Origin of the sequence: Psychrobacillus antarcticus (assembly GCF_029533155.1) — a bacterium.
Lineage (GTDB): Bacteria > Bacillota > Bacilli > Bacillales_A > Planococcaceae > Psychrobacillus > Psychrobacillus antarcticus.
In genome coordinates, this window is record NZ_JAIZDB010000019.1 from 1 (window position 1) to 57,671 (window position 57,671).

Genomic DNA, 57,671 nt, shown 5'->3' on the forward strand with positions numbered 1-57,671 from the left:
CAATATTAGACCGAGTTTTACATCACGCAACCGTCGTTTCAATTGTAGGAGATTCTTATAGATTGAAGAATCATTTAACGAAGGAAAACGAGTAATTTTGTACATACTTACGCAAGCGGAAATGTACATATTTGTGTTGACATTTATATTTGGCTTCCTCTTTTGGAATGCCAAGTTGAACGAGAGACTTTATTCTCTTTTTATTGTTCTTCCACTGCTTCCAAATAATTACCCGAATTCTAGAACGGAGCTTTGCGTCTATTGTCCCAAGGATTTTCTTCATGTTGGCTATCTTGAAATAGTTGATCCAACCGAAAATGACTTGTTTCAACTTGATGATTCTTTCATCAAGTGAGATGCCCCAGTTTCTTTTTGTTAGCTGGCGCAGTTTCCTTTGAAATTTCTGAATCGACTTTCCATGTGGTCTTGGTTGAAACCTCTGCTTAGTGGAATCATAATAGAAACCGAATCCTAGAAATTTTGTTTCAATAGGTCCTGAGATTCTACTTTTTTCCGTATTCACTTTCAGTCCCAATTTGTTCTCGATAAATTCTGTAATAGAAGAAAGTACTCTGTTTGCTGCTTTCTCACTTTTGACGAAAATAAGGCTATCATCTGCGTATCTTACGAAACGCAGTCCTCTTGCCTCTAGTTCCTTATCCAGTTCATTCAACATAATATTGCTTAAAAGCGGACTAAGGTTGCCACCTTGCGGTGTTCCGACTGGTGTAGCTTCATACTTTCCATTGACCATCACACCACTTATAAGATATTTCCGTATGAGGGAAATCACATCTCCATCTTTAATCGTATGGGAGATGATTCTCATCAGCTTGTCGTGATGAACTGTATCAAAGAATCGCTCTAAGTCAATATCTACTAACCATTCATGTCCGTCATTTATATATTCCAAGGCCTGGATAATTGCCATTTCGCAGCTTCTTTTTGGTCGGAAACCATAGCTGTATTCGCTGAATTGTTTTTCGAATATGGGGCCGAGTATTTGGCTAATTGCTTGTTGTACCACTCTGTCGACAACTGTTGGAATACCTAGTTTACGCATTTTTCCATTTTCTTTTGGAATCTCGACTCGTAATGCCGGCGTTGGTTGGTATTTCCTTTTCCGAATTTGATCCCGCAGTTCATCCTTATGTTCCCTTAGATGTACCTTCAAATCTTCCACAGTCACTCCGTCTATTCCACTCGTGCCTTTATTACGGTACACTCGCTTATAGGCTTGATTCATATTTTGATTGTTTAGGATTTCTTCTAAAAGCTCCACACTCGTTTCTTCCTTTCCTTTCACGTGACGATAAGACACTTCTCTTTTGAGTATCCTCTGAGATACGCTCATACTTTCCTCATTAACACATTCAGAAGTTTATCTTTCGTGCAATCATGGTGTAGAAACACTATAAATTGTTCAGCCCTTCATGATTTTTATCATTACTATGGCTTCGGCTGACTTCTCACGATAAACCTTTTCCGACCAGCTTTCTTTATAGGGGACTCCTCAGCTGTCCGTGAGACCTCCCAGGGTAAGACAACTATCTTTCCTCTTTTACTCACCTGATTTACTTTATAGGATTACGCACATCTTTTGGACTTTAACTTGTTTAGGAGCCTTATCCACCTATAAAGCCTTGGTATCAGATTTCTGTTCGTTGAGCCAAGATTTTGATACACGCTTCCTTCAGCCCTTACCTCGCGATAAGTACCTTGCGTTTCTCTAGTGGTTAGTTGATGTGTACCCCCACAGTGGACTTTCACCACCTAGATAGTCGCCATGCCTGGCGCACTAAAAAAAGCACTGCATAAATGCAATGCTCATTTGTATTAGTTATCTCGTTTATAAAATTTACTTCTTTTCTTCTTCCACAATTGCCTCTTTAATAGCCTCTGCTATTGCAGTTGCATTTTCTTCTTGTTCCGTTAATTCTTCTGTTGTATGAGAGAGAGTTTCCATAAATTCCATTGACTCTTCTCCCTCTGATGAAGCTGTACCATCATCCAGTGGAGAAGATGCAGTTGGTTTAATAGCTTTTACTTTATCAACTAATTGTCCAGATTGCTCTTGGATTTGCTTAGACAGCTGTGTTGTTTTTTCTTTTGCAGTAGAAGAAAAGTCCATTGTTTTTTCTTTAAGCTGACCGGCTTGTGTGGAAAGGTTTCCACGCAGCTCTGTACCCGTTTTTGGTGCTAATAATAATGCAGTAGTTGCTCCAATAATTCCACCGATTAAAACACCGATTATAAAATCTTTACCATTTACTTCATCATCACGATAAATATCGTCTCTTGAATCATTGTTGTAGTATGGTACTGGTGGGTAATTCGGTTGCCCCTGCTGATTGTAAGATGATTGGTTTGCATAATATTCATGATTATAAGTTGCTTCGTTGTAATTAGGCTTAGTTTGTTTTTGATCTGTCATGTAAATTCCTCCGATTATAGTGGTTTTTGGTTGTCGTTTTCGTAAGTATAATACCCAGCTCGTTCCAATGCTTTACGTTCTTTCCATTTGTCACGGACACCTAGTAAAACGTTACTCCATTGCACTACCTGAGCAATTTTTTCTTCATTCTTCTCGACTTCAGAGGTAACAGAAGTTGTTAAGCGTTGGATAGAATGATTAAATCCATTAACAGAAGTTCCCACATTTTTAACTGCATCCACAACAGTATTTAACTTCACCGATTTAGCTTGAATGTCTTCTGCTAAACCATTTGTTTTATGAAGAAGTTCAGCTGTTTCTTTTGTCATGTTTTGCAAATTTGTTTCCAAGCCATCTAATGTGTCTGCAACATTATTTAGCGTTTTCTTTACTGAAAATAATGTCATTGCTAAACTAATACAAAGTATCAGAAATGCAACAGCAGCTATAATAGCGGCTATGTATAAAAGATTTTCCATTGTTCATCCTCCTAAAACTAATATGTCTTAATACATTTTTACCCTAATCAAATCAAATTAAACTTCCTACCTATACTATACTACGTTTCTTTTAAATATCCTTTAAAAAAAGCTTAATCCAGATAGGATTAAGCTTTTTTTATTTATTTAATTTTGCTTCAAACGCTTGTTGATACTTTTGTACGTCTCCTGCTCCCATAAATAAGAATACAGAATTTTCATTTGCTTGCAAATCCCCTACAGATTCTTCTGTTAGAATATGACTTCCTTCAATAATATCTCCCAGGGTTTCAATTGTTAAATTGCCTGCATTTTCTCTTGCAGATCCAAAAATATCACATAAATAGACTTGATCGGCCAAACTCAAAGACTCACTGAATTCTTGTAAAAATTTTTGAGTTCTTGTAAAAGTATGTGGCTGGAAAATCGCAATAATTTGATGAGTTGGATATTTTTGTCTAGCCGACTGAATAGTAGCTTTTATTTCTGTCGGATGATGTGCATAATCATCAATGATAATATCATTACCTATTATAGTCTCCGTAAACCGCCTTTTTACCCCTTCAAATGACTCTAAACCTTTTTGAATAGTATCTGCAGGGACTCCTTCATAGTTGCACAGAGTGATTACTGCAAGAGCATTTTGGATGGTATGGTCACCGAACATTGGTATAAAGAAACGATCATAAAACTCGTTGCGTACAAATACATCAAAAGATGTACCTTTTGGTGTTATTTCAATATTGCGTGCAGCAAAATCATTATGTTCTCCAAAACCGTAGTATACAACCGGAACTTCCGATTTTATCTGTTGCAAGTATTTGTCATCTCCACAAGCAAAGATCCCTTTTTTCACTTGCATCGCCATTGACTGAAATGCCTGGTATACATCATCAATATCTTCAAAATAATCCGGATGATCAAAATCAACATTTGTCATGATTGCATAATCCGGATTATACGCTAGAAAATGACGGCGATATTCGCATGCCTCAAACACAAAATTAGACGCGTTTGGCATACCTTTTCCAGTACCATCACCTATTAAATAGGATGTGGCTTCGTATCCACTTAATACATGGGATAACAAACCGGTAGTCGATGTTTTTCCATGAGCACCAGTAACTGCTATAGAAGTAAACTTACTCATATAATCCCCTAAGAAATCATGGTAACGAATTATCTCTAAGCCAATTTCTCTAGCTTTAACTAACTCAGGATGACTGTCGGGAAATGCATTTCCAGCAATAACAGTCATTCCCTCTTTTATATTCGATTCATCAAATAATAATATTTCTATATTTCGCTCATGTAATGGTTTTTCAGTAAAAAAATATTTTTCAATATCAGAACCTTGTACTTCATAGCCTGTATCATGCAAAATTTGCGCTAACGGGCTCATTCCAGACCCTTTAATGCCTGTAAAATGATACTTTGTCATACGTAGAAACCTCCTGGGATTAGCCCCAATTATATACATTAAATATCTCATTCGCCTATTTAGACGTACTTATCATTATATCACTATTTCTTGTAAAAATTCATAAACAGTTTTAACTAAATATTTCCTCTAGTGTTTCACTCGTTAATAGTACATCTCTTGCTTTACTACCTCTTTGTTCCGTAATATAACCATTTTCATACATGGCATCTATTAAGCGAGCTGCACGGTTATATCCTAGATGATACTTTCGTTGTAATAACGAAGTGGAGGCTGTTCCTTGTTCTACGATAAAACGGCAAGCCTCTTCAAATAACTCATCCTGTTCAGAGGTAATTTCTTTTTGGAGAAGTTCCTCTTGTTCAAACATATAAACAGGATTACCCTGACTTCTAGCATATTCAATAACACTTTCAATTTCATCATCTGAGACATATGTACCCTGGATACGAACAGGGCTAGACATCCCGTTCCCTTGATACAACATATCTCCTTTTCCTAGCAAACGTTCTGCTCCCTGTTGATCCAAAATCGTACGAGAATCAATTTGTGAAGATACAGAAAATGCAATACGTGTAGGGATATTAGCTTTGATCAAGCCAGTAATAACGTCTACAGAAGGACGTTGAGTCGCTAACACTAAGTGTATTCCACATGCTCTCGCCTTTTGAGCAATTCGACAAATAGCATCCTCTACTTCCGTAGGAGCCATCATCATTAAATCTGCAAGTTCATCAATAACAATAACAATATAAGGAAGCTTTTGAGCAAATTGTCGCTTCGCCGTTGCAAGCGTGTTATATCTTGTAATATCCCGTACACCGATATGCGCAAATAATTGATATCGTCGTTCCATTTCCTCCACTGCCCATTTCAATGCAGCAGTTGCAGCTTTTACATCCGTAATAACTGGACTAACCAGATGTGGAATATGATTGAACGGTGCAAGCTCAACCATTTTAGGATCTATTAATAATAATTTTACTTCATCTGGTGTTGCTTTATACAACAAACTTACTAATAATGAGTTAATAAATACGGATTTACCAGATCCAGTTGCACCTGCAATGAGACCATGAGGCATTTTACGCAGATCCAATGTGACCGGTTTACCATTTAGATCTAAACCTAATGCAGCTTCAAGAGGCGAATCAGAATCTAAAAATATATCTGTATTTATTACTTCAGATAATCGGACTGCACGAGACTTTCTATTTGGTATCTCAATTCCTATGGAGCTCTTCCCTGGAATTGGTGCTTGAATACGAATATCCTTAGCTGCTAATGCAAGTTTAAGATCATCCGCTAGGTTACGTATTTTACTAACCTTAGTTCCCTGCCCTACTGTTATTTCAAATTGAGTGACTGCTGGTCCCTGTACCATCTGAACAATTTCGCCAGCAACTTGAAAATGAGATAGCGCATCTACTAACTTAAATGCCTGCTCCTCCATCCAATCTTTATCCTCAACATTCATTTCGGGGGGAAGTAAATGACTAAATGAAGGTCTTACATAGGTAGACTTGATTTCTTCTTGCTCTGTTTCCATTAATGGCTCTACTTCCTGCACACTTACTGAAACCTTTTCAATCATTTGTTTTTGTTCCGGCTGAATAGATGGCGTTGTTGTAATTACCGCCTTTTGCGTTATCGGAGAAATTTTGTTTATAGTATCTATTCTATTCAATTTGCTTTTATCTGATTTCAACATTAGAACATTAAAAGGTCTAATGTTTTCTTTCACAGGTTTCACAGCGTCTATGTTGTTAGTATTATGAACCAGATCAATTGTTTCTAGTATTTCCGTCACAGCTACCTCAGCTTGTACAACTTCTCTTGCAACCTCAATTACCTGTACATCATCTTCTAATACCTCAACTACTTGTACAGCTTCTTCTAATGCCTCGATTACCTGTACAACTTCTTCTACTACTTCAATTACTTCTACAGCTTCTTCTACTACTTCAATTACTTGTAAAGTTTCTTCTGTGAAATCAACCGGAAGATTGGCTTCTAGTTCAGTTACAAGCACCAATTCTTCTGTTGCAATAACTTCTCGCTCTTGATTAATAGGTTCCGGATTATATAGTACCTCTGAACTGACTGTTTCCGTTTTTTGTTCTATTTCTTCAAAGATCTCTTTTTCTTTTATTTTATTTTCTGCTACTGATCTGGAAAATCCATAAACCGGTGAAGGAACCTCTGTAGGTTTGAATGGTTTTTTCTTTCGATTTATAACGGGAGGATCCACTACTATTTTTTCCTCCACTATTTTTTTCTCTGCTCGGTGTATGACAGTTGGTTGTGCGCGTTGCTGCCATTTATTTTGAGTATATAATGGTTTATATACAGGTTCTTCGAAATGAGGTTCTTCTTTATATGTTCCAACTATTTTTTCTTCTTTTTTATATCCATTTACTTCTTCATTTTTTTCTTCGTCTGATATTAACGGGAAACGAAAAGGAGCTTTTTTCGTTGCAGAATGTACCGTTTGTTGTTGCTCATTGTATTCATCTTCATATTCTTTTTCATCTGAGGCAAATAATTTTTTTAACCAATTCAAATTCATCACTCTTTCTAAAAGATACTTCTTATTCTACCAATAATAATAGGATACGTCTGTATTTATAAGGTAGAATAGGAAATAAATCATGTGTATTACGCATTTACCTATTTGGAAATGCCACTTAAGTATTTGGTTCAGTAAAATTTATGTATAAATAGTCCTTTTTATAAGTAAACAATATTTGAAAGAAAGTTTCTATCGATCAAATCAAAGGAACATATAAAACATCCTATTTACATTAAATGGCATAAAAAGCTCTCCTCACAACAAAAAAAGCACACCTACGAGGCATGCTTTTCAAGCATTAAACTAAAAATTCACTTCCGACTTCTTCTTGATCTTCCAGAATAAGAATACCTTTTACTTCAGGTGCGTTTGGAATTGCCAATTCTCTTGCCGAGCATAGCATGCCGCTTGAAGCAACACCTCTGAGTTCCGCGTCTTTAATAACCATACCTGAAGGCATTACTGCCCCCACTTTAGCTACCACTACTTTTTGACCTGCTTCTACATTAGGTGCGCCACATACGATTTGTAAAGTCGATTCTCCAATATTTACTTGGCACACTTTTAACTTATCAGCATTTGGATGCTGTTCTAACGAGACTACTTGTCCAACTACAAATTTAGGAGAGAGATCTGCTTCTAATTTAAAAGAAACACCATTTTTCTCTAATATTTGTTGTACGGTTTCTACTAATTCTGTAGTTAACGGAACATTACCTTGTACGTCTAAATCTTTATGCTTACTAAATTCAAAAATGTTTATAGCCAACACTTCGTTTGTTTGTGCATCTTTTACTTGTGTAACATCACCATTTGTTTCGGTAATAACTTTTTCTGTTTTTTCAGGTGTTAATTGGATTAATAATACGTCTCCAACTCCGGGTTTGTTGTAAAAAATATTCATTTGTCTTTGTTCTCCTTTGATACTCGATTTTTCGCCATGATGAATATTGGTTCTAAATCTCCATTTTCGTAGATGAATGATAATGAAGTAATAGGCACGGTTCCTACGGTAAAGAAATGCATCGTCATTTGAGCCAGAACGTCGTAACCTGTTTCATTTCTTATATCACCAATTATCATAACATCTTGATGGGGTACAGAAATAGTCATATCTCCAGTAATTATTTTTTCCATCTCTTTTAATAGCGACTCGTTCAGTATACGACTTGCATCGTACCCGTCATTATTATTAAAGAAATAAAAAATATTGCCTGATACTTCATCTTTTTTAAAGCTATTTTCTAAATTTCTAACTTGGAAAATTGCTCGTTCACGAACTTCTGTCTCCCTAATTTTCCAGTCCGCCAACATTTTTTCATCTAGTAATCTGTAAGTTTTACCAAGATCTACTACATAGTAAATACGTGTTTCTGCTGTATGATCTTTCGTGATAAAACGATTACCTTCATTAGACTTAACCGGAAAAGAAGTGGAACGGATAACTGGATATACCGACAATGATGGATCTATTTCACCGGCCAACTCTTTTTCCATTGCTTGAAATGTTTCGTGTATCGTATACACGACTTCATTAATTGCTACTTCTTTTTTCGTTTCATATTTAGCTAAAATTGGAGGAACCGAAATTTCAATTCCTTTTCCAGTTACTTTATGATTCAATCGAAGCTTATTTGTTTCTCTATTATAATCGTACGCATATATATCCTCGGAAAGCTTTGTTTTTAACAGTTGTACTAGTTCAAGTGCTTTCATTAGTTATCTTTTCCTTTCAATTAACAAAACGGCCCACTAGGTGAACCGTTTGGATGGATTAAATCGATTGAAGAAATGATTCAATTTCTTCTCTAGTTTTACGGTCCTTACTAACAAATCGACCTTTTTCTACGCCATTTTCATATCCTAGAAAACTAGGAATACCAAATATATCAAGCTCAATACATAAATCGATGAACTGATCACGATCTACAGAGATAAAAGTGATATCCGTAAATTTTTCTTCTACCTCTCCCATGAAAGGATCGATGAAATGACAATCGGGACACCAGCCAGCTGTGAATTTAAACACAACTTTTCCTTGCTGCTTTAATTGTTCGAATTGTTCTACTGAAGCCAGATTTTCCATATGTATCACTCCCCTAGTTTGTTGAAATGGACCGAATAATAAGCATCATCTTCTCTAAATTATCCGCAATATCTTGTTGGTCAGAAATAGTGGTTAGCTTAATACCGCCAATACTTGTGATAAGCTCATACTTTTCTTCACTATTTTCAATTATGGCAGCAAATCCAAAACGTCCATTTTGCTCAAATGTTTTTTCTTCTAATACGTTTAGATTGCTATTTGTCGTCATCAAATCATAATATAATTGACTGCTCGGTAATTCATTGGGATTTATAAAGAGAATAAATGAATCATTTCCTTTGGAAAGAATAATATTCGTCTCATTCGATTCTTCCTCTATTGAAAAACCACGAGGGATAAATATATTGATATCATCCATTTTTTCATTTGGCTTTTCTGCATCGCCTTGAAAGGTTATTTTTGCATTCTCAAGCCCATCTACAGTTTGTTCTTGCAAAGAAGAACATCCAGCTAATAAAATGACAGCTAGTGACGCGATCAATAATCGCATCCATTTTCGGGTCATTCTCTTTCCTCCATTCAGTGCATTAACTGCTATATATTTTAACGATGATTACCTACAGTTGCAACTACTTGGACTTATTTGAAAATTCAAATTGCCCTATCAATAATAGCATTATATGCTCGAACATAGCACTTCTATTAACAAATCCATTTGAAAATACTCCAATTGCACCTTCATCATGGCGAATACCGTTCTTATTAGTAAAGACGTCCATTACAGGTCCAAGTTCCGCACCAGCTAGTAACTGTTCAGATATTTCCTTAGGAAGTGGAACTCCAGCTCCTGTAGCCGTAAAAACAGTACCCTTTTGCGTCACCAGTGCCCCCCAATTACAAATGTACATTTGACCGTCTATTACTTGAATGCCACCCTCTAATCCTATCCCAAACAGCGCATCTGTATCTTCCATCAGATATTTGGCACGGTTAATAGCACCTTGCCTAGTTTCTTCCTGACTCATTGGTTGCTCGGAAACATCTGAAGAGACTTCTATATTCTCAAAAATTGCATCTGGATAGTAAACACTAGAAATCGCTTGAACAGCTTTTGTTTTAGCTCTATTTTGTGTACCTATTAATATTTTCATCCATTCATACTCCTCTCTAGATAAAAAGATGCCCTTGAAAAGGCATCTTTTTAATGAATAGTCTACTTACTCTACTTATACGTTCGATTTGATTGTCTCTAAAGTTGTGCGATCGCATGTTTTAACTAGTTTTACTATAAGCTCTTTTGCTGCAGCGTAGTCATCTGTATGAATGATAGAAGCTGATGTATGAATATATCGTGAGCAAATACCAATTACCGCACTTGGGATACCTTCACCCGATGTATGAACACGTCCAGCATCTGTACCACCTTGTGAGATGAAATACTGATATGGAATTTTATGTGTTTCTGCTGTATCTAAAACGAATTCACGCATGCCACGATGCGTCACCATTGTACGGTCGAATATTCGTAGTAGTGCTCCTTTTCCGAGTTGGCCAAATTCATCTTTGTTACCAGAAGCATCATTTGCAGGACTTGCATCTAGGGCAAAGAACAAGTCAGGGTTAATCATATTCGCTGACGCTTGGGCACCACGTAGACCGACTTCCTCCATTACGTTTGCACCAGAATAAAGCATATTTGGTAGCTGCTCGTTTTGTACTTCTTTTAACAGCTCAATTGCTAATCCACAACCATAACGATTGTCCCAAGCCTTCGCCATAATTTTTTTATCATTTGCCATTGGTGTAAAAGGACAAACTGGTAAGATTTGATCACCCGGTTTAATACCCATTTGAAGAGCATCCTCTTTATCATCTGCTCCAACATCAATTAACATGTTTTTTATATCCATCGGTTTGCTTCGAAGTTCATCGCTTAACAAATGGGGAGGAATAGATCCGATTACTCCTGGAACTGTTTGATGCTTAGTGACAACTTCTACTCGTTGAGCAAGTAAAACCTGGCTCCACCAACCACCTAGTGGCTGAAAACGAACCATTCCATTATCTGTGATTCCTGATACCATGAATCCGACTTCATCCATATGACCAGCAACTAAAATTTTCGGACCATTTTCATCGCCTTTTTTAAGCCCAAATATTCCACCTAAATTATCTTGAACAATTTCATCTGAATATTTAGTCAGTTCGCTGCGCATAAAGGCACGAACAGCATATTCATTTCCAGGCGCTCCTGGTAGTTCTGTCAATGTTTTAAATAGCGAGCGTGTTTCTTCATTCATATAAAAAAGCCTCCTAATGCTATATACATAATTATCTCCACTTTCTATTGTAATAAAAGATGGTGTCGTTTACTACGATTAAACTTCGTATACCGAAAAATTTAATCGTAAAGAGGATATATGATACACTAAAATAAATCAGATGGGGAGGAATTCTAATGAAAATAAAAGATTACATGATGGGACTTGGAACTGGTATTGTTATTGGGGTTATTGCCAGCCAAGCTACAACTAAGATGGATTTCAATCGTTCAGCAGAGTTAGTATTAAATGAAATTAAAAATTCTTTCAAAAAAGAGGGTCCAATCGATGGATCCTGGATATATATGACTCCAGAGAAATTTCAAAAAGCAGCCATTAGTATGAATGTGTATAAAGGTGGAATTTCCCGAGTAAAGAATGGGGAAATTGAGCAATTTGAGTTTGCCGCAGATGCAAAAACAGGATCGGTCGTAGATTTGGTGAAAATCTAAGTTTCGAAAGTAATGGCTACTCGTGATTTTTATCATGACTAGCCTTTTTTATTGTCCAAAAAGATTTAGTTGGAATAGGTAAATTATTCCACAAATAAGAGCGATGACAATAACAATGTCACCACTCGTTTTCAATTTACCGACTTCTTTCAACTAAATCCACTATTTCTTTTCCATCTTCGGACCATTTGATCATACGATAGAAGGCATCGTGGTAGAAGCTGAACCAGTAATTATGTTGAAGTGCTTGTTTGACCCATTTTTCTTTCGCATACACAGAAGTCATCGGAAAATCATCATACGCTAGCACCCAAAGTGAGTTTTGGTGAGCATGGGTAGGCATTAGATCGGCCATATGTATGACAGTATCCTCCGCTTGTTTAAATACCACAATACTATGTCCATTACTATGACCACCGGTGTGAATCATTTCGATTCCTTCTATTACCACGAAAGAATCAGTGAACGGTATCACTTGGCTCTCAATTGGCTCCCAATTTTCTTTCCAATATGTGTTTTTGGAACGAATATTAGGATTTTTCATCTCTTGCCATTCCACATCGGAAACATATATTTTTGCATTCGGAAAAGTGGAAACAATTTGGTCTCCTTGCCACTTAGTCAGTCCACAGGCGTGATCGAAATGAAGATGAGTCATCATAACAATGTGGATATCCTCTGGTAATAATCCTAATGAGACTAGATTATCTTCTACTTGAGATTGATCGGATACACCATAGTTTCGTAATTGCTTCTCAGTCATTTTCCGATAACCTAAACCTGATTCCATTAAAATATTTTGTCCCTTATATTGGATAAGTAATGGATCAGATGGCAGTTCAATTTGGTTTTTCTCATTGACTGGATATTTCTTTTCCCATAATGGTTTTGGAACCACTCCAAACATGGCACCCCCGTCCATATAAGTTGTCCCACCCTTTAACCATGTGAATGACATTTCATGAAATTTAAACTTATCCATTCTTCCACGCCCCTTATTTTAAATATGCCTAAACGTATTTAGCTTCTACTCGGTATATCGGCTGTCCTTTTGCGGAAAACTTTTCTTCATATTCCGTCATAACATTGTCTTCCGGCATATTAACATGCAAATCGAGGGAGACATCTTTGATAATCATTCCAAAGGCTGACATACTCGTTAACGAGTATTCAAATAAACCTCGATTATCCGTCTTGAAATGAATTTCTGCATGGTCTACTAAAATGGACTTGTATAATTCTAAAAACTCAGCATGTGTTAAGCGTCTTTTAGCATGCCTATTTTTTGGCCATGGATCAGAGAAATTTAAATACACACGATGTATGTCATTTTTTTCAAAATACTTCGCTAAATCTGCACCATTCACTTTCAATAATCGTAAATTTGGCAAAGGTTGTGCTGCAATGGCATTTTCCAAAGCGGACACAATCACACTGTCATATAGCTCGATACCAATGTAATTGATAGTCGGATTTTGCTTGGCCATACCTGTAACAAACTGTCCTTTTCCTGAACCTACTTCAATGTGAAGTGGATGATTATTCTTAAATTCAACATCCCATTTTCCTTTTATTTCTTCTGGATTTGGGATAACTATTTCGGGATGAGCATTGATAAAATCCTCTGCCCATGGTTTATTTCTTAGCCTCATCATTCAAACTCCTTTTTCTTTAACGGTTTGCTAAATTCCATGCATTTGCTACTACTGAACATGTGTAAGTTGTATCTTTTTCGGTTACGCAAGAAAACTCTCCATCTACATGGCCAAACACTTCATCGTGAATAACTATATTAAAATCGGATGCTTGAAACTGTGTCACTTCTTTAAATTTAGTATGTTTTCCAAAGAATACTGTACCAAAAACAAATAATAATTTCCATCTTGATAATTTATTTACGACTGTTAGCTCTAGTAATTGATCATTAGGAATAGACGATGGAGAGATTTTCATTCCTCCTCCAAAATATGGCTGATTGCAAACTACAAAAAACCACACATCATCAAATCGGGTAACTGCTTCTTTATTATGTAAGGTAAAAGAAAATGTCTTAAACGCAAATAATTCTTTCATAAGATATAATATGTATGCAAGTTTACCGAGCCTTAATAGGTTTAACCTACTTTTCCATGCAGAATAATTTGCTAGGTACGCAACTTTTGCATCAAAGCCAAATCCTGCATTATTGACAAACTTGTATGCTGAATCAGAAGTTTTTACGCTACCGATGTCCATCTTCGCGTGGTGACTACTAACAGCAAACTCCTGTAAATCTTTTAAACTATGAAAAACTGAAAATGTGCGGCCAAAGTCATTTCCACTGCCTGCAGCGATTATACCAATTCGAACATGCTCAAAACCAACTACACCAATGATGATTTCATGAATTGTACCATCACCACCAACACCAACTAATAGCAAATCATCCATCGATTCCGCACAATTTTTCGCTATTTCCGTGGCATGGTCTTCTCTTTCTGTTATAAAAACCGTGTGAGGAAAATCGATAGCATCTTTCCATTTTTTCCACACCTTTTTGCCTAATCCGTTCCCTGCATACTCATTTACAATAAACACTATATTACTCATCGGATTCCTCACTACCTATATCCCAACTAGATCTGGAATACGAAGTGGTTTGTACTAGATCCAAAATCGCTTGTGCAGCTTTAAATTGCATATGCTTCATCGGAGAATGGGAAGATTTCAAGGATAAAAACCATTCTGAAAATTTTCTAGTGTCGATAAATTCCGTGTGAAATGAGTTTCCTGGATAATCAATATAGCCATTTCTGGAAAGAATTACTTTTTTTATCGGTAGATCTATTTCTTGCTTTTGAAAAATCTGTGCCAAAATAGATTCCATTCGATTAAGATTAATCGTAGGATTTAATATTTTCTTTTCTTCTTTCCCACTTTTTTTAAGCCAGAATCGTTCTCCACTGCCTATAAATGCATCGGAATCTTTGTCCTCCAGAACTACAATACACACAACTTCAGTAGGAAGTATAAGTATAATATCTAACTCGATTGGTGCTTTTTTAAGTTTTAGAATAGGATAATAAAACAAAAAATAATTATCCGGTAGCTTCTGCGTTAAATCCCTCAGCAAAGAATCACGCATATATTTTGGATCTATATAAGACTTTTCACGTAAAGTGGAGCTTGCCCATTTTAGTTGAAAATGAAATAGCTGATCTAAATACATTCGCTTTAACTCTTCTTTTGTTTTAGGTTTATATACTAGTTTGGGTTCAAAAAGTAACGTGGTAGATTCTTCAGGTATCGGTATATCTTCCGTCAATTCGTCATTTTGCCAGTCTATACTTTCTGCCATTTCTTTTTTATGCTTTGGAAAAAGAATAGAGAAAAGCGATTTTTTCTTGTATTCAACAACAACCTCCTCTTCTTTTTCGATCCAATCAGAATTAAATGAACCTCGCTCCCACCCTTCCTTTGTTCGATCCCACTGTTGTTTCTTTAATCGCACAAACTGAGTAGGGTATCTTTTTAAATCAATTTGATACCGAGAAACATAATCTTGTAATTTAACAAGTTGGGCCATTCTTTCCCCCCCTTCCCCACTGAATTGTACTAATTTCCTCGTAACGCGGAGATTGATTTGCATTTATTGTATAAATAGAGAAGTTTAGAACGTTAAAGGTCAAATCAGGTAGTGTAAACTCTGTTAAATGCACCGATTCTTTGGAGGCCCATTTTTTTGCGATGGTAATATGGGCAGTAAACTCGCTTTTTTTCTGTAGATCTATTATTTCCGCTAACTGCTGTACAATTTTTTGTTGTAATAATTGCAAAAGATTACTTTTTTCTAAGGCTGTATATACAACACGCGGAGTGGCTTCACTTCCAAAATGTGCCACTCCTTGTGTAGTTAGTTCAAACGGTTCCCATTCTAAATGATGAAGCGAGTGAATAATTTGCTCTAATCTACTATCTGCTACATTCCCTAAGTAATAGAGCGTAATATGAAGATCCTCTGTTACGGGTAATATTTTATGTGTCTGTCGTAAATTTGTTTTATCACGCTGTTGAATAATTGCATTTGCTACCTGCTGTGGAACCTTTATCGCGATAAAATAATGCTTGGTCATATTTTAACGGACGATGGAATTCTTTTTTCAAAAGCTTCTTGAATTTTTTCGGTCCATTCGCCACGTTTTCCGTTACCAATGAATCGATCGTCAATAGAAATTACAGGCATTACTTCTGCGTTGGTAGAAGACATAATCATTTCATCCATTTCTAGTGCTTGTGCTTTTGTAAATGCCTCTTCAACAACCGGTAGCCCAACTTCTTCACAGCAGTTTAAAATTACTTGGCGAGTAATTCCATTAAGTATTAAATTGCTAACTGGATGTGTATATAAAACTCCATCCTTAATACCGTACATATTAGAAGATGAACCTTCTGTAATCGTTTCTCCACGATGTAATACCGCCTCATAGCAGTCTTTACTAATAGCTTCCTGTTTCGCAAGAACATTTCCTAATAAATTTAACGATTTGATATCACAACGTAACCAGCGGACATCCTCTACGAAGCAAGCTTTAACTCCATTTTCTAATTGTGTAAGTGGACGTGTCGTTTCTTTTGTATATGCTGTTAATACAGATTCAACCGATGGAACTGGGAAATTATGTTGGCGCATGCTAGTACCACGTGTTACTTGAAGGTAGACTTGCCCATCTTGAAGCTCGTTCATTTCAATAAGATCGTGAAGCATTTTATGCATGACGTCTTTTGTATATGAAATGACTAGTTGAATTTTATCCGCACTCGCATACAATCGATCAATATGCTCAGTTGCAGTGAACATATCTCCGTTATAAATTTTAATCACTTCATAAATTCCATCACCAAATTGATAGCCACGATCTTCGTAGCCAATTTTCACATCTTCTTCTTGAACAAATTGATCATTCCATAATACTTTTACCATGTTTATTCCCCCTTTTAATTTGAACTTCCAGCAAGTTCCACTATTGCATCTGCATAAATAGCAGTTGCTTTCACTAAATCTTCAATATCTACATATTCATCCACTTGATGCGCTACATCTTTTCTACCTGGGAACAGCATTCCAAATGCTACGCCTTTTTCTAATACCCTTGCATATGTGCCTCCACCAATAGACAATAGTTCAGCTTTCTCACCTGTATGTTTTTCGTATACTTTTTGTAATGTTTTAATGAGTATATCTTCTTTATCGACATAATGTGGTTTAGAATTAGTACCCAAATCTAATGTAATACCTGTACCACTAAGCACCTCTCTACATGCGCTTAATTGTTCATCGAAAGGATAGCTTACCGAATAACGCATGCTTACTTGCGTACAAGATCCCTCTGTGGGTGCGTAATGAATAACCCCTGGATTTAACGTCGTATCTCCTGAAATTTCATCTGTAAAATAAAGTGCCAGTGCATGCCCTCTACTATCTTCGCCGAAGGAATTTACTAAAAAGTTAACGAATGCTTTTGAATGAGGAGTCAAGTTAATGTTTTGCAAGAATTTCGCCAATATAATTCCAGCATTAACTCCATCATCTGGTTCCATTGCATGTGCTGATTTACCATTTACAAGCACTTTAACCATAGGACCTTCTTGCGTAACTTCTCCCGTAATATTATGGTCTGCTGCAAACGCTTGGAATTTTTCTTTAATCGTGTGTAGACCACCAAATATCACTGCAAAGGCCTCATCTGGCACCATATTTGTACGTTTTCCTGCTTGGAAAAATTGGATTGTTTCTGTTTCTGGCGAACCAGTTTGAGTGAAGATAAGCGTAGCGATTCCTTTTTCTGCATTAATAATTGGGAAATCTGCATCGGGTGCAAATCCCATCCCAGGCATTTCCTCTTTTGCAAAATATCTATCCATACAACGGAAGTCAGTTTCTTCGTCTGTTCCAATAATTAGGCGGACTCTTTTCGAAAGCTCGACCCCGGCTTCTTTAACTAATTTCATCGCCATCCAGGCTGCAATAGTTGGTCCTTTATCGTCTATAGCACCGCGTCCATATACTTTGCCATCTGCGACAGCCCCTTCAAATGGTGGGAATGTCCAGTTTTTACCTTCTGGCACAACGTCCACATGACAGAGGATACCTAAAATATCTTCCCCTTCACCCATTTCAATATGCCCTGCTACATTATCAATATTCTTTGTTAGAAAGCCTTCTTTCTCGCCTTCATTTAACATATGTAAAAGAGCTTCTAATGGTTTAGGACCAAAAGGCATTTCTTCATTACCTGCTTTTTCATTCATCACACTTGGAATTTGTATTAATCTTTGTAATTCTGCTACGATATCGGCTTTTTTTAATTCTGCTAATTCTAACCAGTTCATATTCGTTCCCTCCTAAGTAATACTTATATTCCATTTTACACTTTTTATAGAAAAAGACATAAAAAAATCCACGGGTCCTTTAAGTTCAAAACCTGTTCCTTCGTTTTCACTGGGCTTTGGGCAGGCGTTTTTTACTATAAGATTACCGAGTGAATTTTAGGGATATTGGTGTTTGGCTATCCGTCGCCCTTCTGCACTCTTAGATCTCTTTATTTCCAATAGTAAAAAAGGAAATCTACTTTCTTCATCCTTCATTTCAGAATTGGTATCCCTAATTCAACAGAAGGTTTTATCATTATATTAACTTTGACTACTCTTATCATCTAAGCGATTGGCTATGCTCTATCTTCTATTTGAGTATTACTCAATTAATTGATTGTAGTGAAAGGTGGCGACTCCGGCGGGAAAAGCGATAGACGAAGACCCCAGAGCGTTTAAGGATGGAAGGCTAAGTGCGCCACATTATGTGGCAACGCCTTCATGACCAACATCCTGTTGGTCCGAGGCTGAGGCAACGCCCGCGGAAAACGTCCACCTGAAACGAAAATCAGTAGTATTATTTATTCATTCTTTCACACATAAACACAGTGTACATGATACATTTTTATATATTTTCTTTTAAAAAAGAAGGATTCTTACTTGATTGATAGTAAATTAATGCCCCAAAATTTCTATAAAGCTACTCTCTGAAAAACTTAAACACCCCTTTATGTAATGCTAATTGAAGCATGTTACCATTCTTAGGAGATATGTGAATTATTTGTAAATATCATAATCTCTATGGAAATTTCAATAAAAATCTACTATAATGGAATTGTCAGAAAGTAATTATTCTGACCATCATTTAGTAAAGGGGCTGTAAATTGCAATTACTCAGTTGCTTTTCACCCAAGTCGTCCGCTAGTCTAGCCAAGGGATATCATGATGAAGGAGTGGTTACTTATGAAACCAACTACTGATCGGATGCTAACTCGAATAAAAGACATGTATATGTTCATCCGTGATCACGGGACAGTTACAACACAAGATTTAGTCGATGAATTTGGCATCACTCCTCGCACAATTCAACGAGATTTGAATGTGCTTGCTTTTAATGACTTAATCATTAGCCCAACAAGAGGGAAATGGACCACGACGAACAAACGCGTTAAAATGACATCTTAGATATGATCAATATGAAAAGAATGACCAAGCTTAAACCTTAAGCCTGGTCATTCTTTTACTGTATTTGCTCTAACTCTTCTTCTGTCAACTCTCGGTATGTGCCTTCTACAAGTGTATCGTCTAACTCAAGTAGCCCCATCGAAAGCCTTTTCAAGTAAACTACTTGTTTCCCCACTGCTTCAAACATTCTTTTCACTTGATGAAATTTACCTTCTGTAATGGATAATTCTATTTCAGAAATAGGACCACTTTTTAAGATATTAAGTATACCAGGCTTTGTATGATAGCCATCATCCAATATCACCCCGTTGGAAAAGGCTGTAATATCCGATTCGTCTACTACGCCCTCTACTTTGGCATAATACACTTTTGGTATATTCTTATTTGGAGATAGAAGTCGATGTGTTAGAGCTCCATCATTCGTCAATAACAGAAGTCCAACTGTATCCTTATCTAATCTTCCTACTGGATATGGTTCAAAATGGCGTACATCCTCATCCAATAAATCTACAACTGTTTGATCCGTTGAGTCTTCTGTTGCAGAAATTACTCCAGGCGGTTTATTCATCATTAAATAGATGAATTCTTTATACTCCACTACATCTCCGTAAACCGACACTTTATCCTTTAACTCATTCACATGTATGGAGCTGTCTTTTACAACGGCCTCATTTACTTGAATAGCCTTTGATTTGATTAATATTTTAACTTCTTTTCTAGTACCATATCCCATATGAGATAGAAATTTATCTAATCGCATTTTATTCTCCTAGAAACCAAATTTTTTCGTAAAACGGGTAAGTCTCTCTCCAAATAGTTTTTGAGCAAGACCCAATCGTAATGTAACAAATCCATAAAAAGCTGCCCCTATACCTGCACAAACAATTATGACAAGTAATCCTTCAAGCTTAGTATCAATTGTCATTAACTGCCCAAATCCTAATTTGACTATGAATACAAGTGCTAACATTATTACATTTACTATTAAAATAAGCATAACTCTTCGAACGACCATATTTGATTTATAATGTAATGTCTTTTTAATAGCAAACAGATTCAACACAATTGCGACAACATAACCGCATGCAGTAGCCATGATAGCACCATCTGTTTCGAATAACTTAATAAACGGCATATTTAGAACTAGCTTCGTCAATATTCCAAGCAATAAGTTTAAAATGATTAACTTTTGTCGATCAATACCTTGCAAGATAGAAGTAGTTACTGGATATAACGCAAATAAAATAGCAACCGGAGCGTAATGTGCAAGCACTGTTGCGCCCGTTTTACTCGCTTCATAAAACACTAAGTAAAACTCATCTGCTAAAACAGCAATTCCCATTGCTGCAGGAACCGTTAAGAACAATAAAATTTGGATAGATTGATCCAAAGATTTTCTTACTTGAGTAAAATCTTGTTTAGCGTAATAACTAGTTATATAAGGAACTAACGCCATAGAAAAACCAGTCGCAAGCATAACAGGGATCATCACTAGTTTATGTGTAGTTAAATTTAACATGCCTAGATAAATTCCTGATTCTCTTCCACTTATGCCAATCATCGCCATAGCCCGATTAAATGTTATCATATCAACAAATTGGAATAGGGGATTTATAACCCCAACTAATGCAAAAGGAACTGTATAGACCAATATTTCCTTATATATATTTTTCAAAGAAACGTTAGAAGTCCGATTACCGCTACTTTCTAGTAAATCATTAAATTCTGGTTTTATTTTTTTCCAATACCGATATAAAACGAATAAACTTGCAATTGCTCCTAAAAATGCTGCAAAAACCGCGAATGATACAGCTGTTTTTTCCGTGCCATTAAACACTTTTAAAACCAAAAATGCTCCTGATAGTACAAACAAAATACGGACTATTTGCTCGATCAATTGCGATATAGCAGTAGGAGTCATATGTTGATATCCTTGGAAAAACCCTCTTATTAAACTCATCACCGGTACAACGATAACTGCAAAACTTACATACTTTATAACCGTTGCAACATCCTGAACAGTTATTAATGTATCCTCATCTTTTATGACTAAACGGGCAATAGGTTCTGCCAAAAAATATAAAACAAGAAATCCAAGCACACCAGTTACTATCATAAGTAACATGCTCGATTTCACCAATTTTCTTCCAGTTGCATAATCACCTAATGTGTTATATTTGGAAACAAACTTTGAAACGGCTATTGGAATACCAGAAACCGCAATAGCAAGCACTATTGAATATGGAACGTACGCATATTGGTAAAGGCCAATGTAATCCTCTCCAACTAATTGATAAAAAGGTATTATGTAAAGAACACCTAGTATTCTTGATAATAAGAGACCGATCGTTAGGATCATTGTCCCTTTTAATAAATTCGATGCCATCTAACCCGTCCATTCCTATCAAATTCACCTCGACGAATGCGCGCCACGATGTTTCTCGAACTTGCTTGAGAGAATATCACCCAAAAAATCTGTGGCATCCGCCAAAGGTCTTAACTGTATTAAGCAGAGGTTTCCAAAACCCCTTTGTTAAATACATATTTTGCATTAACCTCACCACTTTTAGAAATGGGAGACTTTTGCTCCTGCGCAAGCACGTCGCACAAAAATATTTGCTTAATAAAGTTAAAATGTCTATCTTACAGTTTACAACTGTCTAAACAAAACTACAATCATGTATAATAAAGAAAAAACCGAAAGTGTGAATATATTATGTATGACGTTATTGTAATTGGTGGGGGTCCCTCCGGATTAATGGCCGCTGCGGCAGCTGGTGCTGAAAATAAGAAAGTACTACTTATAGAAAAAGGAAATAAGCTTGGGAAAAAGCTCGCAATATCTGGGGGCGGTCGTTGTAATGTTACGAATAGACTCCCTCAAGAAGAAATTGTAAAAAACATTCCTGGAAATGGTCGATTTTTATTCAGCCCATTTTCCGTTTTTAATAATGAAGATATTATCGAGTTCTTTGAAGGTTTAGGTGTTGCTTTAAAGGAAGAAGATCACGGAAGAATGTTCCCGGTTTCTAACAAGGCTATGGACGTTGTAAATGCTCTTTTAGATGAATTAAAAAGATTACAGGTAGAAATAAAGTTAAATTCCGTAGTTGCCAAATTATTGATGAATGATGAGAAAGTAATTGGTATTAGACTAGCGTCTGGTGAAGAAATTACCGCAGGAGCAATCGTCGTAGCAGTCGGAGGTAAAGCAGTTCCTCAAACCGGATCAACTGGAGACGGTTATCCTTGGGCTGAAAAAGCCGGTCATACTGTAACGGACTTATATCCAACAGAGGTCCCTTTGTTGTCCAATGAGGCATTTATCCAATCGAAAGAGCTTCAAGGTCTTGCACTTCGTGGCGCTGGTGTATCTGTATTAAACAAAAAAGGAAAACCAATTATTACGCATGAGATGGATATGCTGTTTACACATTTCGGCTTAAGCGGTCCCGCTGTCTTAAGATGTAGCCAGTTCGTTGTGAAGGAACAGAAGAAAAACGGTGGACAACCTGTTGCCGTTCGTATTGATAGTCTTCCGGAGCAAAATGAGGAACAAACTTTCCAAATGTTACTATCCGCTTTAAAAGAAGATCCCAAAAAGGCAGTAAAAAATGTGTGGAAAGGTATTGTACCCGAAAGATGGCTGTTATTTTTACTTCAACGAGTTGAAATTCAGGAAAGTGAAGATGGTCAAAATCTTCCGCACGAAAAGATTCGTGCACTGGCACATGAGTTAAAGCAATTTAGTGTCTTTGTTTATGGTACACAACCTTTAGAAAAAGCATTTGTTACTGGTGGCGGTGTTTCTATCAAGGAAATAGAACCCAAAACGATGGCTTCAAAGAAAAAGGCTGGACTATATTTTTGTGGGGAAATATTAGATATCCACGGATACACAGGTGGCTATAATATCACATCGGCCCTTGTAACAGGAAAAATTGCTGGAATGAGTGCCGCAAAATCGATTGAATTTTAAGATAACTTATAATACAATAGACGATAACAAGCGATAAGGAAGAATAGTAACTTTATGAAATGCTCTAGAGAGCTGACGACAGGTGCGAGTCAGTGCTGGCAATAAAGTGAATGGGCTTCTTAGCTCCAAAGCTGAACAGTTAAACTCAGTAGGTTTTGGCGTCCGTCTACGTTATAGGACTCGCAACTGTTTGGTTGCAATAAGTGGATTACAATAGTAATCAATAAAGGTGGCACCACGGCTCTCCGTCCTTTTCGATGGGGGGCCTTTTTGTGTTTAGTTGAGATGAGATTAGCCTGAAAAAAGGAGAGCTGAGCAATGACAGTTGAGACGAGAAGCTATCAAATGAAAGAAATTCAAGGGGATATGATGACTCCTATTTCCATTTATCATTCCTTGCAAGGCAAGAAAAAAATGTTATTTGAATCCTCCGCAAAACATGAGGAAAGTGGAAGATATTCCTTTATAGCAGTCGACCCTATTGGTGAATTAACTGGGGACCAGCATGGATATTCTTTATCTTTAGAAAATGGAGAAATTGAACGAGAGCAAATATCCGTCATAGAAAAGCTTAAAAAGATGATGCCGATACATCCAGAGCCGTATCCATTTTCTTTTTTTGGAGGAGCTATTGGTTATTTTGGCTATGAAACTGCCTTTTATAATGAGAAAATAGGAAATCTATTAAGTGATGAATTAGAAATGCCTGATGTACATGTCATGTTTTACGACACATTTATTATTTTCGATCATTTAAAACAAACTGTTTCCATTGCCGCTATCGATTTATTCCAAAATGGACGTACTGACAATAGGATGACTACCGCAATAGAAAAGATTTACGCTGAACTTCAGCAAGGACCGATCATTCCTGAAATTATAGAGCCTAAGCTCGCTTTTGGACCACAGATTCAAGAGCAAGACTTTACGGATATGGTAGAAAAAGCAAAGGAACATATTTTAAAAGGCGACATATTCCAGGTTGTCTTATCTCAGCGTTTTACTTCTCCTTTTAACGGAGACCCTTTCTCGTTGTATAGACAGCTTCGTACTTCCAATCCATCTCCGTATATGTTCTATTTGGACTTTGAGGCCTATACTATTTTAGGAACATCTCCTGAAAGCTTAGTAAAGGTAAAAAATGGATTAGTAACAACGAATCCTATAGCTGGAACAAAGCCACGCGGAAAAACGGTTGAGGAAGATACTCGCATTGCAAATGAGCTATTAAGTGATGAAAAAGAAGTTGCAGAGCATCGGATGCTCGTCGATTTAGGACGTAATGATATTGGTAGAATTGCAGAAATCGGAACAGTTCAGATTGAGAAATATATGAAAGTTGAGTACTACAAATATGTCATGCATATTGTGTCCGAGGTTACTGGTCGATTGAAAGAAAATGCCCATGTTCTAGATGTGTTAACTACCTGCTTACCGGCGGGAACTGTATCTGGTGCACCGAAAATTAGAGCCATGCAGATTATCAATAATTTAGAGCCTATGAAACGCGGTGTTTACGCAGGAGCAGTTGGCTATATTTCCGTGACAGGTAATATGGATTTAGCACTTGCCATTCGAACAATGGTTGTTAAGGATCATTATGCACATGTTCAAGCGGGAGCCGGTATTGTCCATGATTCTATTCCAAAGAGTGAATATGAGGAAACGATTCACAAAGCAAAGGCTCTTTTGGAGGTGCAACGATGATTTTATTAATCGATAACTATGATTCTTTTACGTATAACTTATATCAGCAAGTAAGCATGCTTGGCAAAGAAGTAAAAGTTGTTCGTAACGACGCTATTTCTATTAGTGAAATAGAAGAAATGAATCCTGAGGCCCTTATTATTTCTCCCGGACCAGGCACTCCTGTCGATGCAGGGATTTCGATTGAAATTATTCAGAAGCTATACAAAAAGTATCCTATTTTAGGCATATGTCTTGGTCATCAATCGATTGGGGCTGCTTTTGGAGCAAAAATTGTCCAGGCAAAAACGATTATGCACGGAAAAATGTCGACATTATCGTATAGAAAACAAGCACTATTCGAATCCTTCGATGAGCCAATTTCCGTCATGCGTTATCATTCGCTTGTTATTGAAGAAGAGTCATTAATAGTTGAACTCGAAGTGCTTGCAAGAGCAGAGGACGACAATGAAATAATGGCGATCAAACATATCGACTACCCTCTTTACGGACTTCAATTTCATCCGGAATCAATTGGGACGGAGCACGGTAGCCGAATGATGCAGTCATTTATCGAAGCACTCGAAAGAAATTATGTAAAATAAGCAATAATTTGAGCTCCTAGGATCATTCTAGGGGCTTTTTTTTGTCCGCAAAACTTGGAAATCGAGTTTAGTTGGAATATTGAGCTGTTTAGTTGGAATTTCGGAGGGTTTAGTTGGAATAATGAGCATCCTAGTTGGAATAACCATAAAACGGAAAAAAACCACTCTCCCCTACTTGGGAGAGTGCGGCTTTTCAAATGTTGGTATTAACATCTAACATGCTTTCGTTTAAAACCAAGCCTTCCTTTGTCAGCTTCTTTTTGAATACTTTCGAAAGAATTTAGCAAGCTGTTTTTTTTGTTGTCTCGTTTCACTTCTACTATACCGATTGCCTTGGCTATCTCGACTGCCTGCTCATGAAGTGGTAAATAGGAAATCCCCACGGTATTCACAAAATTATTCATAGCAGATTTTGCTCGTTCCGGTGAATCGTGTATCGTAGCTTTCACCATTTCAAGCATATTGGAAATTTTACTTTCCGAAAACTCAACATCTTTTCGATTTCCTAAAAGCCAGCAGTAGCAACTCCAACCTGCTGACATTCTCAGCTCTTCACCACTTGCAATCCATTTATCAGAAACTTGTTGAGCAATATCTGACTCGGATAAAGTAACGGCTACTACAAAATCGGATAGCATATAAAAATACGCCGTGTCCATCCAACGATCATAATCCGACTCCGTCATCGCTTTTGGGTCTGCAATAATACCTGCAAAATACATCGCATCGTAGTTCCCAGTTGCATAAAGCTCATCAGCTAATACTTGATTTATTTTTATTTTCTTTGACATTGGCTTCATAGCACCTGTTGCCACGCCAAAAAGCGGTTCATGCGCTCCATTGGATAAATATATTTTTTTAGTTCGTTCCTTGCCAAGGGCTTCAAGCTCCTGCATAACCTCTTCTAAATTCATCCATTAGCACTTCCTTCTCTTCAAAGTTTTCACTCCATCTTTTGCTTATCGAATACATCTCCATTATCCTATAAAAGACTACTATTTGTCAGTAAACTACCTATTCCATATAAGATTTATTCACCATTAAACGTCCGTTTAAATTTTTTTTATAAAATCCAAACTTTAATGTATTAGGAATCGTTTAATACATAACGAAAGGAGTTGTGATTTTGATACATATTAATGACTTAAAAGAATTAATGTTTCAATATACAGAACCCTTAATACGCTTGGCTTATTACTACGTGAAGGATCTCCAAGCTGCAGAGGATATCGTACAAGATGTATTTATCAAATTTTATCATAATCAGAACTCTTACGAAGAACGCGGTGAGTTAAAGGCCTTTTTAACAACAATGACTGTTAATAAAAGCAAAGATTACTTGAAAAGCTGGGCTTATAGAAAAGTACAACTACAAAATAAATTTTTTTCACCAGCTAGCAAACGAAATACAGATGAATTAGTTAGAAAAGACGAGCAAGCAATAATTGGAGAAGCAATCCTTGAATTGCCTTTAAAACAGCGCGAAGTTCTAATCTATTTCTATTTCAATGAAATGACTATTGCTGAGGTTGCACATATTTTATCTATTCCAGAAGGTACTGTAAAAACTCGATTGAGGCGTGGTAAAGAACTATTAAAAAATAAGCTGAAAGGAATAGAATGGGAGGTACTTTTACATGAATAAATATATTCCTACTGAAGTAAAAGATTTAACAGTCAGTAAACAGCGAGTTATGCGAAACGTAGTGGATGAGATAGAACATAACCAGGTAAAACCAAAATATAAATGGAGATATGTAGTGATTACTACTATTTTGATAATGATTGCAATGCTTTTTGTCTTAAACGAAACCTTTATGGAAACGGAACAGCAGTCTGCAACCAAACTGCAATTAGATTTTACTAAACCCACATTCTCAGAAGAACAAGGTTTACTTTATCTTAATGGAGTGACATTAGGTGACTCACAATCAAAAGTAATTGAACACTTAGGTGAAAATTATTCCGTAGAATATCAAGAGGATGGAAGTATTGCTGACTTTATATTAGATTATGAAGGTATTGCGAGATTTTATTTTTATCAAGACAAATTAGATTCAATAATATTTATGAAAGTAGATGAAACCTACTTTGACAATTTATTTAATAATTACAACGGGTTTAAATTTCTTACTCCAACGAGTGGTAATGACCGTTACTTCTACTTAAAGGAAACTGGTCTGCTATTAAAAGCAACAATCATTGCAGACGGAACTCTTTACTTATATCTAATGCGAGGTGGCATGGACCTCTTAGAAAATCCAGATTTCCCAAAAATAGAACAGATTTTAGATTAGGTTTTAGAAAATTACTGGCCCAATTACAAATCAATGGTATCTTCAACCATAAAAACCAACAAAAAATCATCCCAGCTCTAAGAAAAACATAGAGTTGGGATGATTTTAATCCATCTTTTTTACTTATGATCAGGCTACATTAAATGACGATATTGATCATTTTACCTGGAATCGCAATAATTTTCTTCACTTCTTGGCCTTCCAACCATTGTTGGACTTGTTCAGAAGCAAGCGCTAATGCTTCTAACTCTTCTTTTGTTGCATCTTTAGCAACAGTCAATTTTGCACGAACTTTCCCTTTAATTTGAACAGGAATTTCTACTTCATTGTCTACTAATTTAGATTCGTCAAATGTTGGCCATTCTTCATACACGATTGTATCGTTATGTCCAAGAATACTCCAAAGCTCCTCTGCAATATGCGGAACGATTGGAGAAATAAGTTTCACAAAACCTTCTACATATTCTTTTGAAATTTGCTCTGCTTTATAGCCTTCATTGATAAATACCATCATTTGTGAAATAGCTGTATTATAATGCATTGCTTCAAAGTCTTCCGTTACTTTTTTAACTGTTTGATGATATGCTTTTTCCATATTATCAGAAGAAGTGTCTGTAACTTTAGCACTCAGTTTACCATCTTCATTTACAAGTAGACGCCAAATACGATCTAAGAATCTTCTTGAACCATCTAATCCGTTTGTAGACCATGGTTTCGAAGAGTCTAGTGGTCCCATGAACATTTCATATAGACGAAGTGAATCAGCACCATGACTTGTCACGATATCATCAGGGTTAACTACATTCCCTTTTGATTTGGACATTTTCTCGTTACCTTCCCCTAGAATCATTCCTTGGTTAAATAGTTTTTGGAATGGCTCTTTCGTAGTTACAACACCTATGTCATAAAGAAATTTATGCCAAAAGCGTGCGTACAATAAATGAAGGACTGCATGCTCTGCTCCTCCTACATAAATGTCAACTGGAAGCCAACGTTTAGCAAGTTCTGGATCGACAAGTGCTTCGTCATTGTTTGGATCAATATAGCGTAAGTAATACCAGCAGCTACCTGCCCACTGAGGCATTGTATTCGTTTCCCGACGACCTTTTTTGCCTGTTACTGGATCTACAACATTTATCCACTCCGTAATATTAGCAAGTGGTGATTCGCCTGTTCCACTAGGTTTAATATCCGTTGTTACCGGAAGCATTAATGGTAATTCTGATTCCTCTACAGGTGTAGAAGTACCATCTTCCCAATGGATGATTGGAATTGGCTCACCCCAATAACGTTGACGGCTGAATAACCAGTCGCGTAAACGGAACGTGATTTTCTTCTCACCTTTACCGTTTGCTTCAAACCATTCAATCGCTTTAGCAATCGCTTCTTGTTTATTTAAGCCATTCAAAAACTCTGAGTTAACAAGCGTACCGTCTGCTGTGTAAGCTTCTTTTGCGATATCCCCACCAGAAACTACTTCCACGATTGGTAGATCAAATTGTTTTGCGAACTCAAAGTCACGCTCATCATGCGCAGGAACTGCCATAATAGCCCCTGTTCCGTATGTTGCTAACACATAATCCGCAATCCAAATCGGCATTTTTTCGCCACTTACCGGGTTAATCGCATAAGCACCTGTAAATACGCCTGTTTTGTGTTTTGCAAGATCTGTACGTTCTAAGTCACTTTTCAATATCACTTGATCTTTATAAGCTTGCACTGCATCTGCTTGGTCAGCTGTTGTAATTACATCCACAAGCTTATGTTCAGGTGCTAATACTGCATAAGTTGCACCAAAAATAGTATCTGGTCGTGTTGTAAATGCACGGAAGGATTCATTTGTACCATCTACTTCAAATGTAAGCTCTGCACCTTCAGAACGCCCAATCCAATTTCGTTGCATTTCTTTTAAGCTTTCTGGCCAGTCAAGATCATCTAAATCCTCTAAAAGTCTATCGGCATAAGCAGTTATTCGAAGTACCCATTGACGCATTGGGCGACGTTCTACTGGATGCCCTCCACGTTCAGATAGACCATCGATTACTTCTTCATTTGCCAAAACAGTTCCCAAAGCTGGGCACCAGTTTACTGGCACTTCGTCGACATATGCAAGACCTTTTTTATACAGCTGAATGAAAATCCATTGTGTCCATTTATAATAAGAAGGATCTGTCGTATTTACTTCTCTGTCCCAGTCAAATGAGAATCCTAAATCCATCATTTGACGTTTAAATGTGGCAATATTTTTCGCCGTAAATTCTGCAGGATCATTTCCAGTATCGATTGCATATTGTTCTGCTGGAAGTCCAAAAGCATCCCACCCCATCGGATGAAGAACGTTATAGCCCTGTTTACGTTTAAAAGCGCTTAGAATATCCGTTGCTATGTACCCTAGTGGATGCCCTACGTGTAGGCCAACTCCTGAAGGATAAGGGAACATATCCAATGCATAAAATTTTGGTTTAGAAGGATCATCTGTCATTTTATACGTCTTATTTTCCTGCCAATATTTTTGCCATTTCTTTTCAATTGATTCATGATTAAAGCTCATCATAACTCCTCCTTAAATGTATAAAAAGCGGAAACGCCTATCTTTGGAAGTCAGCCTAAGTTCGCGACATCCTGTCGCAACGACTGACTGACCCACATCCTGTGTGCAACCGACAAGCGCTGGAAGAATTTCATGTAAAGGCGTCCTTTGCCTTTGCTGAAATTCTGAAGCGACTCGAGGGGCTAGGCGTTGAAGCTAGAAATAAAAAAACTCGCCCCTTAAAAAACTAAGGGACGAGAGATATACTCACGCGGTACCACCCAAATTAGTGAAAACTTCACTCAACTTGATTCCTTAACGCGGAAAACGGTATAAGCTACTATCAGTTCACTTACACAGACTCTAAGGCGAGTTCAATAATTCGTAACGCTAACTTGCACCATCCGTTAGCTCTCTAAAGAAACGAGATTTACCTACTAATCCTTTTCACAGTCGACTTCTATTAGATTTATCATAATGGATTACGGTATAAAATACAAGCTGATGTTAAATAGCCACATTTTCTTTCACATCTTTAATAATAAGCTCTGCTTCGGTAGCATCAATAATATCTTGAACTGAATAGCCCTCGAAAACTTCTTTTAGTTCAAGTCCACTTTCTGTTACTTCTATCATTGCCCGTTCTGTTATTATTTTATTCACAACTGCCTTACCTGTTAAAGGTAATTCACATTGTTTTTTTATTTTCGGAGAACCGTCCTTTGCACAATGATCCATAATGACGATAATTTTTTTAGCACCGTGCACTAGGTCCATTGCTCCTCCCATGCCCTTAATCATCTTCCCTGGAATCATCCAGTTAGCAAGATCACCTTTTTCAGATACTTCCATCGCACCTAAAATGGCTACATCTACATGACCTCCGCGAATCATCGCAAATGACTCTGCACTATCAAAAAAAGCAGAGCCGGGTATAGTAGTAACTGTTTCCTTCCCAGCATTTATAAGATCAGGGTCTACTTCTTGCTCGGTCGGATATGGTCCAATGCCAAGTAAACCATTTTCAGATTGTAAAACGACCGTTTTATCGGGGGAGATGAAATTCGCTACTAAAGTTGGAATTCCAATTCCCAGGTTTACGTAGTTTCCATTTTCGATTTCTTTTTCTGCTCTTCTTGCAATTTTTTCACGTGTATTCAATCGAAACTCCTCCTTAAGAACGTGTCGTTAAACGTTCGATTCTTTTTTCCTGTTGTGCTTGAAATAGACCTTGAACATAAATACTCGGTGTATGTATTTGAGCTGGAATTAAATCTCCTGTTTCCACAATTTCTTCTACTTCCGCAATGGTAATTTTACCTGCAGCTGCCATCATTGGATTGAAGTTTTGTGCTGTCTTATTATAAATAAGGTTACCAAACTTGTCTGCCTTAGCTGCTCGTATGAAAGCATAATCAGCTCGAAGTGCCTCTTCCAGTACATACTCCTTGCCATCATATACACGAACTTCTTTTCCCTCCGCTACTATAGTTCCAACACCAGCTGGAGTAAAGAATGCTGGAATCCCTGCACCACCAGCACGGATTTTCTCTGCTAACGTTCCTTGTGGTGTCAATTCCACTTCTATCTCTCCGGAAATTACCTGTCTCTCAAACTCTTTATTTTCTCCAACATATGAACCAATCATTTTCTTTATCTGTTTATTTTTAAGTAGTAGTCCTAGACCCCACTCATCCACCCCACAATTGTTGGAGATAACCGTTAAGTCCTTCACACCTTTATCGACTAATGCTAATATTAACTGCTCTGGAATTCCAACAAGACCAAAACCTCCAACCATTAGTGTCATTCCATCTTGCACTCCTGCAACAGCTTCTTTAGCTGAATTATAAATAGGTTTCATGCTCCCAATCCCCTTTCCTTTGTAAGCTTGATACATTCTTATTTTCTCAAATATCCGACAACTTAGCAATCTATTTCCTAGTTCTGTTCCAAGATAGATCCTTATTCCATTTACCTACATCCTTATAAAAACGCACCGACTATTAAATCGGGCGTTTATATAAGTAATGAAATTTATTGACTCGTGTAGCCACCGTCTAAAACAACTGCTTGACCCGTCATTCCTTTAGCTGCATCACTAGCTAAAAACAAAGCGAGATCTGCAATTTCTTTTACATCTAACAATCGTTTCTGTGGAACTAAAGGATATAACACATCTTCTAAAACAGATTCAACTGGAACATTACGTACTTTTGCTAAATCCTTAAATTGATTACGAACAAGTGGTGTATCCACATATCCTGGACAAACAGCATTTACTGTAATCCCATCTGCTGCTGTCTCAAGAGCGGCAACTTTCGTAAGTCCAATTACGCCATGTTTAGCTGAATTATAGGCAGCTTTACCAGCAAAACCAACTAAACCGTTAATAGAGGCCATATTAATAATTCTGCCAAATCCATTCTTCCGCATATATGGAAGAACATGTTTAGTAGCTATAAACGGTGCTGTTAACATTATTTTTAGCAACAACTCAAAACGTTCAGTTGGAAAATCTTCCAGCATCGCAACATGCTGCATCCCTGCATTGTTAATAAGAATATCAATACGCCCGTACTTTTCTACAGTGGCATTAATAGAATTAATTATATCTTCTTCCACTGTCACATCACACTTAAGACCTAATACTTCCTCACCTAATAGTTTGGCAGCTACTTTTACTTGTTCTTCATTAATATCAGTTAATACTACAATCGCACCAGCTTTATAAAACTCCTGAGCAATCTCCAATCCAATCCCTTGAGCTGCCCCAGTTATAAGAAGCACTCTATCTTTTACCATTTGTTTACCCCCACAAAGTTTGTCGTATAAAAATTATTGAAAATTATCATCCTAATCCAAATCCAAAAGAGAAGAGTACAATGGCAATTATTACACCAAGTATTGGAACTACCACAGTTGTTGCAGCTACTGGCCAATAAGCAGCACTATGTTTTTCTCCACATATTGATTGAATGGTAGTTACGACATACCCGTTATGTGGCAACGAATCAAGAGCACCGGAAGATATTGCAACGACCCTGTGTAAAGCTTCTGTGTTTACACCCATATCCATATAGTGTGGTGCTAACAATGGCAATGCAATCGTTTGACCACCTGATGAAGAACCTGTCATTCCAGCAATTACAGATACTGCTATAGCTGCTCCGATTAATGGTGAACCAGGGATATTTGTCATCGCTTCCACGGCAGTTGTAAATGCAGGTACGTTTTTAGCAACTCCCCCAAAACCTACTACTGCTGCAGTATTACCAATTGCTATGATTGCTCCGACAGTACCTGCCGAAATTGCCTCCCAGAAATTCTGGGAGTATTTTCTTCCAACAATATAAGTTGTAATTACACCACCAAGTAATGCAATTATTAAGGCAGATTGCGCAAGACTGTTATGGAAAATATAAGAAATTAGAAGCACAACTACTAATGGAGTCATTGCTAAAAATGGATTCGGTAGATTTCTTTTTGTATCAAATGTTGGATATGTTTCACGGTCAATAAAACGTTCTCCCTTATTAACTGCCTTCGAGATAATTCGTTTCAACCACCAATACCCAAAAGTCGCCATAAATACAGCGACAATAATACTTACTTCCCAGCCAGCATATGCATTCGTCCCTAAATATTGAATTGGAATCCAGTTTTGAATTTCAGGTGAACCCGCAGATGTCATCGTAAATGTTACAGACCCTAGCGCTAATGTCGCTGGTATAAAACGACGAGGTAAGTCCGCTTGTTTGAATAGAGAAATGGCCATTGGATATACAGAAAACGCTACTACGAATAGACTTACTCCTCCATATGTTAATACAGCACAGGCAAGAACAATAGCAAGCACTGCATACTTCATTCCTAGTTTACCAACTATCCATTTGGATACGGAATCTGCTGCACCACTATCCTCCATGACTTTTCCAAATACTGCTCCGAGTAAGAACATCATATACCAAGATGCAATAAATCCCGTAAATCCAGACATATAACTAGTCACAAAATCTGCTTCATCTTTGCCGGCAATCTGAGAAAATAATGGCATTCCACTAGTTAAAGCGACAACAAGTGCCGAGATAGGTCCAGCTATTAATATATTAACTCCCTTCATAGTCAAAATTATTAGTAAAGCTAAGCCTCCAATTAAACCAATCATACTTAATGCTTCCATTAACAAGTCCCCCTTTATTTTATTTCGAGATAGAATAATAAGCGTTCTAATTGTGGTAACAATTTATCAAAGTTCTAGAAACATATAACATTATCTAAAAAAATATAAGTAAGGCAGAAAACATCTTCTTTGAAATTTTTAGTCACCAGGACTAGTGGTCCTTGCATTTCTACATCCCACAATCTATATCTCTGCAGTAGAATAGATCTCTTAACTAAGATAAACGTGAAATAACTAGACTATTAAAAGCGCTTACAGTAGCCATTAAAACACACACGTAAATTTCATACAATAGTAATTGTGACGATACTGTTAAGCTTTATTTTTACATTATTCCTATTTTTCGGATAATTATATTAATAAAGCTAATAATAGTAGGATTTCTACAAAATAAAAAAATCCACTTTCCTGGATTCGTGTCCGGAAAAGTGGATTTAGGTCATAAGTTGTGTTTTTTTATTTTTTCATATAGCGTTGATCTACTGAGACCAAGCTGCTTGGCAATTCGTATTTTATCATATTCTTCCTCTAAGTAAGATTGAAGCACTTTTTTTTCTACTTCCGCTAATATGTCCTCTAGTGTCCCAGTAGTTTGGAAAGAAGGTACATTACGCAGCTTTATTTGCGAAGGAAGTGCAGATGGTAATATAATATCATTTTCAGCTAAATAAACTGCCGCTTGGAGGATATTTTGTAATTCTCTCACATTTCCTGGCCAATGATAGGATTGGAGTATTTCTCTCGTTTTAGTCGCTAATGTTACACTTCTGCGACCAGCTTGAAGCATAAACTTTTGTAGAAAATAGTTGAGTAAATCTACGAAGTCTTCCATTCTTTCCCTTAAAGGCGGGATTTTCAGCGTAATTGCTTGTAAACGGTAAAACAAATCTTCCCGAAACTTCTTTTCCTCTATCAATTGAGATAGGGATATATTGGATGAAACTACAATGCGAACATTTACTTTTTCACTATTATCCGCATTCAATGGTAAAATTTCCTCTTCCTGCATTGCTCTTAAAAGCTTTGCTTGAAGTGTAAGAGGAAGTGCACTAATTTCATCTATATATATAGTCCCATTATCGGCCTGTTTAATCCTCCCATTATGTACTGTTCCGGTAAGCAGATTATATACACCAAATAATTCTTTTTCCAGCAAATCAGCAGGAATTGCCGCACAATTTACTTTAACAAAAGGACAGTCTGATCGTTCAGATAGCTGATGAATGCTATGGGCGAACATGTCCTTCCCGGTTCCACTCTCCCCTTCTATTAATACTGGAAGATCACTTGGAGCAATGATTTCAATTGTGTCTTTTATTTTTCGAATGGCTGGAGAACTTCCTTTAATGCTTTCTAATCTGTATTCGGTATAACTATTATCTTCTATATTTAACTGAATTCTTTCCATTGTGTTCCTAACATGAGAACTTAACTTTTTCCAATCAGACATATCTCGAAAAATAACACTTCCAAATGCGCCAACAATCTTTCCGTCTACAAAAAGAGGAACACGATTTGCAAGCATATAAGTTCCTTTAATATAATGGGGAGAAGCATTATCGGGAATCCCTGATTTAATAACTTCATGCATTTTTGTATTTTCAATAATGTCAGCTACAGGTTTACCTATAGCTTCCTCTCTCTTCACTTCAAGAAAACGACAATAATCCTCATTAATATATAGAATTTTCGAGTCTGCATCTACTACAACAAACCATTGAAAAGCATTTTCTAAAATTTCAGCAAGAACCGATGTTGGTAAGTAATGTTGAAGATTTTCCAAATTAAATCACATCCTTCTCAGTAGCTTCTTTCTTAAGTGGACGATCATATAAAAGTGTCGGAACTATCGCTAGCCCAATAAGCAAAGTGAAAACTAGGAACATAGCTTGTACTCCATAAACATCAACTAATATTCCTCCAGCAAGTGGGCCAATCATTCTTCCGATAGTAGCCATGCTGTTCACGATACCTTGATAAAAACCTTCTCTTCCTTTTGGTGCTAACTGATCAGCTAATGTAGGTACTGCTGGCCAAATGAATACCTCCCCGATTGTCAGGACAACCATTGCAACGATAAACATCGTATAATCTTCCGCAAAAGAAACAAAAACAAAAGACCCCATAAATATTACTATACCAATAATCATCTGTGTTTTTATCCGGTTCTCCAACCTATTGATAATCGGTTTAATAAGTGGCTGAGCTACTACTATAAGTGCACCGTTTATCGTCCAAAGTAAACTATATTGTTTTAAAGATATTCCTAAATCCAATACATGTGTAGAAATGGTTGAAGTCCATTGAACATAGGCTATCCAAGTAAGCATATATCCTATGGATACAATCATCATTGCATAAAAAGGTGCCTTTTGTTTCATTTTTTTAGAACTTTTCAAAATAGATGCATTTATGTTAGGAGCCACGGACATTTTGCGGTAATAGACTCCCGCAACCAACAGAAATAATACATATGTCAATAAATTCGCAAGAAATATATTATTAATATTATGATCCGCTACTAAACCTGCAACAGCGGGACCAAGAGCCACCCCTACGTTTTGAGCCAAATATATGGCATTGAAAGCCCTGCGACCTCCCTCCGGCCATACACTTCCTACTAAAGCATACATACTCGGAAAAATTATTCCACCACTAAAACCAAGAATAGCAACAAACCATATATATTCTGGCCAGCCATGCCAAAATGTTAAGAACAATAGGGAGATCATCGACAATATTATTCCAAACATAATAGATTTATATCCACCTATTCTGTCAAATAGATACCCTCCTAGTAAGTTACCGACAACACCCGTTCCAGCACTAATCATTAGTACGAATCCTGCCATCGTTAACGTTTGTCCTAAATGATCATGCATATATATTGTATGTAATGGCCATAAAAAAGAATTTCCCATCGTATTAATAAACATTCCCAATATTAAAAACCATACTACTTTAGGCAATTTAAACACCTCACTTCTATTATACTCAGAAGAATATTGTATTCCTTTTCAAATGGCACTTCAAGAAGATTAGAACAAACTTAACAAACTCATGTTAAAATAGTCCTGTTAAGGAGTGAAGGATATGTACGAAAACAATTTTCCATTCCCATCAGATGGGAAACGATATTATACATGGAATCGTTATTTACGAGATATATTTGGTATGAAAATTTTTAAAATAGCATTAGATGCTGGTTTTGATTGTCCTAATAGAGATGGTACTGTCGCATTTGGTGGTTGCACTTTTTGTAGTGTAGCCGGAAGTGGTGATTTCGCTGGCGACAAAGTAGATCCTATTCCAGTTCAATTTGAAAAAATTAAGACAAACATGCATGAAAAATGGAAAAACGGAAAATATATAGCTTATTTTCAAGCCTATACGAATACCCACGCCCCTCTTCCTGTTTTGAAAGAGAAATTTGAGGCTGCACTAGCATTAGAAGGTGTAATAGGACTTTCTATTGCGACAAGACCCGATTGTTTACCAGATGATGTAGTGGAATATTTAGGGGAACTAAACAAGCGTACATTTTTATGGGTAGAGCTTGGTCTTCAAACTGTCCATGAGAGAACAGCTAATTTGGTGAATCGTGCTCATGACTTCCCTACTTATATAGAAGGAGTCCAAAAATTGAGGAAGCATGGCATTCCAATCTGTACGCATATTATAAATGGGCTACCCTTAGAAAACCGGGAAATGATGATGGAAACCGCAAGAGAAGTGGCCAAGCTAGACGTTCAAGGAATTAAAATTCATTTACTTCATTTACTAAAAGGGACACCATTGGTTAAACAATATGAAAAAGGGATGCTAGAGTTCATGGATCGCGATGCTTATATCCAGCTAGTTGCAGATCAACTTGAGATCCTCCCCCCTGAGATGGTCGTACAACGAATAACAGGAGATGGTCCTATCGACTTAATGATCGGACCGATGTGGAGTGTAAACAAATGGGATGTGTTAAATGGAATAGATGCTGAACTTGCCTCTCGGGAGAGTTACCAAGGAAAATATTATATAAAAAATGGTGTAGCAAAATGAAACTAAAAAGAGTATTACCTTTTGCTAAACAATTGTTAATGTCTACAATCGTACCGGGAGATACTGTAGTGGATGCAACTGCAGGAAATGGCCATGACACGTTGTTTTTAGCAGAGCTTGTTGGAGAGCATGGACATGTATATGCTTTTGACATTCAAACAGAAGCCATCCAAGCAACTACTAAAAGATTAGAAGAAGCAAACAAATTAGAAATAGCAACATTAGTACAGGATGGGCATGAAAACCTTCATCTTTATATTCAACAAGAAGTTTCAGCGGCAATATTCAATCTTGGCTACTTGCCTGGAAGTAATCATGGAATTATTACAAGAGGACATTCTACAAAGCAAGCAATTGAATCATTACTACCATTACTTAAAGTTGGAGGAATAATAGTATTAGTAGTTTACCAAGGTCATCAAGGTGGTAAAGAAGAAAAAGAGATAATTATCGAGTATGTGCAGAGTTTATCCCAATCCTTTGTCCACGTATTAAGCTATCAATTTCTTAACCAACAAAATGATCCTCCATTTATCATCGCTATTGAAAAGATGAAAGAATAAAAGTAATTGTATATCTTGCTTCAATAAGGGAAGTATAAGGAATAAAAGGAGTGAGTCCATGCCAAAGATTGCTTCAATTAGTACATACAATCCTCCATATACATTGGAACAATCAAACATTGAAAGTCTCACAAAAGAGCTATTTCAAGATAAAATACCTCAATTGAATAGACTATTAAAAGTGTTTGAAAATGGAGATATAGAAACTCGCCATTTTTGTGTTCCTTTGGAATGGCATCAAATGGAACATAGCTTTGAAGAACGTAATAATTTGTATATAGAGTTAGCTACACAATATAGTATCGAAGTAATCGAACTTTGTTTAAATAATCATGATTTTTTAGAATCTTCCCTGCATCCTAGTGAAATTGATGCAATTGTATTTGTTAGTAGCACTGGTATATCTACCCCGAGTATTGATGCACGGGTCATGAATCACCTGGCTTTTTCTGATCGGATGAAACGTATTCCATTATGGGGTTTAGGCTGTGCCGGTGGTGCATCTGGGATAAGCAGAGCATTCGATTATTGCAAGGCGCATCCGACCGCAAAAGTATTAGTAGTTTGTGTAGAGCTCTGTAGTTTGACCTTTCAACCTAATGATTTTTCGAAAAGTAATTTAATAGGAGCCTCGTTATTTGCAGATGGAGCAGCATGTGCATTAGTTTGTGGAGATGATGCGAAGCTTACTACTACCAAACGAGTTCCTCACATAATCGCAACAGCTTCTAAATGGATGCCAGATTCAGTAGATGTGATGGGTTGGGATATTAAAAACAATGGACTGCATGTTGTATTTTCCAAAAGCATTCCTTCTATTATTACTTCTTGGTTGGGCCCATTTGTAGATGATTTTCTAGGTGAGCAGCATGTGAAGAAGGAACAGTTAGCAAACTTTGTTGCACATCCCGGAGGAAAGAAAGTATTAAAAGCATATGAGGAAACCCTGGACCTAACAGAACAACATACACACATCTCACGAGAGGTATTAAAGAGGAACGGGAATATGTCCTCCCCCACAGTTCTTTATGTATTGGAGCAATTTATGAAGGAACAACATAAAAACGAAGAATTAGGATTACTAGTCGCATTAGGTCCAGGTTTTTGCGGAGAAGCTGTATTACTAAATTGGAGGGATTAGTTTGTTATTCTTCATCATCATATCGCTAGTGATTACTCAGAGACTTATCGAGGTTGCGATCGCTAAACGCAATGAAAAAAGGATGCTTGCCAGGGGAGCTTATGAAGTTGGCGCATCACATTATCCTTATATGGTGACGATGCATGTATGTTTTTTTATAAGCCTTATAGTAGAAGTATTAGTTTTTAACCGAGCAATATCACCTTTGCTTCCGATATTTCTGTTACTTTTTATCTTTGTTCAATTATTGCGCATTTGGTGCTTAACATCTCTAGGTTCTTTTTGGAATACTAAAATCATCATTTTACCAGATGCAAATGTCGTTAGAAGTGGACCATATACCTTTATGCGACATCCGAACTATGTGGTTGTTTGTTTAGAAATCGTATTATTACCATTTATGTTTCAAGCATATTTTACAGCTATTTCCTTTACACTGTTGAATCTCGCTATGCTTTCTGTAAGAATTCCTACGGAAGAAAAAGCATTAAGAGAAGCTACTAATTATACAGACGAATTTAAAAAGAAGATTTCGGCATTATGACCGAAATCTTCTTTTCTTATTGACTCATTTCTTTATAAATAACATAAACAGAACACCTATGCTTTTACATCTCTTTTAATAAACGTCATAAAGCTTAATACCAAAAAGACTATAGCATAAATAGCGAGGACTGTTAATGACATAAATAAAGTTGTTTCCTCTATAAAATATTCTTTTCTAAGATGTTGCGTTAAATCGGAATGCGTTAACCATATATATTCCACTGGTATATACTTTTGCAAGAGCATTATGATCATTGGTCCCATCATTAAAAATAGCATGGATAAAGCTATAGCAATGGAAGGTGAACTAAATACCGTTCCGATAAAGAATGCAAATAGTATAGACATAGTGAAATCTCCTAAGGAGTACACATACGTTAACAAGATATCTTTCATCGTATTGGTTTGTTGCACAACACCGTCAACAATGGTCAGATCGACTCCTGTAGCAGTGCCAAACAATATAAATCCAAGTACGGTAGTGAGGATAATTGTCACTATTATTAAAGTAAAACCAAACAAGAATATCGTTATTAGTTTAGAGGCTAACACTTTGAATCGGGAAACCGGTCTTGTTAAAAGCATCTTAATCGTACCATCTGTATATTCCTGCGATACAATGGATGCACCTGGAATAACAGTTAACAATGTAATAAGCACCATTATAGATGCACCAAATGCCATATTACCTTCCATACTTTGGTTCACTTGAGGTGCTGCATTATTGTCCAAGCGATATTGTGCCATCGCCTTTTGATCCTCAAAAATCTGGATGGACCATTCATCTAAATCTGGTGTTTGAAGCTGTGTATTGGCATCATCAATCAACGATTGTTGTTCCTGCTTCCAATCTGAGGTGTTTACTTCATCCATAGTCACTTTATCTAATACACCAAATCCAATAATAACTAATAATAAAATACCTAAGATAGCCCATGTACCTTTTTTATGCCATAATTTCATCCATTCATTTTGTATCAAACTAAACAATTTGACCGCCTCCTGTCATTTGAAGGAACTGCTCTTCAAGCGATTCATGCACGGCTGAAACAGCAAAAATTTGAACCTGTTGTCCCACTAGTTCATTGATAAGCGCTGGTACCTTCTCTTCTTTCAATTCAAGTAAAAATACCCCTTGATTGATTGTAAATATGTAGCCATTTGAACTTAAATAGCCTTCTACTAATTCTGCTGGTTCTGCTTTAAGTTGCATTCGTGTCTTTTCATCACTTTGAATCATCCGTTCATCAATGAGCTTACCGTTTTGTATAACAGCCACACGGTCACACATTAACTCTATTTCTGATAACAGATGACTAGAGACAAAAATAGAAACGTTATTCTCCACAGCTATTTTCCGAAGATATGTCCGGAACTCTCGAATTCCCGCCGGATCCAGGCCATTCGTTGGTTCATCTAATATTAAGAATTTCGGATTATGTAGTAATGCTTGTGCTAATCCTAACCGTTGACGCATCCCTAATGAATACGTCGATACTTTTTCGTTAATGCGCTTTGACAAACCTACTTGGTCAATTATTTCATCAATTCGTTCCTTTGTTACACCTTTATGCATTCTGGAAAAATGAAGTAAGTTTTTGTAACCTGACATATACTTATACATTTCCGGATTTTCTACAATTACCCCTACATTCGAAATTGCCTTTTCGTAATCATTTGCTATAGATGCACCCTCAATTGTAATTGTTCCACTAGTTAGTTTCATAAGACCTGTCATTAAGCGAACTGTTGTTGTTTTACCAGCCCCATTTGGTCCTAAAAATCCAGTAATCTGTCCTGGAAATAACTCTAGTGATAGATTATCAATAAGTGTTTTTCCTTTAATAACCTTCGTAACATTTTTTAATACAACTATTGGTTTTGACACTTCATTTCACCTTCTCTTTCGTTACATATTTCATCCAGCTCACTGCATCCTGATTGGTTTCAAAACGGATTGTTTCTAAATCATCCTGTGCGATAACTTTTCCTTGCTTTAATACGATGAGTTGATCGAGTATCGGTTCAACGTCATGTAATTCATGGGTAGATAAAATAATGGATTGTTCTTCCATATTTACAAATTGAATAAGCCCCTTTATCAAGGATTCTCGTACGATTGGGTCTAACCCAGAAAACGGTTCATCCATCACATAATAAGATGTATTTCTACCAAGAGTCGCTGCCATTTTCGCTCTACCACGATTCCCTTTTGAAAGCTTTTTCAATTTCACATTAACATCTACCTCTAAAAAATTGGCTACCTCTAATGCCTTCTGAACAGAAAAATCCTTAAATTGAGATGCATAAAATGCCAAAAGCTCCTTCGTTGTATAAAAGCTATAAAACAAATCCGTATCAGGTAAATAGGCAATGTCATTTGCATGTATTCTAGTTAAGGACTCGTTATGAATAGAAATAGTTCCCTTCCGAGGTCTTTGGATACCAGCAATTATTTTCAATAACGTCGATTTACCACTGCCATTTTCCCCTGCTATACCTATTGTCTGCCCTAATGGAAACAATAGTGATATATCCGAAAGTACTTCCTGCCTTTGGTAATTAAACGAGACATGTTGAAGTTGAATCATTGAGTCCCTTCCTCTCTTTGCAAAATTTGAACAATCTCTTCCCTTGAAAAACCAAATGCTGCAATAGACTGAAGAAACTGGTTGACCAATTTCACTTTCATATCCTCACGCAAACGCAAAATACGTCCTTCTTCTGATGTGATAAATGTCCCTTGCCCTCGCTTCGTCTCTGTTAGCTCCATCGATTCAAGCTCCTTATATACACGTTGTACGGTGTTGACATTAACACCAACCTCCAATGAATATTCTCGAACGGATTGCATTTTATCTCCGGGTTGAAGCTTTCCTTTTAATATATCCCCACAGATTATATCCACTAGTTGACTATAAATAGGCTTATCACGAGTGAAGTCCTGCGTCATCTCGTAACCACCCTCTCTAACCATTTACAAACACTCCAAAATAACAAAACAAATATGATCCAGTAAAACAATTCCTCAACTATATAAATCGATCCTATATCCAAGAAAAAATTACTTTTTGTAATAGTGGGTAAATAATTCTCGATAAATTTTAGCGATATTTCCCCTTGGGTAAGCACCTTATCTAATGAAAGAAAACTAATCAGTTTCGGTAAATAACTAGCAATTAAAAAGACAATTACCACCGTAGTAATTAGAGAAAATTTACCAATCCAGTATTTACCTTCTAAATATATTGCCCAGAAAAATAACCATATAATATTTACAAAGATGCCGACAAAGAACATTAAAAAAAGTAATAATAGCTGCAAATTAAGCAAATTTGCAAAGTTTCCTACAAAGAAATCTGATAAGAAATATATCCCTCCTGAAGTGATAAACACATTACCAGTAAAATAAATAAATAAACTAAATAAAAATTTTGCACCAATCAATGTATGCATAGAATGAGGATTATGCAGCCACATTTCTTTTTTCGTATTATCATAATTTATCGAGTTATTGAATTGAAATATGATATTAATAACATTAAAGACAAGCATTACAAACATTAAAATCATTCTTATTTCCTGAATAGGTATCTCGTTTATTAAATATCTTCCCAATATTATCGAAAGAATTAATACAACCCCAATACCCATTACTGCTGATCCGAAAAGCCACGACTTGTATAAAGCCCATTCCTTCAACAACAATCCTTTCAATATTCCATCTCCTTTTTTCATCGCTCATCGGTGTACTAGTTACACATTACACTAATACTATATAATAGATTATTTTAATTTTCAAGTATTTTATCTGATCGAAAACAAAAATAAAAATAACCCCGTCAGAACTGACGGGGTTGAATTAGCTATTATTTATTTATGTCTTCATTTTCAACTAAGAACTTCAATCTAGAAAGTTTATTATTCCAGAACTGTTCATAGTAAGCAAGCCACTCATTTACTTCCGTCAATGGCTCAGGTTGCAAGTGATACACTTTTTCTCTGCCAATTTTTTTTCCATTGACTAGACCAACTTCAGTTAATACATTGAGATGCTTCACAATTGCTGTTCTGCTCATATCATATTGAGAAGAGATTTCAGCAATAGATCTCTCTTTAAATGCTAGTAGTCGGAGTACATCTCTCCTAGTTGGATCAGCAATTGCTTGAAAAACATCCACCTTTTTGGCTGCTCCGTTCATTAAGCTTCAACCACTTGCTTAAATTTATTTTGTACAATTCCAACCCAACCTTGTTCCATTGTGCCACGGACAGCATCATTAGACATATTTGCTTTCGGTACAATGGATTGTCCGTCTTTCCAACCACCATGAATTAATGTGAATTCCGTTTGAGAACCAACTTCTTTCAATAGAAATGTTATAAACCAACCATCTGTATCCCATTGAAACGACAGTTTATGTGGTTCGTCAATTTCAAGTATCTTACAAGGGGATGGACCAAATGGAGATTGGATAGTAAATTCGTATCCTTCTTGTGCTTGAAAATCATTCGGCATAAACCAAGCAGAGATTCCTTCTGCAGTCGAAACATAATCCCACACCTTTTGAATTGGTGCCTCTACTAAAATAGTTTGTGTAATATCAGGTAAATTATCTTTCATCATAAGTTTCTCCTTTTCAACATAAATATGTAACCCTTAGGTGTTGAATTATATATAACCAAAAGGTGTTATGTCAACTTAAATTATTTATATTTCTTTTGTTACTCCACAAAAATCGCATCTACTACTAGTAGATGCGATTTTATATTCAAACAATATAGCCTATGTCCGTTAGTACATTATTAATAAATGACTGTGAATAGGTGAAAATTTCTTCTCGCTCCGGTTCTTGATAGAGGTCATGAAAACAATTTTTCCATTCTTTGTATTGATATTCAGAAAGTTCCTGTTTCCTTAGCCAGTTCGCCGCAGCATTTGTATCCGTAATCTTATCTCTCTCTCCAGTCATGACAAGAATTGGTTTATTTGGTATAGGGATTTCGGTTTGATTTACAGATTTTAAAAGTGTTTGGAGTTCCTTATACCAATCAGTAGAAATGAAGGTTCTATAAGTTGGATCTGATACGAATTGTTCAAACACATCATAGTTTCTCGTTAAATCATTTAAGTGAATATCATGGTTTATTTTCTGCGGTATGGATAACTTCGCTAGTGTATTCGTCCATTTCGAAGGGAGCTTTTGAAGTTGGATCCAAGGTGATGTCAGTATTACTCCTGCATATTCAATATCTAACTTACGCAAGACTTTTATAAGTAAGGTGGCTCCGAGGCCATGACCTATTAAAAATATTGGAAGGTCATATGTAACTGCAACTTGCATCGCTTGTTTAATGTAGTTCTTATATAGTTCGAAGGATTCGTCATGAATAGTTTTTGATTTTTTTAATTCTCCATGGCCTGGCAAGTCACCCATAACGATATGATAATTGGAGCTTCTCAATTTTTCAATTAACCAAGCATATCTTCTATGATGCTCATAGGCACTATGAACAATGACTATTACTGCTTTAGGTTTTCCTTCTGTTTCCCATTTCCACATATAAACAAACCTCTTTTCTTTCCTTGCAATTTCACGGTATTTATTTTCAATCAATCTGTATGTCTGTTACGATTAATTATAGTCTAATTTTAAAAGGAGTGTATGCGAAATGATTTATCCATATAAAGGGAAGACACCTACTATCGACGACTCTGCTTTTATAGCTGATTATGTCACAATAACAGGTGATGTGACAATCGGTCCAGAGACTACAATTTGGTTTAATACGGTAATTAGAGGGGATGTTGCTCCTACTATTATTGGAAGTAAAGTAAGTATACAAGATTTAAGTTGTCTACATCAAAGTCCAAACAAGCCACTTATAATAGAAGATGAAGTAACAATCGGGCATCAAGCAACTTTACATAGCTGTACAGTGCGTAAAGGTGCGTTAATAGGAATGGGATCCATTATTTTAGATGGAGCGGAAATTGGGGAAGGTGCATTTATCGGAGCTGGGAGTCTCGTACCACCTGGCAAGAAAATACCCCCAAATTCATTGGCACTCGGGAGCCCAGCAAAAGTGGTGCGCGAGCTAAATGATGAAGATAAAGCTGACGTACAACGAATTATCCGCGAGTATGTAGAAAAAGGGCAATACTATAAATCTCTTCAAACTTAACTTATCAAATGCATCCGCCGATTGAACGGCTAGATTAACTATTAACCTGGATCAAACGATTATATCCTTTCATCGACCGATTTTATTATGTATTCGACCGATTTATTCACTTATTCAACCAATTGTAATTGGTATTCGACCGATTCTCCATTTTAAAGCACTTTTTTTATTCAATTGATCGATTCTGCGCCTTGATTGATCGATTGTCTACCTTGATTGATCGATTGTCTACCTTGATTGATCGATTGTCTACCTTGATTGATCGATTGTCTACCTTGATTGATCGATTGTCTACCTTGATTGATCGATTGTCATTATTTAACCAAACAAAAAAGGCTTTCCATTATGGGAAAGCCTTTTTTGTTCATACTACTTATAATCCAGCCATTTGTTTTAATTCTGCAGCTTTATCTGTTTTTTCCCATGGTACATCAATGTCTGTACGACCAAAGTGACCATAAGCAGCCGTTTGTTTGTATATTGGACGGCGTAGATCTAGCATTTTAATAATTCCTGCTGGACGAAGGTCAAATAGTTCACGAATATACGATACTAATTTAACTTCTTCCACTTTTCCAGTACCAAAAGTTTCTACAGCAATTGAAACTGGTTTAGCTACACCAATTGCATAAGCAAGTTGTACTTCACAACGATCTGCAAGACCAGCAGCAACAATGTTTTTAGCAACATAACGTGCAGCGTATGCAGCAGAACGGTCTACTTTTGTTGGATCTTTACCAGAGAATGCTCCCCCACCATGACGAGCATAGCCACCGTAAGTATCTACGATAATTTTACGTCCTGTTAAACCAGCATCTCCTTGTGGTCCACCAATAACGAAGCGTCCAGTTGGATTGATAAAGTATTTTGTGTTTTCATCTATTAAATTTGTAGGAACAATCGGATTGATCACTACTTCTTTAATATCTTTTTGAATTTGTTCTAACGTAACTTCTGGATGATGTTGTGTCGAAATAACAATTGTATCAATATGAACCGGATTATTATTCTCGTCATACTCTACTGTTACTTGTGTTTTTCCATCTGGACGAAGATAGTCTAAAATTTCTTCTTTACGAACTTGTGCCAAACGAAATGCAAGTTTATGCGCTAAACTAATCGGTAACGGCATAAGCTCTGGTGTTTCGTTACATGCATAACCAAACATTAAACCTTGGTCTCCTGCTCCAATTGCATCAATATCAGATTCGCTCATAGACCCTTCTCTTGCTTCTAACGCTTGGTCCACACCTTGCGCGATGTCCGGTGATTGTTCATCAATGGAAGTAAGTACAGCAGAAGTTTCTGAGTCAAAGCCATACTTGGCACGTGTATAGCCAATTTCTTTGATAGTTGCACGAACTACTTTAGGAATATCTACGTAAGTAGATGTAGTAATTTCTCCTGCAACTAATACTAGTCCTGTCGTTACACTCGTTTCACAAGCTACACGAGCATTTGGGTCTTCTGCTAAAATTGCATCTAGAATTGCATCAGAGATTTGATCACAGATTTTATCTGGATGCCCCTCTGTTACTGATTCTGATGTAAATAATCGACGTTGTGTCATAGATTGTTCCTCCTATATCCCGCGAGATTTCTCTCAAGAATTGATACGGTACTCATTCCCATGTCAAGCCATTCAAAATGTTTCATGCACTTTCATCACATTATAGTAAATGTATTTGAATGCATCGAAGTTAACTTGAAGCCGTTTCGGACTTGGCACACAAGGATAAAGGGCGATGTTCAATAAAAAAACCTCTCACTCACGTATATATACATGAGGAAAGGTATTAGTATCATAAGCACCTTTCACTCTTATCAATCAAGGGATTTCACCTTGTCTCAGGTTTGGCACCTTTGTAATAACAAAAAGTATTACAGGTTGCCGGGTTTCATAGGGCCTGACCCCTCCACCAGCTCGGGATAAGAGTATCCGTTCAATTTATCATCATACGGAAATGTGTAATAGAAGTCAACTATTTTTGTTCGCATTTTATACACAAAGGAAAAATTTTAATCTAATTAGTGTAGACTAATTGACTCAATGTGTTATACTAATTCACATATCAATTAAAATCCCCTCTTAAATTTGAGGAAATATAAAAAAAGGATGGTATATTCTAAATGAATTCAATCGATACTGTGAGTGAACTGAAAGAATTGTTAGCAGGCAATAACGTTAGCAGCCAATTGTCAGTGCCACAACTTGTGGAAAAAGCTACAACAAGAGGAGAAGCTGTTCTAACTTCTACCGGTGCAGTAAAAGCCGAAACTGGAAAATATACTGGTCGCTCTCCACAAGATAAGTATATAGTAGAAGAAGCTATTTCGAAAGACAAAATCGATTGGGGCTCAGTAAACCAACCAATTTCTTCTGATATTTTTGATGCATTATATAAAAAAATGATTAATTTCTTAAATAAGCAAGACGAAATCTTCGAGTTTAAAGGATACGCAGGAGCAGATAAAGAATCACGTCTAGGTATTCGAGTAATTAACGAATACGCATGGCATAACCTTTTCGCTCATCAGCTATTTATACGTCCAACTCAAGAAGAACTTGCAACACATACAACAGACTTCACAGTTCTTTCAGCTCCTAATTTTAAAGCAGATCCAGCTGTAGATGGTACGCGTTCAGAAACGTTTATCATTGTATCTATGGAAAAACGCACGGTGTTAATAGGTGGTACTGAATATGCTGGAGAGATGAAGAAATCGATTTTCTCTATTATGAACTACTTACTACCAGAACAAGACATCTTTTCCATGCATTGCTCTGCAAACGTTGGTAGTGATGGAGACGTAGCATTATTCTTCGGTTTATCTGGAACAGGTAAAACTACTCTTTCTGCAGATGCTGGTCGCAAATTAATCGGAGATGACGAGCATGGCTGGTCAGATAACGGTGTATTTAATATTGAAGGTGGCTGCTACGCAAAATGTATCGACCTAACTCGAGAAAATGAACCGCAAATATGGGATGCAATTTCATTCGGAACTGTATTAGAAAACGTAGTGGTTGATGCGGAAACTCGCGTTGCTAACTATGCTGACAACTCATTGACAGAAAATACACGCGCCGCTTACCCAATTCAATATATCGATAATATTGTAGACCCTTCTGTAGCAGGTCATCCGAATACAATTATTTTCTTAACTGCTGATGCATTTGGCGTATTGCCTCCAATCAGCAAGCTAACAAAAGAACAAGCAATGTACCACTTCTTAAGTGGCTTTACTTCAAAACTTGCTGGAACTGAACGTGGAGTTACATCGCCACAACCAGTCTTCTCTACTTGTTTCGGTTCACCATTCTTGCCATTACATGCAACGGTGTATGCTGAAATGCTTGGTAAGAAGATTGATGAACACGACGCACAAGTTTTCTTAGTAAACACTGGTTGGACTGGTGGAGAATATGGCGTAGGTAATCGCATGAAGCTTTCATATACTCGTACAATGGTTCGTGCTGCAATTGATGGCAAACTAAACAATGCGGAAACAGCAACAGATGCAGTATTTGGTTTAGCTATTCCTACAGAAGTAGAAGGTGTTCCTACTGAAGTACTTATACCTCGTAATGCTTGGGCAGATAAAGAGGCATATGACCAAAAAGCTGCTGAGCTAGCTCAGTCATTCCGTGAAAACTTTAAAAAATTTGGTACTGTCTCTGAAGACATTTCTTTTAAAGGTGGACCATTAGCTTAATAGAGTAAACATCAAAAGAGCCAAATTCTAATGAATTTGGCTCTTTTAAAATAGCTTAGCATTAATCACCATTAGTCTCATGATATTCACTATCAGTTATTTTCGGAAATATTTCAGTGAACTTTTCCGCTTCCTCTTCATTAACCTTATATAGAATAATTTCTGAACCATAGTGACCTATTTCCATTTGTTCCACCCCATCCTCTTGGAAGAACATCGTAAACCACTTTAAACCACCCTTTGGATCGACCGAATAATTTCTAAAATAAAGTCTATTTTCATCCGTTAGATTAATAGTAACGACTTTCATCAATCCTTCCGTTTGAACTGACACTGCCCGAGAGTTTAACTCTTCTAACACGTCTAGTTCCTCACTCCAACAATGGATCACTACTTCTTGAAATTCATTTGTATATTGATCCCACAAATCCTCCCAAAAACTCGTATCTATGGGAAACGATGATTTCCCTTCTACACTCATTGCCTCAGTTGTTACGACAACATTGCCCATTATTAAACCCCTCTCTGATTTTTCATCCAGCGACATGCATCTTTTAATACACGTCTATTTATTCTGCTCGGAAAAAAATGTGTGAATTCTGGATAGTACCAGGTTTCTACTGGTATACTATTCCCTATTAATGCCTGCTCTAAAACCTTTGCATGCTCAAAAGAGACATTTTTATCTTGTTCCCCATGTATTATAAGCGTTGATACCTTCATTTCCTCTATTCGAGTTAATATATCTCGCTGTTCATAGCCCAATGGATACTTAGTTGGCATACCACCGATAACTCGTTTCATCATCTTTCGCATATCTAGTCTTTCTTCGTAAGTTAAATAAATATCTGAAACACCTGCCCATGTAACTAAGGAAGTAATATCATTACGTAAAATAGCAATCCATAATGCCATGATTCCACCACGAGAAAATGCAAATAGGTGAATCAGTTCAGGTATGCAATATTGCTTTAATACATCTACTGCGTAAATAGCATCCCAACGGTCTTCTCCTGCAAATTCATCTTTTCCTTCACCACCACGGTTGCCACGATAATAAGGTGCAAATACGATAAAGCCTTCAGACGCAATTTGTGCGATCCGAGCAGGCCGTACCATTCCAATACTTTGCATGCCTCCTCGACAATATAAAATCCCTTCATAGCTTCCTACCTTTTTTGGTGATGCTAACATCCCTTTTACTCGCAGACCGCAGGACCAGTATGTAATTTCCTTTAATACAATTTTTGGGTTTGGTGATGGATAAGTTCGAACTTTTTCAATCGTTCCATTTGGTTTCAATTTCATTCACCTTCTTTAAAATAGCTTTCATTCCATTATCTTTCATATGGAAGCTTAAACATTCACTTTGAGTAAGTTCTTCTGAAGATAACCAGAGAGCTCCTTCTGTTTCAAAGTTTGTCTTATCTTTATTAATATACCCAACTTCTGCTATATAAACAGTTTTACAAAAAGGGATATTATCTAATACCATATATTCTGCAAGCCATTCTAGCATCACTATATCCACATTTGTTTCTTCTTTTGTTTCTCTAATAGCTGCTTTGAGTAAAGTTTCCCCTTTCTCTACCTTACCACCTGGAAACTCTAATCCCCTTTTCGGATGCTTCGTAAGCAGCCACTTGTCTTTATATTTCGCTACGACAAGTACATGTTTAGAAGGGATTGAAAAGAAACCTTGCTCAAAGGTTAGCTTTACATCATATCCATTTAAATCCTGGAAAGAAATCATTTCCTTACTCCCCTTGGTTTTCTTTTAATTTTACCATATGTATATAAAAAGACTTAGCCCAATTGAGAGCTAAGTCTATAAGTATCTACTCTTTTGGAGGACCCATTTTGTAATCTTCATTACCTTCTTCTCTATTTTGTGCTATATTCTGCTTGGATTTATCCTGAGGAGACTGGTTTAGAAGGGAACTAACATTTCGATACGTTACAGGATTTTCATTTCCTTTTCTGTTTAAATTCTTACTCATAATTGAACCTCCATTCTTCTTTGGAAATAAGGTAGTTGTTCGATAAATCGTTTAGAATCATCTGAAGTAAATTCATGAATCCATGCATACACTTTCTTTAGTCTTCGATCATATTGATCATTTTCTCCATCCACATGATATGGCTTTACTGACATTGGTTCATGTGCCCTCAGGAAATTTCTACTTTGCACCGATTTTAGCTGATAGAAAAGTCTTTCGAATACTTTTATTTCATTTCTTGTCGCTGTTACTTCAAATTCCCATTGAGATTCTTCTGGAAATGCATATACTTGCTGACTTTTCACGGATATATACACTTTGTATAAGGTCATTTTCACACATCCTTTTATAGAAGTTTGTACTAAAAACAAAAAAACATGCACCCTTGGGCACATGTTTTTATGCTTGAATATCTACAACGGATCCTTTATAAGGATGTGTTGCTGCTTGAGGCATGTCTTCTAACATTTCTATAGCTGCCACAGTTTCCATATTCAGAGCATTTTGCAAAACACTCATCTGCACGGTCTGTTGTAACTGCAGTAAGTTAGATGACATTATGGAGTTTATATCCAAAAAAATCCCTCCCTAACAAGCTATATATCGGTAAATTTAATTTACTTTAAAGCTATATTATTTTTTAGCAGTATTAGAATTAGTGTCGCCTAAAAATGCATTTAACATCCACTGATGTTTTTCTGTTTTTTGATAAATCGCATTTAATACATCTTCTGTCATATCATCTTCATCTTTGGCTGCTTCTTCCATCCCTTTTTTAAGAGATTTCATAATTTTATCAAAATCATCTACAACCGTTTGTACCATTTCGTCAGCTGACTCTTTACTCGATGCTTCTTTTACTTCTGAAAGCTCCAAATGTTCTTTTAATGTAGCAGTAGGTTTACCACCTAATGTTAATAAACGTTCTGCAATTTCATCCATATTAAGTGTAGCTTCGTTATATAATTCTTCAAATTTAGCATGCAAAGTAAAAAATGACGGTCCCTTTACATACCAATGAAAATTATGCAATTTTGTATACATAACTGACCATGTTGCTACTTGTTTATTTAGTTCTTTATTTAATGCTGCTGACATAAAATTGTCACTCTCCCTTAAATTTTAGTTGCTTTCCCTTTTAATATACCTCCAACTCTCTTACAATAAACATAATAATAAGTTTATCTGGAGTGAATAATAATGGTATTTTGGATATTAGGCGCAGCAATAATACTTAGTATTTTTGGCTTTACCTTTTTGTACAAGCTAGCGATGAGTGATAAATCCCCTAAAATTGATCCTAAACCTAAGGATGTCGAATAATTATGAAACATATTATTATATCTATTTTTCGTTTTTATCAAAAGTTTATCTCTCCACTTTCCCCGCCTAGTTGCCGCTTTTATCCGACATGCTCTCATTACGGAGTAGAGGCACTTCAAAAACATGGGGCTATTAAGGGGAGTATTTTAACTGTAAAAAGAATATCTAAATGTCATCCTTTTCATGAAGGCGGCATAGATCCTGTTCCAGATGAATGGCCTTTGAAAAAAAAATAATTCAAAGGCTATTTTTTCTTGCTTTTTTTTCGAAAGTCCTGTAATCTAATGAAGTTATCATTTTTTAAACCGTAATCGTTACTATTTAGGAGAGTGAATTTATTGAAACGTATTAAGATAGGATTGGTTCTTTTTCTATTTGTGTTCCTAGCTGCTTGTGGAAACAACGAAAAGAAAACGGAAAATAACGATGGGCAAGTAAAGGTATATACAACCGTATATCCATTACAATATTTTACTGAACGTATTGGAGGAGAATCTGTAAACGTCTCATCTATTTACCCTGCAGGAGCAAATGAACATACATTTGAGCCAACACAAAAAGATATGATGGCACTTGCAGATGCTGATTTGTTTTTTTACATAGGACTTGGCTTAGAAGGTTTTGTAGAGAATGCTAAAAAGACATTAGCAGAGGAACAAGTGAAGATGGTGGCTACGGTGGATGCAGTTTCAGACGAACAATTTGAACAGTCAGTTGGCGAGCATGAGGAAGCTACTACAGAGGAATCCAACAAGCACGAACATGAGGATGAGTCGACAGAATCGCATGAGGGACATGATCATGGGGATATCGATCCGCATGTTTGGATGTCGCCTAAAATAAGTCAAAGTCTTGCGCTTTCTATTAAAGACTCTCTAGTAGAGATTTCCCCTGAGCAACAAGAAACTTTCGAAAAAAACTATGAAGAACTTGTGAAAGAACTTCAAGTATTAGATGCAGATTTTGAAGAAATGGCACAGACTGCATCTACTAAAACATTCTTTGTTTCGCACGCTGCGTTTGGTTATCTAGCTAACACATACGGATTAGAACAACTATCAGTAGCTGGTCTAAACTCACAAGATGAACCATCTCAAAAAGAGCTGACTAAATTAATCGATTTAGCAGAAGAAAAAAATATAGGTTATATTTTATTTGAGCAAAATGTTTCATCCAAATTAACCGAAGTAATTCAACGGGAAATTGGAGCGGAAAGCTTAGTTCTGCACAACTTAGGTGTTTTATCAACGGAAGATATCAAAAACGAAGAAACTTATTTTACACTGATGAACAAAAACCTAGAAACATTGAGAACGGTTTTGAATTAACAATTAAACCTGTTTATATCGTTTCCGAAGGGCTTTGGAAAGATGTTTTGCTATATAATTACCTAGTGAACTTTTAAGGATGCTTGTTGGTGGTGACGGACGTCACCACCAACAAGCATCCTTTTTTTTTCGGTAATCTTATGGCGTTTATCTATCCTCCGCCCTCCTTCAACTCTTAGAAACAGATAAGTCCATCTCCTTCCTTACAGAATAGAATCCTTGATTCAACAGACGATTTTATCACTATATTAACTTCGACTACTCTTATCATCCAAGCGATAGGCTGTGCTGTATCTTATTGTTGAGTACTACTCACTTAATTAATTGATTGGAGTGTAAGGTGGCGACTCGGGTGGTGAGACAGATGAGCTATCACAACGACGCGTGTGCTGTGGTGATAGCTCATCGCTCACCCCGAGAAGGCCAACAGGATGTTGGTCATCAAGGCGTTGCAACACGATGTGGCGCTCTTAGCCTTTGTACCCCACCTGTAACGAAAATCAGTAGTATTATTTATTCATTCATTGATATCCCATTTACAGAGTGACACGGTCCATTTTTTTTTACTTATCTTTTTAACGATTCATATTAACTTTATCAATTCTCTTCTCACTAATTTATTGGCTCCGTTGCGAGGGAGCGCATCTATAAAGTAATATTCTTTAGGTTGCTTATAAGATGCAAGCTGAGTCTTCATAAATACCTTTAACTCACCTATAGTAACTTGCTCTTTTACTACGACAAATGCTATTGGAATTTGTCCCCATTTATCATCTTGTCGACCAGTAACCCCTGCTTCCATAACGGCTGGATGTTTTACTAATGCTTGCTCCAATTCAGCTGGATAAATATTTTCCCCGCCGGAGATGATTAAGTCTGAGCGCCGATCCACAACGAACAAATAGCCTTCCTCATCCAAATAACCAATATCACCAGTATACAACCAACCATCTATTAACGGTTTTTTAGACGCAGCTGCTCCTATATATCCTTTGGTCACATGAGGTCCTTTAATACAAATCTCGCCCATTTTTTCATCCCCATCAATGCGAACATCTGCAAAGAAGAGTGGCTTTCCGGATGACCCTAGTTTACGAATGGCATCTTCACTCGATAACGTCGTCGTTTGTGAGGCAGTTTCCGTCATGCCATATGTTTGTAGTACTGGAATATTTCGCTCGATTGCACGTTCTAAATAAGATAAAGGAACGGGACCCCCACCAACTAAAATAGATTGAAAGGAATTAGGGAAATACTGATTTCTATTTTCCAGAACGGACACAATACGTTGAAGCATCACCGCTACTAAAGACATTCTAGTAGCTGCTCCATCTAATATTTCATCTACTACTTTTTCTGGCTCAAATTTAGTATGCAGACTTACCGTCATTCCATATAACACAGATCGCATAAGAATAGAAAATCCACTTATATGAAACAAAGGTACTGTACATAACCAACAATCGGTAGGATGAATGCCTAAATGTAGCGCTGAGCCAGTTGCATTCATCACATGATTTTCTAACGAATGGCGTACTCCTTTAGGTCTTCCAGTAGTACCTGATGTGTACATGATAGAAATAGTACGTTCTTTTGGCCAATCTCTTTCTATAGAATATACTTTTCTCTCGTTATTATGAATATCATTAAAAGAAAACCTTAAACTATAGCCTATTTTTCTTTCTTGACTGTCTACAAGTAAAATGTCAGGTTTACTATCATGGAGTTGATAATTTAACTCTACTTCACTCAAGCGTTCATTTAACATGACTAGTTCACAGCCGAGTTGAAGGCAACCATGTATAGCAATTACTAGTTCCGCTTTAGAGTTTGATAAAATAGCTATTCTCATACCAGGTTGTATTCCTTTAGCATGAAGTTTCTCTGCAAACTCATTGGCTTTGTTATAAAGTTGTTGAAACGTCCATACTTCTCCCGTAAAGCGCAAAGCGATGCGATCCGGTGTTAAATGGGCACGTTTTAATAGTAAATTAGGAAACATTTTATACTCCTTTAGTTATGCTCTGTATTCTATGTAAAAAAGCTATCCCATAAAAAGGATAGCTTTTTTGTTCTCTTCATTCAGTAATCACGGAAAACGTGGGAATTGACCAAAATCTGGTTTACGTTTTTCTTTAAATGCATCTCGGCCTTCTTTTGCTTCATCAGTAGTGTAGTAAAGAAGTGTTGCGTCACCTGCTAATTGTTGAAGTCCTGCTAAACCATCCGTATCTGCATTCATCGCAGCCTTTAAG

63 protein-coding genes, 1 riboswitch and 2 other annotated features (1 of these 66 running past the window's edge) are annotated in these 57,671 nt (G+C 36.7%); of the genes, 17 read left to right on the plus strand and 46 right to left on the minus strand.

Annotation, left to right across the window (positions count from 1 at the left end; translation table 11 throughout):
• Positions 1–95, plus strand: a 95-nt coding sequence (locus LDK52_RS11680; RefSeq protein WP_277586213.1) for an ATP-binding protein, incomplete at its 5' end; no start/stop codon positions are given.
• Here LDK52_RS11680 and ltrA read toward each other — a convergent pair.
• The 11 genes from ltrA to LDK52_RS11735 all read right to left on the minus strand — a co-directional run bounded on the left by ltrA (position 71) and on the right by LDK52_RS11735 (position 11,273).
• Positions 71–1,354, minus strand: a complete 1,284-nt coding sequence (gene ltrA / locus LDK52_RS11685) for a group II intron reverse transcriptase/maturase (protein WP_277586151.1) — start codon at positions 1,352–1,354, stop codon at positions 71–73. The genes LDK52_RS11680 and ltrA overlap by 25 nt on opposite strands.
• Positions 1,355–1,858: 504 nt before the next feature.
• Complete coding sequence (locus tag LDK52_RS11690; RefSeq protein WP_277586152.1) at positions 1,859–2,434, minus strand: YtxH domain-containing protein; 576 nt, start codon at positions 2,432–2,434, stop codon at positions 1,859–1,861.
• 14 nt (positions 2,435–2,448) lie between these two features.
• Positions 2,449–2,913 carry a DUF948 domain-containing protein gene (locus LDK52_RS11695; protein ID WP_277586153.1) on the minus strand — a complete coding sequence of 155 codons (465 nt, stop codon included), beginning with the start codon at positions 2,911–2,913 and terminating at the stop codon, positions 2,449–2,451.
• 139 nt (positions 2,914–3,052) lie between these two features.
• A complete protein-coding gene (gene murC / locus LDK52_RS11700; protein ID WP_277586154.1) occupies positions 3,053–4,354 on the minus strand; it encodes a UDP-N-acetylmuramate--L-alanine ligase in 1,302 nt (433 codons plus the stop codon).
• Between the two features lie 112 nt (positions 4,355–4,466).
• Positions 4,467–6,917, minus strand: coding sequence for a DNA translocase FtsK (locus tag LDK52_RS11705; RefSeq protein ID WP_277586155.1), 2,451 nt, complete (start codon positions 6,915–6,917; stop codon positions 4,467–4,469).
• A gap of 307 nt (positions 6,918–7,224) precedes the next feature.
• Entirely contained in the window at positions 7,225–7,830 is a 606-nt protein-coding gene (gene ytpR, locus LDK52_RS11710; protein ID WP_277586156.1) for a YtpR family tRNA-binding protein, read from the minus strand.
• Positions 7,827–8,642 carry a DUF1444 family protein gene (locus LDK52_RS11715; protein ID WP_277586157.1) on the minus strand — a complete coding sequence of 272 codons (816 nt, stop codon included), beginning with the start codon at positions 8,640–8,642 and terminating at the stop codon, positions 7,827–7,829. Before LDK52_RS11715 ends, ytpR begins: the two co-directional genes overlap by 4 nt.
• A 58-nt stretch (positions 8,643–8,700) precedes the next feature.
• Entirely contained in the window at positions 8,701–9,012 is a 312-nt protein-coding gene (locus LDK52_RS11720) for a thioredoxin family protein (RefSeq protein WP_277586158.1), read from the minus strand.
• Between the two features lie 13 nt (positions 9,013–9,025).
• Positions 9,026–9,538, minus strand: coding sequence for a hypothetical protein (locus LDK52_RS11725; protein ID WP_277586159.1), 513 nt, complete (start codon positions 9,536–9,538; stop codon positions 9,026–9,028).
• A gap of 64 nt (positions 9,539–9,602) precedes the next feature.
• Positions 9,603–10,124 carry a DUF84 family protein gene (locus LDK52_RS11730; RefSeq protein ID WP_277586160.1) on the minus strand — a complete coding sequence of 174 codons (522 nt, stop codon included), beginning with the start codon at positions 10,122–10,124 and terminating at the stop codon, positions 9,603–9,605.
• Positions 10,125–10,199: 75 nt separating this feature from the next.
• The gene (locus LDK52_RS11735) at positions 10,200–11,273 is read right to left on the minus strand and encodes a M42 family metallopeptidase (protein WP_277586161.1); all 1,074 of its coding nucleotides are present in this window, start codon (positions 11,271–11,273) and stop codon (positions 10,200–10,202) included.
• A gap of 158 nt (positions 11,274–11,431) precedes the next feature.
• On the opposite strand from LDK52_RS11735, the gene LDK52_RS11740 reads away from it, so the two are divergent.
• A complete protein-coding gene (locus tag LDK52_RS11740) occupies positions 11,432–11,746 on the plus strand; it encodes a hypothetical protein (protein WP_277586162.1) in 315 nt (104 codons plus the stop codon).
• 136 nt (positions 11,747–11,882) lie between these two features.
• Here LDK52_RS11740 and LDK52_RS11745 read toward each other — a convergent pair whose 3' ends face one another.
• From LDK52_RS11745 to pepV, 7 genes are read right to left on the minus strand one after another with little or no spacing between them, the layout of a single operon-like run.
• Complete coding sequence (locus LDK52_RS11745; protein WP_277586163.1) at positions 11,883–12,728, minus strand: YtnP family quorum-quenching lactonase; 846 nt, start codon at positions 12,726–12,728, stop codon at positions 11,883–11,885.
• Between the two features lie 28 nt (positions 12,729–12,756).
• Positions 12,757–13,398: a tRNA (guanosine(46)-N7)-methyltransferase TrmB gene (gene trmB / locus LDK52_RS11750; RefSeq protein WP_277586164.1), complete on the minus strand. Its 642-nt coding sequence runs from the start codon at positions 13,396–13,398 to the stop codon at positions 12,757–12,759.
• Between the two features lie 19 nt (positions 13,399–13,417).
• Positions 13,418–14,335 carry a diacylglycerol/lipid kinase family protein gene (locus tag LDK52_RS11755; protein ID WP_277586165.1) on the minus strand — a complete coding sequence of 306 codons (918 nt, stop codon included), beginning with the start codon at positions 14,333–14,335 and terminating at the stop codon, positions 13,418–13,420.
• Positions 14,328–15,311 carry a nuclease-related domain-containing protein gene (locus tag LDK52_RS11760; RefSeq protein ID WP_277586166.1) on the minus strand — a complete coding sequence of 328 codons (984 nt, stop codon included), beginning with the start codon at positions 15,309–15,311 and terminating at the stop codon, positions 14,328–14,330. Before LDK52_RS11760 ends, LDK52_RS11755 begins: the two co-directional genes overlap by 8 nt.
• Positions 15,295–15,858: an RNA 2',3'-cyclic phosphodiesterase gene (gene thpR / locus LDK52_RS11765; RefSeq protein WP_277586167.1), complete on the minus strand. Its 564-nt coding sequence runs from the start codon at positions 15,856–15,858 to the stop codon at positions 15,295–15,297. The genes LDK52_RS11760 and thpR overlap by 17 nt, the downstream gene beginning before the upstream one ends.
• Positions 15,855–16,706, minus strand: coding sequence for a D-amino-acid transaminase (dat, locus tag LDK52_RS11770; RefSeq protein ID WP_277586168.1), 852 nt, complete (start codon positions 16,704–16,706; stop codon positions 15,855–15,857). The genes thpR and dat overlap by 4 nt, the downstream gene beginning before the upstream one ends.
• 14 nt (positions 16,707–16,720) lie before the next feature.
• Entirely contained in the window at positions 16,721–18,115 is a 1,395-nt protein-coding gene (gene pepV / locus LDK52_RS11775; RefSeq protein WP_277586169.1) for a dipeptidase PepV, read from the minus strand.
• A gap of 942 nt (positions 18,116–19,057) precedes the next feature.
• Between pepV and LDK52_RS11780 the strand changes: the two genes are divergently transcribed.
• A complete protein-coding gene (locus LDK52_RS11780; RefSeq protein WP_093536820.1) occupies positions 19,058–19,279 on the plus strand; it encodes a DeoR family transcriptional regulator in 222 nt (73 codons plus the stop codon).
• A 55-nt stretch (positions 19,280–19,334) separates the two neighbouring features.
• Here LDK52_RS11780 and LDK52_RS11785 read toward each other — a convergent pair whose 3' ends face one another.
• Both LDK52_RS11785 and LDK52_RS11790 read right to left on the minus strand, forming a co-directional pair.
• Entirely contained in the window at positions 19,335–20,039 is a 705-nt protein-coding gene (locus tag LDK52_RS11785) for a pseudouridine synthase (RefSeq protein WP_277586170.1), read from the minus strand.
• Positions 20,040–20,048: 9 nt separating this feature from the next.
• On the minus strand, positions 20,049–21,665 hold the full coding sequence (locus LDK52_RS11790) for a putative polysaccharide biosynthesis protein (RefSeq protein ID WP_277586171.1): 1,617 nt from the start codon (positions 21,663–21,665) through the stop codon (positions 20,049–20,051).
• 330 nt (positions 21,666–21,995) lie between these two features.
• Between LDK52_RS11790 and LDK52_RS11795 the strand changes: the two genes are divergently transcribed.
• The 3 genes from LDK52_RS11795 to LDK52_RS11805 all read left to right on the plus strand — a co-directional run bounded on the left by LDK52_RS11795 (position 21,996) and on the right by LDK52_RS11805 (position 25,549).
• The gene (locus tag LDK52_RS11795; protein WP_277586172.1) at positions 21,996–23,258 is read left to right on the plus strand and encodes a BaiN/RdsA family NAD(P)/FAD-dependent oxidoreductase; all 1,263 of its coding nucleotides are present in this window, start codon (positions 21,996–21,998) and stop codon (positions 23,256–23,258) included.
• Positions 23,259–23,282: 24 nt separating this feature from the next.
• Positions 23,283–23,514, plus strand: a binding site (T-box leader).
• 62 nt (positions 23,515–23,576) lie between these two features.
• Positions 23,577–24,965, plus strand: coding sequence for an anthranilate synthase component I (gene trpE / locus LDK52_RS11800; protein ID WP_277586173.1), 1,389 nt, complete (start codon positions 23,577–23,579; stop codon positions 24,963–24,965).
• Positions 24,962–25,549, plus strand: coding sequence for an anthranilate synthase component II (locus LDK52_RS11805; RefSeq protein ID WP_277586174.1), 588 nt, complete (start codon positions 24,962–24,964; stop codon positions 25,547–25,549). Before trpE ends, LDK52_RS11805 begins: the two co-directional genes overlap by 4 nt.
• A gap of 206 nt (positions 25,550–25,755) precedes the next feature.
• Here the strand turns inward: LDK52_RS11805 and LDK52_RS11810 are convergent, their stop codons facing one another.
• On the minus strand, positions 25,756–26,463 hold the full coding sequence (locus LDK52_RS11810) for a DNA alkylation repair protein (RefSeq protein WP_277586175.1): 708 nt from the start codon (positions 26,461–26,463) through the stop codon (positions 25,756–25,758).
• A 206-nt stretch (positions 26,464–26,669) separates the two neighbouring features.
• Between LDK52_RS11810 and LDK52_RS11815 the strand changes: the two genes are divergently transcribed.
• Together LDK52_RS11815 and LDK52_RS11820 are read left to right on the plus strand one after the other, a co-directional pair.
• Positions 26,670–27,194 (plus strand): sigma-70 family RNA polymerase sigma factor, encoded by a 525-nt coding sequence (locus LDK52_RS11815; protein ID WP_277586176.1) that lies wholly within the window; start codon positions 26,670–26,672, stop codon positions 27,192–27,194.
• The gene (locus LDK52_RS11820; protein WP_277586177.1) at positions 27,187–27,846 is read left to right on the plus strand and encodes a hypothetical protein; all 660 of its coding nucleotides are present in this window, start codon (positions 27,187–27,189) and stop codon (positions 27,844–27,846) included. The genes LDK52_RS11815 and LDK52_RS11820 overlap by 8 nt, the downstream gene beginning before the upstream one ends.
• A gap of 139 nt (positions 27,847–27,985) precedes the next feature.
• On the opposite strand, the gene leuS is transcribed toward LDK52_RS11820, so the two are convergent.
• The 7 genes from leuS to LDK52_RS11855 form a co-directional block, all read right to left on the minus strand.
• Positions 27,986–30,397 carry a leucine--tRNA ligase gene (gene leuS, locus LDK52_RS11825; protein ID WP_277586178.1) on the minus strand — a complete coding sequence of 804 codons (2,412 nt, stop codon included), beginning with the start codon at positions 30,395–30,397 and terminating at the stop codon, positions 27,986–27,988.
• Between the two features lie 226 nt (positions 30,398–30,623).
• Positions 30,624–30,836, minus strand: a binding site (T-box leader).
• Between the two features lie 47 nt (positions 30,837–30,883).
• Positions 30,884–31,537: a 3-oxoacid CoA-transferase subunit B gene (locus LDK52_RS11830; protein WP_277586179.1), complete on the minus strand. Its 654-nt coding sequence runs from the start codon at positions 31,535–31,537 to the stop codon at positions 30,884–30,886.
• 13 nt (positions 31,538–31,550) lie between these two features.
• A complete protein-coding gene (locus LDK52_RS11835) occupies positions 31,551–32,240 on the minus strand; it encodes a CoA transferase subunit A (RefSeq protein ID WP_277586180.1) in 690 nt (229 codons plus the stop codon).
• A 173-nt stretch (positions 32,241–32,413) separates the two neighbouring features.
• A complete protein-coding gene (locus tag LDK52_RS11840) occupies positions 32,414–33,181 on the minus strand; it encodes a 3-hydroxybutyrate dehydrogenase (RefSeq protein WP_277586181.1) in 768 nt (255 codons plus the stop codon).
• 46 nt (positions 33,182–33,227) lie between these two features.
• Positions 33,228–34,559, minus strand: coding sequence for a GntP family permease (locus tag LDK52_RS11845; RefSeq protein ID WP_277586182.1), 1,332 nt, complete (start codon positions 34,557–34,559; stop codon positions 33,228–33,230).
• Between the two features lie 439 nt (positions 34,560–34,998).
• Positions 34,999–36,342, minus strand: coding sequence for a sigma-54 interaction domain-containing protein (locus LDK52_RS11850; RefSeq protein WP_277586183.1), 1,344 nt, complete (start codon positions 36,340–36,342; stop codon positions 34,999–35,001).
• A gap of 1 nt (position 36,343) precedes the next feature.
• Positions 36,344–37,528, minus strand: a complete 1,185-nt coding sequence (locus LDK52_RS11855) for an MDR family MFS transporter (RefSeq protein ID WP_277586184.1) — start codon at positions 37,526–37,528, stop codon at positions 36,344–36,346.
• 124 nt (positions 37,529–37,652) lie between these two features.
• Here LDK52_RS11855 and mnmL point away from each other — a divergent pair, with 124 nt between their 5' ends.
• Genes mnmL through LDK52_RS11875 form a run of 4 tightly spaced genes read left to right on the plus strand, consistent with a single transcriptional unit; the run spans position 37,653 to position 40,860 of the window.
• Positions 37,653–38,612: a tRNA modification radical SAM protein MnmL/YtqA gene (gene mnmL / locus LDK52_RS11860; RefSeq protein ID WP_277586185.1), complete on the plus strand. Its 960-nt coding sequence runs from the start codon at positions 37,653–37,655 to the stop codon at positions 38,610–38,612.
• The gene (mnmM, locus tag LDK52_RS11865; protein WP_277586186.1) at positions 38,609–39,175 is read left to right on the plus strand and encodes a tRNA 5-(aminomethyl)-2-thiouridylate-methyltransferase MnmM; all 567 of its coding nucleotides are present in this window, start codon (positions 38,609–38,611) and stop codon (positions 39,173–39,175) included. The genes mnmL and mnmM overlap by 4 nt, the downstream gene beginning before the upstream one ends.
• Positions 39,176–39,233: 58 nt before the next feature.
• Positions 39,234–40,316: a type III polyketide synthase gene (locus LDK52_RS11870; protein WP_277586187.1), complete on the plus strand. Its 1,083-nt coding sequence runs from the start codon at positions 39,234–39,236 to the stop codon at positions 40,314–40,316.
• Position 40,317: 1 nt separating this feature from the next.
• Positions 40,318–40,860: an isoprenylcysteine carboxyl methyltransferase family protein gene (locus tag LDK52_RS11875; RefSeq protein ID WP_277586188.1), complete on the plus strand. Its 543-nt coding sequence runs from the start codon at positions 40,318–40,320 to the stop codon at positions 40,858–40,860.
• Between the two features lie 56 nt (positions 40,861–40,916).
• Here the strand turns inward: LDK52_RS11875 and LDK52_RS11880 are convergent, their stop codons facing one another.
• From LDK52_RS11880 to LDK52_RS11915, 8 genes are all read right to left on the minus strand, one after another.
• Positions 40,917–41,852: an ABC transporter permease gene (locus LDK52_RS11880; protein ID WP_277586189.1), complete on the minus strand. Its 936-nt coding sequence runs from the start codon at positions 41,850–41,852 to the stop codon at positions 40,917–40,919.
• Entirely contained in the window at positions 41,845–42,750 is a 906-nt protein-coding gene (locus LDK52_RS11885; RefSeq protein WP_277586190.1) for an ABC transporter ATP-binding protein, read from the minus strand. The genes LDK52_RS11880 and LDK52_RS11885 overlap by 8 nt, the downstream gene beginning before the upstream one ends.
• A gap of 1 nt (position 42,751) precedes the next feature.
• Positions 42,752–43,453 carry an ATP-binding cassette domain-containing protein gene (locus LDK52_RS11890; protein ID WP_277586191.1) on the minus strand — a complete coding sequence of 234 codons (702 nt, stop codon included), beginning with the start codon at positions 43,451–43,453 and terminating at the stop codon, positions 42,752–42,754.
• Entirely contained in the window at positions 43,450–43,815 is a 366-nt protein-coding gene (locus tag LDK52_RS11895; protein WP_277586214.1) for a GntR family transcriptional regulator, read from the minus strand. Before LDK52_RS11895 ends, LDK52_RS11890 begins: the two co-directional genes overlap by 4 nt.
• On the minus strand, positions 43,812–44,579 hold the full coding sequence (locus LDK52_RS11900; protein WP_277586192.1) for a hypothetical protein: 768 nt from the start codon (positions 44,577–44,579) through the stop codon (positions 43,812–43,814). The genes LDK52_RS11895 and LDK52_RS11900 overlap by 4 nt, the downstream gene beginning before the upstream one ends.
• Before the next feature lie 152 nt (positions 44,580–44,731).
• Complete coding sequence (locus LDK52_RS11905; protein ID WP_277586193.1) at positions 44,732–45,064, minus strand: ArsR/SmtB family transcription factor; 333 nt, start codon at positions 45,062–45,064, stop codon at positions 44,732–44,734.
• A complete protein-coding gene (locus tag LDK52_RS11910) occupies positions 45,064–45,486 on the minus strand; it encodes an SRPBCC family protein (RefSeq protein ID WP_277586194.1) in 423 nt (140 codons plus the stop codon). Before LDK52_RS11910 ends, LDK52_RS11905 begins: the two co-directional genes overlap by 1 nt.
• Positions 45,487–45,634: 148 nt before the next feature.
• The gene (locus LDK52_RS11915) at positions 45,635–46,426 is read right to left on the minus strand and encodes an alpha/beta hydrolase (protein ID WP_277586195.1); all 792 of its coding nucleotides are present in this window, start codon (positions 46,424–46,426) and stop codon (positions 45,635–45,637) included.
• Between the two features lie 109 nt (positions 46,427–46,535).
• Here LDK52_RS11915 and LDK52_RS11920 point away from each other — a divergent pair, with 109 nt between their 5' ends.
• Complete coding sequence (locus LDK52_RS11920) at positions 46,536–47,048, plus strand: gamma carbonic anhydrase (protein ID WP_277586196.1); 513 nt, start codon at positions 46,536–46,538, stop codon at positions 47,046–47,048.
• Positions 47,049–47,421: 373 nt separating this feature from the next.
• Here LDK52_RS11920 and metK read toward each other — a convergent pair whose 3' ends face one another.
• Entirely contained in the window at positions 47,422–48,618 is a 1,197-nt protein-coding gene (gene metK / locus LDK52_RS11925; RefSeq protein ID WP_277586197.1) for a methionine adenosyltransferase, read from the minus strand.
• Positions 48,619–48,866: 248 nt separating this feature from the next.
• Positions 48,867–48,984: riboswitch (SAM riboswitch) on the minus strand.
• Positions 48,985–49,178: 194 nt separating this feature from the next.
• Between metK and pckA the strand changes: the two genes are divergently transcribed.
• Entirely contained in the window at positions 49,179–50,765 is a 1,587-nt protein-coding gene (gene pckA, locus LDK52_RS11930; protein WP_277586198.1) for a phosphoenolpyruvate carboxykinase (ATP), read from the plus strand.
• A gap of 61 nt (positions 50,766–50,826) precedes the next feature.
• Here pckA and LDK52_RS11935 read toward each other — a convergent pair whose 3' ends face one another.
• The 7 genes from LDK52_RS11935 to LDK52_RS11965 all read right to left on the minus strand — a co-directional run bounded on the left by LDK52_RS11935 (position 50,827) and on the right by LDK52_RS11965 (position 53,863).
• Positions 50,827–51,276 (minus strand): hypothetical protein, encoded by a 450-nt coding sequence (locus LDK52_RS11935; protein ID WP_277586199.1) that lies wholly within the window; start codon positions 51,274–51,276, stop codon positions 50,827–50,829.
• Between the two features lie 2 nt (positions 51,277–51,278).
• Positions 51,279–52,067: an alpha/beta hydrolase family protein gene (locus tag LDK52_RS11940; protein ID WP_277586200.1), complete on the minus strand. Its 789-nt coding sequence runs from the start codon at positions 52,065–52,067 to the stop codon at positions 51,279–51,281.
• Positions 52,045–52,518 (minus strand): NUDIX domain-containing protein, encoded by a 474-nt coding sequence (locus tag LDK52_RS11945; RefSeq protein ID WP_277586201.1) that lies wholly within the window; start codon positions 52,516–52,518, stop codon positions 52,045–52,047. Before LDK52_RS11945 ends, LDK52_RS11940 begins: the two co-directional genes overlap by 23 nt.
• 85 nt (positions 52,519–52,603) lie before the next feature.
• The gene (locus LDK52_RS11950; RefSeq protein ID WP_241597118.1) at positions 52,604–52,765 is read right to left on the minus strand and encodes a hypothetical protein; all 162 of its coding nucleotides are present in this window, start codon (positions 52,763–52,765) and stop codon (positions 52,604–52,606) included.
• Positions 52,762–53,097: a transposase gene (locus LDK52_RS11955; protein WP_277586202.1), complete on the minus strand. Its 336-nt coding sequence runs from the start codon at positions 53,095–53,097 to the stop codon at positions 52,762–52,764. Before LDK52_RS11955 ends, LDK52_RS11950 begins: the two co-directional genes overlap by 4 nt.
• Before the next feature lie 67 nt (positions 53,098–53,164).
• Positions 53,165–53,341 carry a putative motility protein gene (locus tag LDK52_RS11960; RefSeq protein WP_277586203.1) on the minus strand — a complete coding sequence of 59 codons (177 nt, stop codon included), beginning with the start codon at positions 53,339–53,341 and terminating at the stop codon, positions 53,165–53,167.
• Positions 53,342–53,398: 57 nt separating this feature from the next.
• On the minus strand, positions 53,399–53,863 hold the full coding sequence (locus LDK52_RS11965) for a Dps family protein (RefSeq protein ID WP_277586204.1): 465 nt from the start codon (positions 53,861–53,863) through the stop codon (positions 53,399–53,401).
• Between the two features lie 102 nt (positions 53,864–53,965).
• Here LDK52_RS11965 and LDK52_RS11970 point away from each other — a divergent pair, with 102 nt between their 5' ends.
• From LDK52_RS11970 to LDK52_RS11980, 3 genes are all read left to right on the plus strand, one after another.
• Complete coding sequence (locus LDK52_RS11970; RefSeq protein WP_277586205.1) at positions 53,966–54,088, plus strand: hypothetical protein; 123 nt, start codon at positions 53,966–53,968, stop codon at positions 54,086–54,088.
• 2 nt (positions 54,089–54,090) lie between these two features.
• On the plus strand, positions 54,091–54,324 hold the full coding sequence (gene yidD / locus LDK52_RS11975) for a membrane protein insertion efficiency factor YidD (RefSeq protein ID WP_093536783.1): 234 nt from the start codon (positions 54,091–54,093) through the stop codon (positions 54,322–54,324).
• 102 nt (positions 54,325–54,426) lie between these two features.
• Entirely contained in the window at positions 54,427–55,416 is a 990-nt protein-coding gene (locus LDK52_RS11980; RefSeq protein ID WP_277586206.1) for a metal ABC transporter solute-binding protein, Zn/Mn family, read from the plus strand.
• Positions 55,417–55,999: 583 nt separating this feature from the next.
• On the opposite strand, the gene LDK52_RS11985 is transcribed toward LDK52_RS11980, so the two are convergent.
• Positions 56,000–57,418: an o-succinylbenzoate--CoA ligase gene (locus LDK52_RS11985; protein WP_277586207.1), complete on the minus strand. Its 1,419-nt coding sequence runs from the start codon at positions 57,416–57,418 to the stop codon at positions 56,000–56,002.
• A gap of 87 nt (positions 57,419–57,505) precedes the next feature.
• Positions 57,506–57,671, minus strand: partial view of a 1,4-dihydroxy-2-naphthoyl-CoA synthase gene (gene menB, locus LDK52_RS11990; protein ID WP_277586208.1) — the end only. Its footprint extends 653 nt past the window's final position; the window shows 166 of its 819 coding nt (coding positions 654–819); its start codon lies beyond the right edge, outside the window; it ends in the stop codon at positions 57,506–57,508.

Excerpts from the sequence above, each read along its gene's own strand:
- ltrA (WP_277586151.1), bottom strand. The coding sequence starts at position 1,354 with ATGAGCGTATCTCAGAGGATACTCAAAAGAGAAGTGTCTTATCGTCAC.
- LDK52_RS11690 (WP_277586152.1), bottom strand. The coding sequence starts at position 2,434 with ATGACAGATCAAAAACAAACTAAGCCTAATTACAACGAAGCAACTTAT.
- LDK52_RS11695 (WP_277586153.1), bottom strand. The coding sequence starts at position 2,913 with ATGGAAAATCTTTTATACATAGCCGCTATTATAGCTGCTGTTGCATTT.
- murC (WP_277586154.1), bottom strand. The coding sequence starts at position 4,354 with ATGACAAAGTATCATTTTACAGGCATTAAAGGGTCTGGAATGAGCCCG.
- ytpR (WP_277586156.1), bottom strand. The coding sequence starts at position 7,830 with ATGAATATTTTTTACAACAAACCCGGAGTTGGAGACGTATTATTAATC.
- LDK52_RS11715 (WP_277586157.1), bottom strand. The coding sequence starts at position 8,642 with ATGAAAGCACTTGAACTAGTACAACTGTTAAAAACAAAGCTTTCCGAG.
- LDK52_RS11720 (WP_277586158.1), bottom strand. The coding sequence starts at position 9,012 with ATGGAAAATCTGGCTTCAGTAGAACAATTCGAACAATTAAAGCAGCAA.
- LDK52_RS11725 (WP_277586159.1), bottom strand. The coding sequence starts at position 9,538 with ATGACCCGAAAATGGATGCGATTATTGATCGCGTCACTAGCTGTCATT.
- LDK52_RS11730 (WP_277586160.1), bottom strand. The coding sequence starts at position 10,124 with ATGAAAATATTAATAGGTACACAAAATAGAGCTAAAACAAAAGCTGTT.
- LDK52_RS11735 (WP_277586161.1), bottom strand. The coding sequence starts at position 11,273 with ATGAATGAAGAAACACGCTCGCTATTTAAAACATTGACAGAACTACCA.
- LDK52_RS11740 (WP_277586162.1), top strand. The coding sequence starts at position 11,432 with ATGAAAATAAAAGATTACATGATGGGACTTGGAACTGGTATTGTTATT.
- LDK52_RS11745 (WP_277586163.1), bottom strand. The coding sequence starts at position 12,728 with ATGGATAAGTTTAAATTTCATGAAATGTCATTCACATGGTTAAAGGGT.
- trmB (WP_277586164.1), bottom strand. The coding sequence starts at position 13,398 with ATGAGGCTAAGAAATAAACCATGGGCAGAGGATTTTATCAATGCTCAT.
- LDK52_RS11755 (WP_277586165.1), bottom strand. The coding sequence starts at position 14,335 with ATGAGTAATATAGTGTTTATTGTAAATGAGTATGCAGGGAACGGATTA.
- LDK52_RS11760 (WP_277586166.1), bottom strand. The coding sequence starts at position 15,311 with ATGGCCCAACTTGTTAAATTACAAGATTATGTTTCTCGGTATCAAATT.
- thpR (WP_277586167.1), bottom strand. The coding sequence starts at position 15,858 with ATGACCAAGCATTATTTTATCGCGATAAAGGTTCCACAGCAGGTAGCA.
- dat (WP_277586168.1), bottom strand. The coding sequence starts at position 16,706 with ATGGTAAAAGTATTATGGAATGATCAATTTGTTCAAGAAGAAGATGTG.
- pepV (WP_277586169.1), bottom strand. The coding sequence starts at position 18,115 with ATGAACTGGTTAGAATTAGCAGAATTAAAAAAAGCCGATATCGTAGCA.
- LDK52_RS11780 (WP_093536820.1), top strand. The coding sequence starts at position 19,058 with ATGAAACCAACTACTGATCGGATGCTAACTCGAATAAAAGACATGTAT.
- LDK52_RS11785 (WP_277586170.1), bottom strand. The coding sequence starts at position 20,039 with ATGCGATTAGATAAATTTCTATCTCATATGGGATATGGTACTAGAAAA.
- LDK52_RS11790 (WP_277586171.1), bottom strand. The coding sequence starts at position 21,665 with ATGGCATCGAATTTATTAAAAGGGACAATGATCCTAACGATCGGTCTC.
- LDK52_RS11795 (WP_277586172.1), top strand. The coding sequence starts at position 21,996 with ATGTATGACGTTATTGTAATTGGTGGGGGTCCCTCCGGATTAATGGCC.
- trpE (WP_277586173.1), top strand. The coding sequence starts at position 23,577 with ATGACAGTTGAGACGAGAAGCTATCAAATGAAAGAAATTCAAGGGGAT.
- LDK52_RS11805 (WP_277586174.1), top strand. The coding sequence starts at position 24,962 with ATGATTTTATTAATCGATAACTATGATTCTTTTACGTATAACTTATAT.
- LDK52_RS11810 (WP_277586175.1), bottom strand. The coding sequence starts at position 26,463 with ATGAATTTAGAAGAGGTTATGCAGGAGCTTGAAGCCCTTGGCAAGGAA.
- LDK52_RS11820 (WP_277586177.1), top strand. The coding sequence starts at position 27,187 with ATGAATAAATATATTCCTACTGAAGTAAAAGATTTAACAGTCAGTAAA.
- leuS (WP_277586178.1), bottom strand. The coding sequence starts at position 30,397 with ATGAGCTTTAATCATGAATCAATTGAAAAGAAATGGCAAAAATATTGG.
- LDK52_RS11835 (WP_277586180.1), bottom strand. The coding sequence starts at position 32,240 with ATGAAACCTATTTATAATTCAGCTAAAGAAGCTGTTGCAGGAGTGCAA.
- LDK52_RS11840 (WP_277586181.1), bottom strand. The coding sequence starts at position 33,181 with ATGGTAAAAGATAGAGTGCTTCTTATAACTGGGGCAGCTCAAGGGATT.
- LDK52_RS11845 (WP_277586182.1), bottom strand. The coding sequence starts at position 34,559 with ATGGAAGCATTAAGTATGATTGGTTTAATTGGAGGCTTAGCTTTACTA.
- mnmL (WP_277586185.1), top strand. The coding sequence starts at position 37,653 with ATGTACGAAAACAATTTTCCATTCCCATCAGATGGGAAACGATATTAT.
- mnmM (WP_277586186.1), top strand. The coding sequence starts at position 38,609 with ATGAAACTAAAAAGAGTATTACCTTTTGCTAAACAATTGTTAATGTCT.
- LDK52_RS11870 (WP_277586187.1), top strand. The coding sequence starts at position 39,234 with ATGCCAAAGATTGCTTCAATTAGTACATACAATCCTCCATATACATTG.
- LDK52_RS11890 (WP_277586191.1), bottom strand. The coding sequence starts at position 43,453 with ATGATTCAACTTCAACATGTCTCGTTTAATTACCAAAGGCAGGAAGTA.
- LDK52_RS11895 (WP_277586214.1), bottom strand. The coding sequence starts at position 43,815 with ATGACGCAGGACTTCACTCGTGATAAGCCTATTTATAGTCAACTAGTG.
- LDK52_RS11905 (WP_277586193.1), bottom strand. The coding sequence starts at position 45,064 with ATGAACGGAGCAGCCAAAAAGGTGGATGTTTTTCAAGCAATTGCTGAT.
- LDK52_RS11910 (WP_277586194.1), bottom strand. The coding sequence starts at position 45,486 with ATGAAAGATAATTTACCTGATATTACACAAACTATTTTAGTAGAGGCA.
- LDK52_RS11915 (WP_277586195.1), bottom strand. The coding sequence starts at position 46,426 with ATGTGGAAATGGGAAACAGAAGGAAAACCTAAAGCAGTAATAGTCATT.
- LDK52_RS11920 (WP_277586196.1), top strand. The coding sequence starts at position 46,536 with ATGATTTATCCATATAAAGGGAAGACACCTACTATCGACGACTCTGCT.
- metK (WP_277586197.1), bottom strand. The coding sequence starts at position 48,618 with ATGACACAACGTCGATTATTTACATCAGAATCAGTAACAGAGGGGCAT.
- pckA (WP_277586198.1), top strand. The coding sequence starts at position 49,179 with ATGAATTCAATCGATACTGTGAGTGAACTGAAAGAATTGTTAGCAGGC.
- LDK52_RS11935 (WP_277586199.1), bottom strand. The coding sequence starts at position 51,276 with ATGGGCAATGTTGTCGTAACAACTGAGGCAATGAGTGTAGAAGGGAAA.
- LDK52_RS11945 (WP_277586201.1), bottom strand. The coding sequence starts at position 52,518 with ATGATTTCTTTCCAGGATTTAAATGGATATGATGTAAAGCTAACCTTT.
- LDK52_RS11950 (WP_241597118.1), bottom strand. The coding sequence starts at position 52,765 with ATGAGTAAGAATTTAAACAGAAAAGGAAATGAAAATCCTGTAACGTAT.
- LDK52_RS11955 (WP_277586202.1), bottom strand. The coding sequence starts at position 53,097 with ATGACCTTATACAAAGTGTATATATCCGTGAAAAGTCAGCAAGTATAT.
- LDK52_RS11965 (WP_277586204.1), bottom strand. The coding sequence starts at position 53,863 with ATGTCAGCAGCATTAAATAAAGAACTAAATAAACAAGTAGCAACATGG.
- LDK52_RS11970 (WP_277586205.1), top strand. The coding sequence starts at position 53,966 with ATGGTATTTTGGATATTAGGCGCAGCAATAATACTTAGTATTTTTGGC.
- yidD (WP_093536783.1), top strand. The coding sequence starts at position 54,091 with ATGAAACATATTATTATATCTATTTTTCGTTTTTATCAAAAGTTTATC.
- LDK52_RS11985 (WP_277586207.1), bottom strand. The coding sequence starts at position 57,418 with ATGTTTCCTAATTTACTATTAAAACGTGCCCATTTAACACCGGATCGC.